Genomic DNA, 57,671 nt, shown 5'->3' with positions numbered 1-57,671 from the left:
ATAAGAGAGTGAGCGGAAAAAATGTTCGATCATTTCTGTGCTCAAATCCCCGACACGCTGATGTTTGAACTCAGCTTTATATTCAAGGTGTGGTCTGCCGGAAATATCCAGCGCACATCGGGCAAGGCATTCATCCATTGGAAGAGTAAAACCGAAACGGGCAATACCGAGTTTGTCACCCAATGCCTGTTTCAGCGCTTCCCCCAGAGCAAGGCCTGTATCTTCAACAGAGTGGTGATCATCAATATAAAGATCACCATCAACTTGAATGTTCATACGAAAACCACCATGAGTGGCAATTTGATCCAACATATGGTCAAAGAAGCCTACCCCTGTATTAATGCGGCTTTTTCCTTCACGATCCAGCCAGACTTCAATATTGATGGCTGTTTCTTTGGTTGTGCGGTTTACACTGGAATAACGATCCTTGCGGGTTAAGTGCTCACAAATTGCTGACCAGCCGAATGATTCAGGCTGATAGTGAAGACCCTGAATTCCCATATTCCGGGCTAATTGCAGATCTGTTTCCCGATCACCGATAACGTAACTATTTTTTTTATCCAACATTCCATCAGCCAGATATTTTTCTACTAACCCGAGTTTTGGCTTACGACAGTTACAGTTATCTGCGGGTTTGTGAGGGCAGATTAATATTTCTTCAAACTGAATTCCCTGTGAAGAAAATACCTGCATCATCAGTGCGTGAGGTGGTTCAAAATCAGTCATCGGAAAGCTGTCTGTACCTAGTCCATCCTGATTAGTGACCATGACCAGCTTATAACCGGATTTCTGTAAGGCTAACAGAGCAGGGATCACCCCGGATTCAAATGCCAGCTTATCAAGGCGATCAACCTGATAATCCGTTGGTGGTTCAGTGATTAACGTGCCATCGCGGTCAATAAAAAGTATTTTCTGGCTCATGGATTCTCTGTTTCCTGTACTTGTTGATTTTGTTTGCAAAGAGCGTCAATGGCGGTGATCAGTTGCTCACATTCACGACGACTGCCAACAGTAATTCGCAGGCAATTTTCCAGCTCCGGTTGCTTTTGTTGATCACGAAGAATAATGCCCTGATCCCATAATGCCCTGAATACAAATTCAGCATTGGTGAACCTCACCAGAATATAGTTAGTCTCACTGGGAAATACTTTCTCCACTAATATCAGCTTATCAAGTGCGTCCTGTAGATAAGCGCGATTGGCAATAATTTCTTCTACCCGCTCCTGCATTACCCGTATGCCTGATGCTGTTAAAGCCTGTGCCGCGATATCTGCAACAGGTGTAGCAATGGGATATGGAGCGATCACTTTCAACATTAGCGCGATAATATCGGCAGAAGCCAGCGTAAATCCACAACGCAGCCCTGCTAAAGCAAAAGCTTTCGAGAGGGTTCGCAAAATTACCAGATGTGGATACTCTTTTAGCCAGCGAGTGGTAGTATTCTGCAGGCTGAATTCGATATAGGCTTCATCAATAGCAACGATGGCACGATTACGGGCCAGTTCGAGGATCTGGCGTAACGTAGAGGGAGCAATCAAATTACCTGTTGGGTTATTCGGGCTACAGATATAGATTAATTTGACGCGATCCAGATTATTTTTGATGGCCGTTATATTTGGCTGCCAGTCTGTGCCCGCGAGGATCTTTTTCTGTGCGACACCGAAGGTTTCAGCGCTGACACTGTACATGCCATAGGTTGGTGGACAAAACATAACTGCATCTTTGCCCGGCTCACAAAAAATACGTATCAGCAGTTCGATTGCTTCATCCGCTCCTCGGCTGACAAGTACTTGTTCTGGTTGCAGGCCAGCATAATCAGCATAGCGCTGAATAACTGTCGCAGGCTGGCATTCAGGGTAACGGTTGAGTGTTTTTTCAGAGAACTGAAAATCAGGTGCGGCGTGATATTCATTGGCATTTAACCAAATATCACCATTGCCACCCAAACGACGGGCTGACATATAAGGGACTAATTTGCGGATATTTTCTCTTGCCAGTGAAGTGACATCAAAAACAGTGCTCATTAATTACTCCTTAGCCTGAGAGCTAGTGTTTGCATTATTGTTTGTATTATCAGGATTATTTAAGGCAGCGATGCGTAATGTAACTGCATTTTTGTGTGCAGTGAGTTGCTCTGCCTGTGCCAGTGTTTCGATGGTTGGAGCCAGTTTTTTCAGGCCCTGTGGCGTTAGCTTCTGTACGGTCATTCTTTTCAAAAAGTCCGCCAGCCCAAGGCTTGAGTAGGTAGAGGTGTAGCCGTAAGTGGGCAAAACGTGATTGGTACCGGAGGCATAATCTCCCGCAGATTCCGGTGACCAGTCGCCGAGAAAAATGGAACCGGCGCTGGTAATTTTATCTACAAGCTGTTCCGGTTGCCGTGTCTGGATAATCAAATGTTCAGGGCCATATTGATTGCTGATCGCCACACATTGGGCGATATCGTCAGCGACGATAATCCGGCTGGACTGTAAGGCTTGTATTGCAATTTGTTGGCGTTGCAGGGTTGGGAGCTGTTTTTCAATTTCACGGATAACTTCCCCGGCATAGTTTTCGTCAGGTGTAACGAGTATGACTTGCGAGTCTGGCCCGTGTTCTGCCTGTGAAAGTAGATCTGCTGCTGTGAATACGGGATTGGCACCACTATCAGCGATCACCAGTACTTCAGAAGGGCCAGCAGGCATATCAATGGCCGCACCGTCAATACGTTGACTGACCTGTTTTTTAGCTTCGGTCACCCATGCGTTACCCGGACCAAAAATTTTATCTACTTTGGGAACCGATTCTGTGCCAAATGCCATTGCTGCAATAGCCTGAGCACCACCAATCTGGAAGATATCACTGATACCGCATAGTTGCGCAGCATAGAGTATTTCATTCGCAATAGGTGGTGGAGAACACAGAGTTACTTTACGACACCCGGCAATGCTGGCAGGGATCCCCAGCATCAGTACCGTAGAAGGCAGTGGTGCAGAGCCGCCGGGAATATAGAGCCCTACAGAATCAATTGGCCGTGTGATTTGTTGGCAACACACACCGGGCATAGTTTCTACTTCAATTACCACAGGTTTTTGCGCTTCATGAAACAGACGAATGTTATCCATTGCCTGCTGGATAGCCTGCCGGATTTCCGTTGTCAGGTGCTTACCTGCAGAATTAATCTCCTCTTTTGGGACTCGGACTGCATCAATTGTTGTGTTGTCAAAACGCTGGCTGTATTCCTGTAACACGTTATCACCGCGCTCTTTAACGGCTTCCAGAATCTGTTTCACCGTATATGTAATATCTTCAGATGCGGCGACAGCAGGGCGGGTCAGCAACATTCTTTGCTGCTTCGGTGTATATGCCTGCCAATGGATAATGGTGCTAAAATCGACAATACTGACATTGGTGCTCATCGGGCTTACTCCATCATTTTTTCGATTGGTAAAACCAGAATAGAACTGGCTCCCAGTGCCTTGAGTTTTTCCATAGTTTCCCAGAACAGTGTCTCACTGCTTACCATATGCATGGCTACACGATTCTGCGCTCCGGCCAGCGGCAAAATTGTGGGACGTTCTGCGCCCGGTAACAGATCGATGATTTCTTCCAGTTTGTCACTTGGTGCATGTAGCATGATGTATTTGGATTCACGAGCCTGAATCACACCCTGAATACGAGTCATCAATTTATTGATCAGCTGTTGTTTAGCGTCCGGCATTTCGCCATCACGTTGGATCAGGCAGGCTTTTGAGCGATAGATGACTTCTACTTCCCGTAATCCATTTGCTTCCAGTGTTGCACCGGTTGAAACCAGATCACAGATGGCATCAGCTAATCCAGCCCTTGGAGCAACTTCAACTGAGCCATTGAGCAGGCAAGGTTTGAATTGAATGCCTTTTTTATCCAGATAGCGCTTTAGTAAGTGTGGATAAGATGTAGCAATGCGTGAATTTTGTAAGCATTCCACCCCTGTATAGTTGTAATCAAGAGGAGCAGCAAGAGAAAGACGGCAAGCGCCAAAATCAAGACGGCGTAATGTGGTATAACGGGGGGCATCCCCTTGTGCCCGGCGGCTCAGTAACTCTTCTTCCAGTACGTTTTCACCAATAATACCTAAATCAACAATGCCATCCATCACGAGGCCCGGAATATCATCGTCACGGACACGAAGGATATCGATAGGCATATTTTCCGCGAAAGCAATTAATCTCTGTTGTTGCAAATTGATTTTGATACCACAGCGTGCCAGTAATTCTCTGGAATCATCACTCAGGCGCCCTGATTTTTGCATGGCTATCCGCAAGCGTGTTTTATCTAACATGTTATGTCTACCCTATATATAAATCAGAATATTTTCTGTAGCTCGAAATTTATTTGACTCGGGATTTATTAGGTATAAAAAAAACCCCCGGAAAATCTTCCGAGGGTTTTATCGTATTCATGCCTCCGGAAGACTTACTAAATGTCTTCCAGCACACAACAGCCTGAAAGACTAGTCAGGATGATGGTGATGATGATGGCTAAATTGAATACGATTCATAATATGTGTGTTCTCTGTTTGATATGATTTTTGTGTTATTTGTATCAAGGGCTATTTTGTGACTTCAAGGTAACTTTATGCTTAACTTTGTCTATATGCTGGCGTGGTTTGCCAGAATAAATAATAAACTGTCTGTCATTTAACCTATCTGATTCTATGTGTGAAAAGCAACCTTTTTTTCAAAAAAGTGACTTTTCGGTATTAACATTTTGTTTTGTAAGGAATTATAGTTTATCTCATTAATATATAGTTGATTAATATTTTTATGGGAATTATTTTACCGAATAATCAAAAGCATATGAGCTGGAGAGTATTATAGTGAAAAAGGTTTCAATTATCGGGCTGGGATGGCTGGGACTCCCATTAGCGCAAGCCCTGCAAGGGAGTGGTTTACAGGTCATTGGCAGTAAAACAACACCAGACGGGGTTGAAGCAGCATGTATGTGTGGTATTGATTGCCACTTATTAAACCTGATTCCTGAAATAGTCTGTACAGCTGATGAGCTTGAACAACTGATGTCAGTTGATGTATTGGTTCTGATGTTGCCAACCAGTGGTATCGCAGGAGGTGGTGTAGAGTATGTCAGAGCAATACAGTTACTTGTAGACACAGCACTTTCGCATTCTGTTCCTCATATTATTTTTACCAGCTCAACTTCCGTTTATGGCTCGTCTGTTGGTCACCTTAATGAAGATGCACCATTAGCTCCTGAAACTCAGTCAGCCAGAGTATTGGTTGAACTGGAAAATTGGCTGCATCAGTTACCCAATACTTCAGTTGATATTTTACGTTTGGCAGGATTGGTCGGTACGGGTCGCCACGCAGGGCGTTTTCTGGCAGGGCGGAAGGCAATTTCAGGAGGAGAAAATGCTGTTAATTTGGTTCATCAGGATGATGCTATCTCCGCCATTAAGTTGCTTATTCAGCATTCTGAAGGAGGAAATGTCTACAACCTATGTGCGCCTGTCCATCCTAAAAGGTCTGAATTTTACTCCCAGGCTTGTTGCCAGCTTAATCTGACTCCGCCAGAATTTTTACAGTCGGAAGATGAGGGATCGGAAAGCAACACTGAAAAATGTAAAATTGTGGATGGAAGCCGTATTTGCCGGGAACTGGGGTTCGAGTATCAGTATCCAGATCCCGGGAGTATGCCGATGAGTCTGTAATTAATTTATTTCGATCATAACGATTTTTTGGAATGCTGGCCTTTCGGTCATTAATTGATACCAGCGTTCTAAGTTTGGCAATGATGGGCGTTCAGTTACCACATTGATCCACGGGTAGATAAACGGAGCCAAGGCTATATCAGCCATGCCGAATTTATCACCGGAAAGGTATGTTTGTTGGCTTAATGCTTCATCGGCAATTTTCAGCAGTCTTTCTATTTCAGCTAAAGCCTGTGCGATGACTTTTTGATCACGCTGTGCCTCTGGTGTCCTGACAAGGCTTATCATGAGCTGTTTGATGGGGGAGAAGAGATTGCATCCAGTCCAGTCCATCCACTTTTCGATATTATATTTTTCTTTAATATCATTAGTATATAGAGTATTTTTGCCAAATTTTTCGACAAGGTAGCGAACGATCACATTTGATTCCCACAGAATAAAATCACCATCCTGTAAGCATGGAATTACTCCATTGGGGTTCATGTGTAAATAATTCGGGTCATCAAGCTTGCCAAATTTCCCTCCGATATCAATTTGCTGGTAAGGAATATTTAATTCCTCCAGACACCAAAGCACTTTTTTGACATTTGATGAATTTTTACGGCCCCAGACTGTCAGCATCATTTTCTCCTCAATATCAAGTTGTTTGATAATATGACAATAAATTCATAGAAATAACAGGAGAATCTTTGCGTTATTGGATTGGAGACTTATCCTATAACATCTATATTAATAGAAGTTTTGTATTTCAATTGTTGAATAGGATGTGGTTGTCAGAGAGAGAAGGTAGATGATAATGATGAAAAAAAGAGGTCATATTAAGAGAATAAAGTCTTTTACGGTGGGGCTGGGTGTTTTTTGGCTGGTGAGTACCAGCTTATATGCAATGGACGAACCAGCAGCACCTGAGGTTGATGCGAAATCTTATGTTTTAATGGATTATGCCAGCGGAAAAATTCTGGCATCAAATAATGCTGATGAACGCTTAGATCCTGCAAGTCTGACAAAAATGATGACCAGCTATGTAGTCGGGCAGGCGATGAAGTCAGGTAAAATCTCTCAGGATGATATGGTTACAGTGGGAAAGGATGCGTGGGCGACAGGTAACCCTGTGCTCAAAGGCTCATCTCTGATGTTCTTAAAACCGGGTGATAGAGTCAAAGTTATTGATTTGAATCGCGGGATTGTTATTCAGTCTGGTAATGATGCAAGTATTGCGCTGGCTGATTATGTTGCAGGAAGCCAGGATGCTTTTGTTGATTTGATGAATAAATATTCTCAGTCACTGGGGCTGACGAATACGCATTTTAAAACAGTGCATGGGTTAGATGCTTCAGGGCAGTATAGTACTGCGCGTGATATGGCTGTTTTGGGGCAGGCGATGATCCGTGATGTCCCTGAAGAATATGCGCTGAATAAAGAAAAAGAATTTACGTTTAACAAGATCCGCCAACCTAACCGCAACCGTTTGTTGTGGAATCAGAATATGAATGTGGATGGCATAAAAACAGGGCATACCAGTGGTGCGGGATATAATCTTGTCGCATCTGCAACGGAAGGCCCGATGCGCTTAATCTCGGTTGTTTTGGGAGCTTCCAGTGATCGAATGCGCTTTGTGGATAGTGAAAAGCTTCTGTCATGGGGTTTTCGTTTTTATGAAACGACGATCCCATTAAAAGCTGATGCAGTTTTTGTCACGCAAAAAGTATGGTATGGAACACGTTCGGAAGTAGCATTAGGTGTTGAAAAAGATGCCGCCGTTACTCTCTTGCGTGGGCAGGCCGGTAATTTGAAAGCGAGTTTCACCCTGAATCAGCCTGAGCTGGAAGCGCCATTGGCAAAAAATCAGGTTGTAGGAACCGTTAATTTTATGCTGGATGGGAAGGTAGTTGAACAGCACCCACTGGTAGTAAAAGAAGCGGTTGAGGAAACGGGATTTTTTGGTCGTATCTGGGATTTTATTGTGAAGATGGTTAGTGGCTGGTTTAATTCAATTTTCAGTTAATAAGTGATTTAAAAATACGAAAATATATACACTTCGTCTTTCAGGCTGCCTCTTTGTTGGCTGCGCTCGTTCACCCCAGTCACCGTTTTTATAAACATACGGTTATCTATGCGCCTGGGGATTACTGAGAGGCTTCTGCCTCTCACCGGAGGCCAGCCTTTGGCTGGGCAAATTCGTTCCCGACGAATTTGTTACTCTCTTGCTTGCCGTCGCGATGCAACTTGAAATCCATTGTGTATCATACAGCCAGAGCGATATAAAAATGCCAGTCCTAAAAAGAGACTGGCATTTTTTTCAGGAGGGCAACGCTAAAAAGTTGCCTGATATACTGGTTACATTACAGAGTAAACTGCGGCAGAAATCGCAATTGAACCTGTCACAATAACGAAGATATTGCTTGGCTTGCCTGCGTATTTACGCATAGCAGGTACTTTGTAAATGGCATACATTGGCATGATGAACAGGATCATGGCAATGATTGGGCCACCCAGAGATTCAATGATGTTCAGAATACTTGGGTTAAGAGTAGCAATAATCCATGCGCTGATCAGCATGAAGAGACTGGTGATTCGATTCAGCGTTTTGTGCTGAATAGATTTGCCTCGTGCGCTCATAGCTTTACTAACGATACCATTGAAACCTTCACGAGCACCCAGATAGTGACCAAGGAATGATTTGGTAATAGCGATAAAGGCAATGAATGGAGCAATATATTCAATGAGTGGTGTATTAAAGTGGTTAGCCAGATAAGACAGGATGGTAATGTTCTGTGCTTTTGCTTCTGCCAGATTCTCAGGTGATAGGCTGAGTACGCAGCTGAACACAAAGAACATGACTGTCAGTACCATCATGATATGAGCATAGCCCAGAATGCGTGAACATTTCTTTTCCGCATTCTCGCCGTATTCTTCACGTTTTGCTACAGCAAACGCAGAGATGATTGGAGAATGGTTGAAAGAGAAAACCATAACCGGAATAGCCAGCCACAGGGTGAACAGCAGGCCGTGACTGTTTGTGGAAGAAACAGCATTTTCCAGTGACAGTGTGTCAAAAATCGCAGTGTTCCAGTGAGGAACCAGGTACAGAGCCAGCAGCATTAATACAGTGACGAATGGGAATACCAATACGCTCATTGCTTTAACGATGGCTTGCTCACCGAAACGGATAATGCTCATAACGCCGAGAATCAGGACCAGTGCCAGCAGTGCGCGAGGAGGTGCATCCATATTCAGCTGGTGGATGATGAAACTTTCTACCGTATTGGTCAGTGCAACACTATAAACCAGCAGGATAGGGTAGATAGCAAAGAAGTAGAGGATAGTGATAAAAAAGCCGGCTACTTTCCCGAAATGCTCTTCTACTACGCCAGTAATATCTTCACCGCTATTTTTGCCGGACAGGACAAAACGACACATTCCCCGGTGAGCAAAAAATGTCATCGGAAGTGCGAGCAGAGCCATGATGATAAGTGGTATTAATCCGCCAATCCCGGCGTTTATGGGAAGAAACAGAACGCCAGCCCCGATGGCTGTACCATATAATCCCAACATCCATACAGTGTCTGATTTACGCCAGGTAGAGTAATCGCTTTTGCTGCCAGAAGCAGAGGATGCGATTGAACCTGCTTGAGATGTGTCCATAAATATCTCCGAAATAACGCGGTAAAGTAAAATTTAAAAACTACTAAACTCGCACATTAATAAAATGCGCGAGTTGGATTCGTTATATGAATAATAAATTGTCAAATGTTGAGCTGACGTTTATTTATACATGTTTATTTATATACTAATAATATTGTTTAAAATACAGTCATTTTAAACTAATGATCTGAGATCCCGTTTAGTCCTATTTTTGATATTTAAATCAAAATTCTTAACTACAGACATTTGCTAAGGGAAATATAATTATTTTTAGTAAAATGTACCGTGATCGCTCTCGCAATTGCAAGATTTATATCGTAAAGTTAATATGTTACGAATCTTTATGATGATGTTAATTAAATATTAAATAAAACGTAGCGGTAGAAAATGAAGATAATAAGTATCATAATTTAAATTTAAACTTTCTGTTCTGATTATGCGATTAATATAATCATTAAAATATTAACAAAATTTTTAAATTTGAAATTTTTAATTCCAATTAAAGTGGTTGATATTAGTTCTTATAATCTTAAATATAAATTTAATTTATTCTATTTAATTGTATCATGCTGAAATAAAAGTAAAATAATTCTGTTTTTTTGGTTTGAGTTAAGGTGTGAATTTTATGAATCGGAATTTGGTTATTAGTATTATAACTTAATAAACATCTTAATTTTAAACGGTCATCATATGAAAGGGAATTATCATTGGTTATTTTTTATGTAGAAAGAGTAATCATATTTCATTATGTGATGTTATATATAGCGAAGCGTTTTATGATGACTGAGAGGGCTTCATATCTATACCCTGCGTCTTTCAAGTTGTAGCTGACAAAACTACAACTTGAAATTTACTGGATATTTTTCCTTCTGAGGAAAAGATAAGCTAACTTTGCACCCAGCCTCTTTTAATCAAAAAGGAACAGAAGAATTGATAAAGAAAAGTTAGCTTATTTTGTAAAAATGCGCCGTATAGATGCCAGAATAGTTGGGAAAATGCACACCCCATCAGGCTGACCAAAAAAGCGCCAGCCATGTCAATTGGCCAATGAACGCCAACATAAACCCGGGCCCACACGATAGCACAAGCAATAACCATCAGACACAACCCTGACCAGATACGGTGCCAGAAAAGAAATGCCAGTGAGAACGTAAACACAGCTGTACCGTGGTTACTGGGGAATGAAGCTGTAGGCGCATGAGCGAGAAAGTTATAGCCAATCCCTTCAACAAACGGGCGGGCATGAGGAACAAGTGCTCCAATGATTGTTGATGCTGTTATGGCAAAGGCAAAAGCAATACAGGATTTACTGACAACAGCACGTTGATGTGAGATGGCCTCTTTTTTCCCCCAAAGCCAGAAAACTGCTAGTGTTATGGGATATACATACACCAGATATTTTGCAATAAAGATTGAAAACATGATCATGCCTGATGATGAATCTGGTGTCGCATTGATAAGGTTAAACAAATCGTGGTTCAGTTGTTCTAGCAAAATGAGCCTCACACGTGCCTTGGAGTAAAAATGTGATAACGTGTTTATCAATTTATCGGTAAAAACAATAATTTTAGCATGTGGATCAGTAAAGCGATATCGCCTTCATTTGTCATTTTATTTAATGATTGTTGCAGTTGGGTAGGTCAATAATGTATTCATGATATGGGATAAGTTGTTTTTCCCTCATTTAACACCCCGTATAAACAAAAAACCCGATAGTCTTTAACCAAAGGGGATGACTATCGGGCTCCTCAATATGGGGACATCAAAGAAAAGCAGTGGCACTAATTGAGACTGTACGAAAACCTGAAAGTTCTCACGATCGTAAAAAAATTACCGAATTTTTTCTACCTAGTAGGCTTTTTGAATGGTGTGGTCTGGAATTTCTTTTGGAATTAATGAGATATTTGCTGCTCAGGCTAAGAGAATTCTTTTGCCTGAACAGCAATGGTGCCGTGATTATTTATACAGTTCTAGATTTTCTTTGGCGTAGGCTTCAAAGTCAGTGCAACCGCCAATATGTGTTTCATCAATGAAAATCTGGGGAACGGTCTCAACAGTTTTGCCTACCGTTTTTGACAAGTCTTCTTTGGTGATACCCTCTGCCAAGATATCTACATAGCGGTAATCAAAGTCTTCACGCTCTGTTTTTAATTTTTCAGCCAGTTCTTTTGCGCGGACACAGTATGGGCAACCAGGGCGACCAAAAATGACAGTGTACATATAAACTCCTTAAGTAGTAATGATCATGGGCTACATTGATATGTCATCTTGAGTTACTATGCCTGTAAGTGTCAGTAAAAAAAAGTAGGAATTTCCTTTCGATTTAATTAGTCCTGCCAATACAAGCGGTTCAGGCATGATTATCTGGTGAGGTATGGTCAAAATTTATCACCCGTATCAGATTTGGAAGGTGGTCAACAAATGAAGAAAAGTACATCAAAAGAGATGCGTTCGTTGGCTGATATGCCAAAGATGGTTATTTTATTGGAAATATTGGGTATCGGGTTATTAGCGTTAGTCTATTTATCGATAACTGATAGCCTAATTCTATCACCTTTATTAATGACGACAGAAGCACACGTTGCTATGATCTTATTGGGTATCGGCTGTTTGATTCCCGCAGCTATCCATATTATCTGGCGTGCGATCTATAATCTCTCTTTTTTAGGTATTGATCATAAGAAAGAGGGCAGCAATCATCGGGTTGTTTCTGATGGAGAAAAAATAAAATAGGTTAACGATTTCATGTTGCTATCCTAATAGAGTGTTTTCTGAAGGTAGCAGGTGTCACTTTTAGTCATATGAGGTTGATTCAATGGATTCTATGGTTACCCCAAATTTAGCAACATTACGTAATTGGCTTGATAAGCTGAAAATTTCTTATTTTGAAAATGAAGCAAGCCAGGTATTGCATTTGCCTCATATGCAGAACATTGAAGGCCTGTTTGATGCCAAGATTGATCTGCTGGGGGATGTTGTCTTTTTCTCCGCTTTGGCAGAAGTCCGGCCAACAGCGATCATTCCATTGGTTGCGAATCTTAGCCAGATTAATGCCAGTTCTCTGACTGTGAAGGCATTCCTTGATATTCAGGATGAAAATTTGCCAAAACTTATTGTTTGTCAGTCATTTCCTATTGCAGCCGGTATGACGTTCCAGCAATTCTCTCATTTTCTGAAACTCGGTGAGGAGCAAATTGCCAATGTGATCTTTGAAGTTCACAGTAACAATTTCCTTTATGTCACGAGTGATATGGAAAGTGAAATGGAAGTAGAAGATGAAGAAGATGAAGCACAGGCTTCGACAGAAACATCAACGTTTACCTTGCACTAATATTTTTTTAAGTGGTTTTTTACAATGCAGTGTGCGCAGTATACCGCGGGGCATTGTCACTCCTGCCAGTGGCTTGATAAGTCCTATTTAAATCAGTTATCAGAGAAACAAGAACATTTACAACAGCTTTTACGAGATACTTCGAACACGCGCTGGCAACCTCCTGTTGCCAGCCAGCTTAGTGGGTTTCGTAATAAAGCTAAAATGGTCGTGAGTGGCAGTGTTGAGCGCCCGCTACTCGGAATGCTGCATAGGGATGGCAGAACAGTCGATCTTTGTGATTGTCCTTTATATCCGCAACACTTTCAGCCAGTCTTTGACGTAATAAAAATATTTATCGCAAAAGCGGGGTTAGTCCCATACAACGTTGCACGTAAAAAAGGTGAACTGAAATACATTCTGTTGACCGAAAGCCGGGCTGATAAAGAGATGATGCTGAGGTTTGTGTTACGTTCAGAAACAAAACTGGAACAGTTACAACGATCCTTATCCTGGTTACAGGAACAGTTACCACAGCTGACGGTAATTTCTGCGAATATCCAACCGACACATATGGCGATCCTTGAAGGTGAAAAAGAGATTATTTTCACTGAAAAGAAAATGTTACAGGAAAATTTCAATAATATTCCGTTGTATATTCGGCCCCGGAGTTTCTTCCAGACGAATCCGGCTATTGCTTCACAGTTATATATGACAGCGGGGCAGTGGGTCAGGGAACTAAATATAGGTAGTATGTGGGATCTGTTTTGTGGCGCGGGAGGTTTTGGCCTGCATTGTGCAGATAAAGAAACCAAGCTGACAGGCATTGAAATCAGTGAGGAAGCTATTGCCTGTGCCAGAAATTCAGCTGACAGCCTCGGGCTCAAACATGTTGAGTTTCAGGCTCTGGATTCTACGCATTTCGCTCTTGAAAAATCGCAAATTCCGGAGTTGGTATTAGTTAACCCGCCTCGAAGAGGAATTGGCAAAGAACTTTGCCAGTATCTTAACCGAATGGCACCTGAGTATATTCTTTACTCAAGTTGTAATGCGGAAACGATGGCAAAAGATATCACCATGCTCGAACGATACCGAATAGAAAAAGTGCAGTTATTCGATATGTTTCCACACACTGAACATTACGAAACGCTGACTCTGTTGGTTCTGAATAATGGTTAGCCCGCAATGAAGAATAGCTTCCATTGTTGGTAATCAGCAATGGAAGCAAAGATACATCATAAAATAATGCTTGGTTGTTTAGTTACGTTGCTCAAATGATAGTGTGCGCCGTTCAAAAGTACGCATCAGCAATGTTAAAAGACCATTTATGCAGAGGTAAATGATACCGGCTGCAACAAAAACGGTTGCATCATAACTGCGGCCAAATTGTAGCTGGCTGTATCCCATAATATCCAACAGAGTGATTGTACTGGCCAGTGACGTGCTTTTGAAAATTAACACAACTTCGTTTGAGTAGGATGAGAGCGCTCTTTTGAAGGCATACGGTAGTAATATGCGCATAGAATGTGCCTGTGACATACCAAGTGCATAACAGGATTGCCATTGTCCTTCCGGGATTGCTTTAACTGCCCCATAAAAAAGTTGAGTGGAATATGCTGCGCTATTTAGCGCCAGCGTTACCATCGCGCAGAGCCACGGCTCGGACATTAACTGCCATAACCACGGGTATGCTTTTATGGCTGGAAATTGCCCGGGACCATAGTAAATCAAAAAAAATTGTACGAGTAAGGGAGTGCCGGTGAATAGTGTTATATAGCCTTTCACCAATTGCGAGAGCACCGGCAGTTTCATTGTCAGAATGACAGTCAGGATGACTGATAGCATAAACGCCACCAGCAATGCTGTGAAAGTAAGACTCAGGCTGGTGTGTAGGCCCGGTAAGATATCCTTTATATACTCAAGCATCAGAAGCACTCCGTTCAAAATGAGTTGCACGTACTTCAAGTCGTTTAAGGATAAATTGGCTCACCAGTGTGATAACTAAATAGATGATTGCGGCAACCATGTACCAGGTGAATGGCTCTTGTGTACGAGTGGCGATACTTTTTGTTTGTAACATCAAATCATTAACGCTTATTAATGAGACCAGAGCTGTGTCCTTTAATAAAACTAACCATTGATTACCTAATCCGGGTAAAGCATGACGCCACATTTGAGGCATAACCAGCCGGAAAAAGATGCGGCTTTGGCTTAATCCCAGTGCCTGACCCGCTTCTCTTTGCCCGATAGGAATAGCCTTTAATGCCCCTCTTATCGTCTGGGATGCATAGGCAGAATAAAGGAGGGAAAGCGCAATGACACCGCACAGGAAAGGGCTGACGTCAAAATTATCAATTTCTATCTGTATTCTGAACTGCCAGACTACAAGATTGATATCAAAACCTTCAGATAAAATGATAAGAAGCTGTGAACTCCCGAAGTAGATAAAAAGGACCACCAGAATTTCAGGTAATCCCCGGATCAGGGTAACCCAGCAGGAACCTAAAAGTGCAAAGGTTTTCCAGCGGGAAGATTCCCAGCCAGCAAAAATCATTGCCAGAATCAAACCGGCTATAAGAGAGGAAACAGCAAGGCCGACGGTGATACCGGCGGCACTAATTAAAGATTGAAATTCATTCATTGGAGTTCAATTAATTATTTTTGTCAAACCATTTTTCGTAGATGGTGTCATAAGTGCCATCCTGTTTGATTTCTGCCAGAGCCTTATTCAGCTTATTTAATAAGTCTGTATTGCCCTTACGAACAGCGATGCCTAAACCTGTGCCAAAGTAATCTTTATCAGTGACTTTCTCACCAATGGTACCTAGCTCTTTATTCTTTTTCAGCCATTCATTGACAACAGCAGTGTCACCAAATATTGCATCAACACGGCCATTTTTCAGATCGAGAATTGCATTCTGGTAGCTATCATATGGCACTGTTTGTAGCTCTTTATGCTGTTCCATCAGGTATTTTTGATGTGTCGTGCCATTCTGAGTACCTACTAATTTGCCTTTTAATTCATCAATTTTGGAAAACTTGCCTTTGACAGTCACAAAATTGGCAGAGTTATCATAATAAGTATCAGTAAAATCAACCTGTTTTTTTCTGTCAGGCGTAATATCGATACCTGCCATTAACACATCAACGCGACGGAATTTCAGGCTGGGAATAAGACTGTCGAAGGCCTGATTAGTGAAACTACATTCGGCATTAAGTTTCTTACACATTGCATCTGCCAGATCGACATCGAACCCCTGAATTTTGTTGTCAGCACCAACGAATTCAAATGGAGGGTAAGTTGCTTCAGTCGCGAAACGCAGAGTTTCTTTCTCCGCTGCGGTTGCTGATAGGGTGATAGTAGTTAATAAAGCTGCAAGCAAGAATTTTTTCATAGCCATGTCCTGTAACTGATGATCATGTGATTGATGGTTATTTTTCTGAAATTATCTGTATGGCTGGCTCAGTATGCCAAACTTAGTGTGACAAATAATGAGCAAAAGCTTCGGTTTGAGGCTTTAAAAAATGACTTGCATCACCTTTTTCTATAATTCGTCCTTTTTCCATGTAGATAACCTGGCTAGCCGTTTTACGGGCAAGTTCCACTTCATGTGTCACAATAATTTGGGTAATTCCTGTTTCTGCCAGTTCTTTTATGATGTCAACGACCTGAGATGTGATTTCGGGATCAAGTGCAGCTGTTGGTTCATCAAATAACAGAACCTGAGGTTCCATCATTAGCGCACGTGCAATAGCGACTCGTTGTTGTTGCCCCCCTGACAAGTGCAGCGGAAAGCGATTAGCAAACTCTTCAAGACGAAGACGGGAAAGTAACCTGGCCGCTTTTTCCGTGGATTTCTGTTTGGATAACCTCTGCACCCGATAGGGAGCTTCAGTCAGGTTATCCATTACGGTTAAATGTGGCCATAAGTTATATTGCTGAAAAACCATCCCTACATTCTGCCGCAGGGCACGGATTTCTTTTGCATTAGGAGGTTGTTTAAAATCAAACTGATGCTTTGCTACACTTAACTGGCCGGAACGAGGCATCTCGAGTAAATTCAGGACTCGCAGTAAGGAGCTTTTGCCTGCACCACTAGGCCCAAGCAGAACGACGGTTTCCCCTGATCCACATTCAAAATTGATATCAAACAGAGCCTGATTAGTTCCATAGAAACAATTGATATTTTTTAATTGAATTTTCATGCGAAAACTATGAATAGTTAATTAGTTGATGGGATATTAATCCCAAAAGAATAACTATGCAATAATGTGCGCGTAAAATCGTTATTTTAGTCAGTTTTATGGGTTTTATAATCAGGCTTTGTTCTTTTTTTACCTTTTGTTAGGTACTGTTTTTAGCGTAAATATTAGATTATTAAATAACGTTATGCATTTATTTATATAAATCTATCGGGTAAAAAATGCGATAAATATAGGCGTCATCAGGCTTAAAATGAAACCGTGAACGATGGCTGCGGGTACAATACTTATACCCCCACAACGTTGTAATATGGGTAATGTGAAATCGATTGATGCAGCGCCGGTTAAACCTAGTGCAGTTGAGCGATAGCGATTAATTAGCATGGGAAGAAGCATAATAGATGCCAGTTCACGAGCTAGATCATTAAAAAAAGCTGTACTGCCAAATACTGGCCCGTAGGCATCAGAAATTAAAATACCGGAAAGAGAATACCAGCCATATCCAGATGCAATAGCCAAGCCAGTCTTGGTTGGTAATCCAAGCAAAAATGCTGCTATAACGCCACCAATAAGTGAACTGATAGCGACAATAATAGCAACAATAGCTCCACGGCGATTCATGAATGTTTGCTTTAGGCTCAAGCCGTTATTACGTAGTTGGATACCAACAAAAAACAGTAAGAAAATTAAGGTGATTTTACTGGCGTTGCTGGCAAAATTAAACCATGGCCATTCAGTCAGGCCGAGCAAAAAACCGAATATCAGTGCACCACATAATTTGATGGAGTCAAGTGCCATATGTAGGCGGGAAGGGGGACTTTCCTGTTTATGTCCTGTAATAATCCACGGTTCTTTTTTATCCAGAAAAAAAAGGGCAAGCCAGTTAGTTGCAAATATACACAGAAAAAATGTCATCGCATACAGTAGGATAGAAAGCAAATTACTACCCAGATTATCCAGCATTGCAAGACTGATACCCATAAGCAGGAGAATGAGATAAACCATGACATTGAGCAATTGGTGAACTCTGGTAAGTATCGTTTTGTTATTTAGGCGAATCAGATAACCCAGGCTCAATGGAAGGAGGATAATTAGTAATCCTGAAAACATGTCACATATCCTTATAATAAACGTCTTTTAATCTGGCTTTATAATCTTGTTTTTCAAGTTGCTTTTTTGTTGCAGGGCATACTTCGAAATCCATTGGTATATCTTTGACTGGTCATAAAAACTAAAAAAGCTGTAACAACAAATAATTCACACTACTATAACATGTCGAGGAAAGGGAAACCTACTGAAATTCAGCTTATTCTTGCTATCCTGTCATTTTGAATTCACAAAAAAATTAAGCAAATTCAAAGCAAAACAGCGTAATATCTTTTTGTATGGTATGGAAAATGGCTGTCTTAGAGATATGCATCAGTTATGACTGATATTTGATGATAAAACTCTCCTGATTTTTACATCTGTTTCATTTAAATCCAATTGATTTACATCTCACTCAATTATATTTATTGTGACTAAACATGAGTAGGTTCTTAGGGGAGGGAGACAGTGAGGTTATCCGCTGAATAACACGCCACAAACAAAGGGGGAATTTACCTGTGGCGTGTGAATTACGAAACTATTGGTTACTCTTTTTTAATTTTGAGCCATCTTCCAAAGGAACAATAACACAGGCATGATTTCCTTTAGGGCCTTGATTAACGCTGAAATTCACTTTTTGCCCGGCTTTCAGCGTCCTATAACCATCCATCTGAATGGTTGAATAGTGAGCAAATATATCTTCACCGCCACTTGCCGGGCAAATAAATCCAAAGCCCTTCGCATTATTGAACCATTTAACTGTACCTGTTTCCATACTTCTCTATCCCTCGTATTATGATTTCGGGTTTAGGAATCACTAAAAATTTCAGGATCATGAACAGTCGTCCAGCTAGGAATGGTGTTCATAAAATACACTGTAGTGAAATTCATTTTATCGTCAAGTGCAGAAGTTATGACAGGTTGTCTCAAATCGCCAAAGTTTGATATAGATAACGTTATCAGACTTTTAGGTGGAATACTGGCTCTGATCGTCTACGGGAATAAGCAGAGTGCTTTATGTAGTGATAAAATATATAGAGGTAGAACGAATTAGTTCATACTAAAATCCGATAGAAAGATAATACTCAGTGGAAAGACAATGAGTCAGTTTTATAACAGCTTGAATTTTGAAGAATTTATAGAAGACAAAGCAAAGCAAGCGCTACAGCCGCCATCTATGTACAAGATAATTTTGAATAACGATGACTATACCCCCATGGAGTTTGTGGTTGACGTATTACAAAAGTTCTTTTCTTATGATATTGAACGAGCAACGCAACTAATGCTGGATGTCCATTACCAAGGGAAGGCAATTTGCGGTATTTATACAGCAGAGGTCGCAGAAACTAAAGCTGCGCAAGTGAACATGTATGCTAAGGAGCACGAGCATCCGTTACTTTGCACGCTGGAAAAAGTCTGATCTGGCTTATTGATTTTGGAGGAGGTGCTTATGCTCAATCAAGAATTGGAGCTGAGTCTCAACATTGCTTTTGCCAAAGCAAGGGATAACAGACATGAATTTATGACTGTCGAGCACCTGCTACTGGCGTTGTTAAGTAACACATCAGCGCGAGAAGCACTGGAGGCTTGTAAGGTCGAGCTGGCAGTTTTACGCCAGGAACTGGAAAATTTTATTACTCAAACAACCCCTTTATTACCAGAGAATGATGATCGGGATACCCAGCCAACATTGAGCTTTCAGCGAGTGTTGCAACGAGCGGTGTTTCATGTTCAATCTTCAGGCCGCTCAGAAGTTTCCGGGGCGAATGTACTGGTTGCAATTTTTAGCGAACAAGAATCTCAGGCGGCTTACTTACTGCGCAAGCATGACGTCAGTCGGCTGGATGTTGTGAATTTTATATCTCACGGAACACGTAAAGATGAGCTCGATAATGAGAGTCATCATAATGTTAGTCCAGTTCAGGAAGAACAAGCGATAGGTGAGGATAGATTGGAAAATTTCACTACAAATCTGAATCAATCTGCACAAAAAGGGCAAATTGATCCGCTGGTTGGTCGTCAGCATGAATTGGAAAGAACAATTCAGGTGTTGTGTCGCCGGCGCAAAAATAACCCATTGCTTGTTGGGGAATCCGGAGTTGGTAAAACTGCGATTGCTGAAGGGCTTGCCTGGCGCATCGTGCAAAAAGATGTTCCGGCAGTGATGAAGGATTGCACGATTTACTCTCTGGATATCGGTTCATTGTTGGCAGGAACTAAATATCGAGGTGATTTTGAGAAGCGCTTCAAAACTTTGTTAAAAACCCTGGAACAGGACAGTAAAAGTATTCTCTTTATTGACGAAATCCATACCATTATCGGTGCTGGTGCCGCTTCGGGTGGTCAGGTGGATGCAGCCAATCTGATTAAACCTCTTTTATCCAGTGGCCGTATTCGCGTGATTGGTTCGACAACCTATCAGGAATTCAGCAATATTTTTGAAAAAGACCGCGCTCTGGCCCGTCGGTTTCAGAAGATCGATATTCTGGAGCCTTCTTCCGAAGAAACGGTACAGATCATTAATGGGTTACGTGCTAAGTATGAAGCGCATCACGATGTTCGCTACACAGCAAAAGCTATTCGGGCTGCTGTCGAGTTGTCGGTGAAATATATCACCGATCGCCATTTGCCGGATAAAGCTATTGATGTGATTGATGAAGCCGGTGCGCGTACAAGGTTGGTTCCAATCAGCCGTCGTAGAAAAACCATTAATGTTGCAGATATTGAATCAGTCGTTGCCCGTATTGCCCGTATTCCGGAGAAAACAGTTTCAGCCAGTGATAAAGATGTCTTGAGAACACTGGATGATCGTTTGAAAATGCTGGTGTTTGGTCAGGACAAAGCGATTGGTGTATTAACCGAAGCCATCAAAATGAGCCGTGCCGGGCTGAGACAGGAGCACAAACCTGTTGGTTCTTTCCTGTTTGCCGGGCCTACAGGTGTTGGTAAAACAGAAGTTACAGTACAGTTGGCGAAGGTCCTCAATATCAAATTATTAAGATTTGATATGTCTGAATATATGGAGCGTCATACTGTCAGTCGCTTGATAGGTGCTCCGCCAGGTTATGTTGGTTATGATCAGGGTGGTTTATTGACAGATGCTATTATTAAGCACCCTCATTCTGTGTTGTTGCTTGATGAGATTGAAAAGGCCCATCCGGATGTATTCAATATCCTGCTGCAGGTGATGGACAACGGAACGTTGACTGATAACAATGGTCGGAAGGCAGATTTCCGCAATGTTATTCTGGTGATGACAACCAATGCGGGAGTACGTGAGATACAGCGTAAATCTATTGGGTTCACGGAACAGGATAATAGCATTGATGGGATGGCTGAGCTCAAACGAACCTTTACCCCCGAATTTCGCAATCGTCTTGATAGTATTATCTGGTTTGACTCACTTTCTGCGGAAGTTATTCAACAGGTGGTTGATAAATTCATTGTTGAATTGCAGGCTCAACTGGATGAAAAAGGTGTGTCTCTGGAAATCAGCACGGATGCCCGTCAGTGGTTATGTGATAAAGGGTACGATAAAGCGATGGGTGCCCGTCCGATGGCCCGTGTGATTCAGGATAGCCTGAAAAAACCATTAGCTAACGAGTTATTGTTTGGCTCTTTAGTACATGGAGGTTCAGTCAGAATTAGTCTTGATAAAGATAAAAATGCACTGAAATACGATTTCAAAAGCGTACAAAAATCAAACAAGAAAAAATCAGAAGATGCCGTACTATAATCAGTACGGTATATGCAAAACTAGCAATTAAGTTAAGAGCAACACCACAGGCGAATGTTGAAAGTACATAACCTGTGGTGTGTAAGAAGGTATCGGAATCAGCGGCTACGGAAGATGATACGGCCTTTGCTCAGGTCATATGGAGTTAGTTCAACTGTAACCTTGTCTCCAGTCAGGATGCGGATATAGTTTTTACGCATTTTGCCTGAAATGTGAGCAGTAACGACGTGTCCGTTCTCTAATTCGACACGAAACATGGTGTTTGGCAGTGTGTCTAACACAGTACCTTGCATTTCAATATTGTCTTCTTTGGCCATCTAATCCTCTAAATGTAACAACCATAGTTTTTAACCGGCAAGATAATGCCGAAAAACCCTCATTATGTAAAGGAATGTCGTATTTTACACCATTATTTTCCTCATAATGGTATTGACACTCCCACCGTGAACAGCATAAACCACCAAGTATTGACTATAACTCCAGCGCTTGCGCATCCCAACAACCAGCTTGCAATGATTGTTTTTGGTACTGGTCAAGATGCCGGAGAAACTCTTTCCTTGGAATATTTTTGGCGCCCAGTGATTCTGTATGGTGGTTTAGCACCTGGCAATCAAACAGTTGGCCGCCATGACGCAAAAAATGGTGATAGAATGCCACAAAAGCACACTTGGATGCATTCTCCATTTTGCTAAACATCGATTCGCCGCAAAATAGTGTTCCTATATTAACACCATATAACCCACCGACGAGCTGTTGTTTATGCCAAACTTCAACTGAGTGAGCTAAACCTTCCTGATGCAGGGTTTGGTAACCCAATTGAATGTCAGAACCGATCCATGTGCCTTCTTGTCTCTGGGCACAACCATAGACCACCTGTTCAAAAGCATAGTTTACCGTAATTTGGTAAGGATGTTTGCGAATAAAACGTCGCAAAGTTCGGCCGGTATGTAATTCTCCAGGGATCAGGACAGCCCTGGGGTCGGGAGACCACCACAAAGGAAGTTCATTCGGTGAAAACCACGGAAAAATGCCTTTGCGATATGCGGTCTTTAATCGTTCTGCACTTAGATCACCCCCAAATGCTAACAGGCCATTTGGTTCTGCCAGCGCAGTATCTGGATGGGGAAATTCATATGAGTTATCCAATTGAGCTATCAACATAAAACTTATTACTCCTGATCAGGATAGCTCTGTCGTTGATAGAATTGGTAGTAGCGTCCTTGTTGGGACAATAACACATCGTGTTGTCCTTGCTCAATGATACGTCCCCCATCCATCACACAGATCCGATCCATGTGTTGTAAGCCTGTTAACCGATGGGTAATTACAATAAGTGTTTTATCCTGACAATTATGGCGTAATAGTGCCAGGATTTGTTGTTCAGTATCTGCATCAAGTCCTTCTGTTGGTTCATCCAGAAGCATGAGTGGTGAGTTATGTAGTAATGCTCTGGCAATACCCAAGCGGCGTTGTTCACCACCTGAAAGCTGACGTCCGCCTTCGCCCATCCAACAGTTTAGCTTTTCATTGTTTTCTAGCAAGTTTCCTAAGCCAACCTGTTGCAATACCGTTTCTAATTCTTCATCTGTGGCACCCGGTTTTGCCATTAACAGATTTTCCCGCAGAGTATGGCTGAATACATGTATCCGTTGAGGAACGACTGATATCATTGATCTCAGTGTGGCTTCATCATAGAGAGAAATGGGCTGCTGGTTGAGTAGAATTTCTCCGTTATCAACATTCCACGCCCGGGTTAATAATTGCAAAAGAGTCGATTTACCGCAGCCAGTTTTACCTAATAAGGCGATATGTTCACCTGCCTGAAGAGACAGTGAAACATTCTGCAATACAGGTATAGGCTGGTTAGGGTAAGTGAATTCTATGTTTTTTATCTCAAGGCTGAGATTGCCTGTACTTTTTGGCCCGTGAGCAGGAAAGGTGACTTCTGCTTTCTGATGCATTAGCTGAGAAACGCGGGTTGCTGACGAGATCACCTGCCCCATGTGCTGGAATGCAACAGTGACTGGCCCCAGAGATTCAAATGCTGAAAGAGCACAGAATGTAAACAGGGCAATTAATGCACCGGGTTGACTATTTCCGCCTACATCTCCTGCTGCCAGCCACAATATTAATGTTACCGTCATACCAGTAGCAAAAATCATGATGGCCTGAGAAAGCCCTGTCAGGTTGGCTTGCTGTTGCTGGCTTTTTAGCCATTGATATTCAACTTCGGACATTGCCTGGCGGAAACGTTTAAGGGCACCGAAAACGGTTAATTCTGCCTGACCCTGTAATGTACTGGTGAGTAAAGTTCGATACTGCCCACGTAATACTGTGATATTCCTGCCATAAGGTTTACCTGCGTGATAAAACACAAAAGGTAAGATCAGTAATAATCCCAGCATAATACCGCCGAGAGTATAGGCGAGAGTCCAGTCAAGAAAGCCTAGACCTAATGTCAGAACTACAATCACAGCGAGTGCAGCAAGCAATGGAGACAGGACACGAAGATAGAGGTGATCTAATGTTTCTACATCAGCTACAATCCTGTTTAATAGCTCCCCCTGACGAAAACGGGCAATCCCTCCCGGCGAAAGTGGCAGGATCTTCTGAAAGGTAAATACCCGCAGATGGGCCAATACCCGAAATGTAGCATCATGGCTAACCAGTCGTTCTCCATAACGTCCGGCAGTGCGAAAAATTGCGGCGCCCCGGACACCTGCGGCAGGCAGCATGTAATTAAAGGTATATTTTCCGGCAAAGCCCGCCACAGCCGTACCGGCCAAAAACCAGCCAGACAGTGTAAGCAAGCCAATACTGGCTAACAGAGTTAGTGTTGCCAGAACCATCCCTAAACTGATGAGAAACCAGTGGCGGCGATATAGTGCGAGAAATGGAAGTAATATACGCATGATTAAAGCTCCATAATGCGATGAGACAACAGGCGGGAAAATGCGCCTTGAGATTGTCTCAGGCTTTCATAGTTGCCTTTTTCGATAATAAGTCCACTTTCCATCACCCAGATTTGATCATATTCCGGCGTTTCTTCCAGTAAGTGTGTAACCAACAGCGTGGTTTGCTGACTGGATGCCTGATTCAAGGCTGTCATTACCCGTTGCTCACTGTGAGCATCGAGACTGGCGGCGGGCTCGTCCAGCAGCAGAAGCTGGCAGGGATGCAATAAAGCCCTGGCGACAGCAATACGCTGTGCCTGCCCAACAGATAGCCGTGCTGCATTATCACCAATAACGGTGTTTATGCCATCGGGCAGTTCAGAGACAAACTCCGTAACATAGGTTTGTTGCATGACACTCTGAATTTGTTCCTGTGTCGCATCAAACTGACCAAGACAGATATTATCAAGTATGGTCTGTTCTGGCAGGTGAGGGTTTTGCCCAACCCAGCTTAATTGTTCACGCCATTTGTCGAGATCAAGTTCATTGAGTTCACTTCCATTGATTTTTAGTGAGCCGCGATAAGGAAGAAAACCGAGTAAGACATTTATAAGAGAACTTTTTCCCGCACCGCTTTTACCCACTAATGCAATACGCTGATGCTGCTCAATCGTAAAGTTCAAAGGGCCAGCAAGACGATGACCATCGTGCGACAAAATTTCCAGCTCATTTGCTTCAATACTGACAGCATTTTTATCTGACAGGATTTTTTTACCGCCGTATGAGGCATGTTCCTCATCGCTGGTTAACAGCGTGAAAAGTGATTCCGCCGCACCGATAGCCTGAGCTTTAGCATGGTAGAAAGTACCCAGATCACGTAGCGGCTGAAAAAATTCCGGAGCCAGGATAAGCGCCAGAAAACCGGCAAATAGTGTGATACCAAGGCCATAACTGCCAAAATGCAATTCTCCCAGATAAGAAAAACCAAAATAGACAGCGACAACGGCAATAGAAACAGCAGCAAAAAACTCTAGTACTGCAGAAGATAAAAACGCCATGCGCAGCACTTCCATCGTTCTGAGGCGGAAATCTTCAGTTGATTCGGTAATTTGCTTAACTTCAGCTTTTCCCCGATGGAATAAGCGCAATGTTTCGAGACCACGCAAACGATCAAGAAAATTACCGCTTAACCGGCTGAGTGCAATAAAATTGCGTCGATTCGCATCTGCTGCTCCTAATCCGACTAATGCCATAAAAAGCGGAATCAAAGGTGCTGTTACCAATAAAATAACACCGGCAGCCCAATTGATTGGAAAAACTGTCATCAGAATAAGCACTGGAATAGTGGCTGCGAGGGTCATTTGAGGTAAATAGCGGGAATAAAAATCCTGCATATCCTCGATCTGTTCCAGAATAATAGTTGCCCAGCTGCCAGCAGGTTTACCTTTTACCCAGACAGGCCCTAATTGGGTCAGCTTATCCAAAACCATACGGCGGATTTGCTGACGTACAACCTTGCCACAGATAAAGCCGATACGCTCCCGAATAGCACTGACAACCGCTCGCAGGGTAAAAGAAGCCAGTAGCATTGCAAATTGGCTGATGAGATTTTCACGGGGAACATGATCCATGACAAGCGCCTGAAGAATGGAAGCGAGCAGCCAGGCTTGAGAGATAATCAGTAGGCCACTAATCAGGCCCAATAGCATGGATAGACGAAGCCATCGACGAGCTGGGGTACTTTGTTGTTTCAGCCATCGAACCAGTTCAGATTGTCTTGTTTTGTCCATAAGAAAAATTTCAGATTAACAGATGATACAAAGTATCAAAACAAGCTGGTAACCACCTTGCCAGCTTCCGCGCACTATTTTATTTACAACACCATGCTATCTACAACACTATGCTATCTACAAAATGTTACTTACAAAAAATGCGCCCTGTTAAAAAGCGCTACCGGAATAGCGCTTTTAAGGGAGATAATTTTATTTGGTTGCCAGCCCGTCCAGAAAACGTTCAGCATCCAGTGCTGCCATACAGCCAGTACCGGCAGACGTAATCGCCTGACGATAAACATGGTCCATTACATCACCAGCGGCAAAAATACCCGGAATGGAAGTCTGAGTGGCATTTCCATGCAAACCTGACTGGACTTTGATATAACCGTTTTCCAGTTCAAGCTGCCCTGCAAAAATATCGGTATTCGGGCTGTGGCCGATAGCAATGAAAACACCGGCAACATCCAACTCTTCGGTGTTATCGCTCTTAGTATCGCGGATACGAACACCTGTTACGCCCATCTCATCACCCAAAACTTCGTCTAGAGTGCGGTCTGTATGCAGAATAATATTGCCGTTTTTAACTTTATCCATCAAACGGTCAATCAGGATCTTCTCTGAGCGGAAAGTATCACGACGGTGTATCAGGTGAACTTCAGATGCAATGTTTGCCAGATACAATGCTTCTTCAACAGCGGTATTACCACCACCGACAACTGCAACTTTTTGTTTACGGTAGAAGAAACCATCACAGGTTGCACAGGCAGAAACACCACGCCCCTTGAATTCTTCCTCGGAAGGTAAGCCTAAATAGCGAGCCGAAGCACCAGTTGCGATGATCAGAGCATCACAGCTATATTCTTGATCATCACCATACAGATGGAATGGTTTTTTTGAGAAATCAACTTTCCTAATGTGGTCGGAAACAATTTCTGTCTGAAACTTTTCAGCGTGCTGGAACATACGCTCCATCAAGCCAGGGCCTGTCAGCCCTTCAGGGTCACCGGGCCAGTTTTCAACTTCAGTCGTGGTGGTTAATTGGCCGCCTTTCTCAACCCCTGTAATGAGTACGGGACTTAGATTAGCACGGGCTGCATAAACAGCAGCAGTATAACCAGCAGGACCTGAGCCAAGAATGATGAGCTTACTGTGTTTGGCTGTACTCATGAATACCTCATTTCCATTATCACATATCGTGGATTTAGGGATTGTAGGAGAAATGATAAGTTAAAAAAAGCGATTATCAGATAAAATATTCATGTTATTAACGATTTTACCGATAGATAGTAACTATGATGTAATGGGAATGTAAGGAGTAAGTGCTTAACATTTTGAATTGAACATCATTTATGCGTTTTAGTCATGAAACGAGCGACTAAGGCGATTTACCGAAAATTTGTTTGGTATGTTGTTCTGATTTTTGTTCATTTACTTTGACAATCGGCTATGCATTTGCGAAAACATCTGTGTAAGAGATAATTATCTACCTCGCTAATCAATTGTTTCTATAGAATAGACAATTCTGAGGGGATGATTTTCTCATAGAATATTAAAAATTGCCGATAAGCTGCTTTCTGGGAAACCCAATGTTTTGGGAAAATCGTGTTTTGGGAAATTACATTCTGGAAGACGGTGTTCTAGTAAGTCGTATTTTGGTTAATCGAGTTCTGGGAAATTGTGTTCTGGAAGATTACGTGCAGGCCCCAAACCTTGGTTACAGATTGAGCTTTAGCCTTTGAAGACATCTTTTCCAGCTCAACTGCTTAAAAGAGATAGGGAAAATGTTATGGGTGTAGGAATATAAAGAGAGAGCAATAAGATGATAGATAATAAGAAGCGTCCAGGAAAAGATCTTGATCGCATAGACCGTAATATCCTTAATGAATTGCAGAAAGACGGCCGTATTTCTAATGTGGAATTATCCAAACGAGTAGGGTTATCACCAACTCCTTGTCTGGAGCGTGTACGTCGTTTAGAGCGTCAGGGTTTTATTTCTGGTTATACGGCGTTGTTGAATCCTCACTACCTGGATGCATCATTGCTGGTATTCGTTGAAATCACCCTGAATCGCGGAGCAGCAGATGTTTTTGAGCAGTTCAATACTGCCGTACAAAAACTTGAAGAAATTCAAGAGTGTCATTTAGTTTCTGGAGATTTTGACTACTTACTGAAAACACGTGTACCAGATATGTCTGCGTACCGTAAATTGCTGGGTGAAACCCTGCTACGCCTTCCGGGTGTTAACGATACTCGTACTTATGTAGTTATGGAAGAAGTGAAACAGAGTAACCGTCTGGTAATTAAGACTCGTTAAGCTTTTGTCTACAATGTACAGTGCATAGATGCAAAACAGGAAAAAGTTAGGTACACTCCTGTTTATGCATACAGTTTCAACGCTGAGCTGCCCTCAGCGTTGTTCCGTTTAATCTACAGGAAAACCTGGAGAGCCTTTCTTGAACCAGGAATATACAGAAGACAAACGTGTTAAATTAAAAAGAGTCAGCAGTGGCCGCAGGCTTCTGGAAGCCATTCTGTTGGTTATTGCTATATGTGCCGTCTACTTAATGGTAGCACTTGTCAGTTTTCATCCTTCCGACCCCAGCTGGTCCCAAACTGCCTGGCATGAGCCTGTCCATAATTTAGGTGGCAGTGTTGGTGCGTGGTTATCAGACATACTATTTTCCGCATTCGGTATTCTTGCCTATGCAGTCCCGCCATTGATCTTTTTAGGGTGTTGGAATGCTTTCCGTCAGAAAGATAGGCAAGAGTATGTAGATTTTTTCACGCTCGCATTACGTATTATTGGTGCCTTGGCAATTATCCTAACTTCATGTGGTTTAGCAGAACTTAATATTGATGATTTCAATGATTTTGCGTCAGGTGGTGTAGTTGGCAGTTTATTCAGTAACGCCGTTTTGCCGTGGCTCAATATTCTGGGTACCACTCTGGCCCTGCTTGGTATTTGGGTTATTGGATTTACGCTATTTACTGGTTGGTCCTGGCTTACTATTGCAGAAAAAATTGGCGCTTGTATTCTCGATTCAATTAGCTTTGTCCTCAATCGTAGCCGTCCTGAATCTGAATATGATGAAGAACAGGAAGAGCTGCTACTGGAAAAAGATGCAGTCTCTGCTTCCTCTGGAGCTGAAATAGAATCTGGTCATAATGGGAATAAGCCTGCTACTGCTGACATTATGCAGAATTCAGGTATTGTCGATGAAGACGATGCGTTGTTGGTAACACCAACGGTAGCAGAATTAGCGAATATTGATTCAAAGCAGCCAGAAAGCGAAAAATCAGAAGAAAGCCTTTCTCCTGTCAGTATTTCATCTGGAAGCATTGCATCTGAGAGTGCTTCATTTGAACCTCTGGTTTCTATTGTTCCGGAAACAACTCAGGCTATATCAGAGCAGGCTGAGAATACTCAGGAAGCAGAACCTACCCGTTATACATTTGAACTGCCGGGTGATGAGCAAACAAGGAATATAACTGCAGAGTTTAGTAATGCGTCGCATACTGTGCCGGAACCAGACCTATCTCCAGCCAATATTCATTCAGCTACAGTGCAGGATATTTTAGCTGTGTCGCCATTACCTGATAACGATGATGAGTTGCAGCGTCCGGTAACAACTCCTGCTGTGTCAGTAAGAAACCCGCAGGTAAAACAAGGTATTGGTCCCGAGATGCCGAGACCGAACCCAGTACGGATACCGACTCGCCGTGAATTGTATGGCGTTAAAGTTCCTTCTCATCGTTTGGCTGAACATTTACAGCGAAAAGAAAAGGAGAGACAGGAAGAGCTTAATGCTGAGGCTGAAGAACAGAAAATGGATGCGCAACAACAAGATATGCTGCGCCAGCAATTTCTTGATCAGCAACGTGAGCGTTACGGCAGTGATGTTGAAAAAGAGCCTAAAGAGGATGCAGAGTTGTTTAACTATGCTCCAAACGAGACTGTTCTTGATAACACATATGACGATACAGCAGTAGAGGCTCCAGCTGAGCGACCTATCAATAATGTTGACGAGCAGGCAGAGCAGGAAGAAATGTTGCGGCAAGCATTTGAGCAGCAGCAGAGTGAGCGCTACCAAAACCAGACTACCGCTTTACAACAGCCTGAAAAATCTGTGTTTGAATATCTTTCGCAAATTGATGGTTCAGATAAATCGGAGCCGACAGAGCCACTCTTTATGCCTTCTGAGTTCATACCTGTAGAAGATATTGCACAACCAGAACAGGAAAAAAATGTTCCGTCTGTTTCAAGTATTTCAGCAATTTCTCCTGTTCCGAGTGTTTCACATGAGGCAGAAATCCGGCATAATTTTGCGCAGCAACCGCAGCAACCGCAGCAACCGCAGCAACCGCAGCAACCGCAGCAACCGCAGCAACCGCAGCAACCGCAGCAACCGCAGCAACCGCAGCAACCGCAGCAACCGCAGCAACCGCAGCAACCGCAGCAACCGCAGCAAAGCCTGTTCCATCCGTTTTTGGTGCATAATGATCAACCATTACCTAAACCAACTACACCGATGCCTTCTCTCGATCTTCTGGCAGCTCCGCCAGCAGAAGAAGAACCTGTCGACATGTTCGCTCTGGAACAGACTTCACGTTTAATTGAATCCCGCCTGAATGATTATCGGGTCAAGGCTGATGTTGTCGGGTTTTCGCCTGGCCCGGTGATTACCCGGTTCGAGCTGGATCTGGCTCCCGGCGTTAAAGCTTCGCGTATTTCCAATCTATCCCGTGATCTTGCTCGTTCACTTTCAGCTGTAGCTGTCAGGATTGTAGAAGTGATACCGGGACTGCCTTATGTCGGTCTGGAGTTACCTAATAAAAAACGTCAGACCGTTTATTTGCGAGAAGTATTGGACTGCGAAAAATTCCGTGATAACCCCTCACCTTTAACCATCGTTTTAGGGAAAGATATCGGGGGGCAGCCTGTTGTGGCTGATTTAGGGAAGATGCCGCACTTACTGGTTGCAGGGACGACCGGTTCGGGTAAATCTGTGGGGGTTAATGCGATGATCCTCAGCATCCTGTATAAAGCAAAACCCGAAGATGTTCGTTTTATCATGATCGACCCGAAAATGCTCGAACTATCTGTTTATGAAGGCATACCACATCTGTTAACTGAAGTCGTTACAGATATGAAAGATGCAGCTAACGCATTGCGTTGGTGTGTTAATGAAATGGAACGCCGTTATAAACTGATGTCAGCTTTAGGTGTGCGCAATATTGCAGGTTATAACGATAAGATCAAACAGGCGGAGCAAATGGGCCGTCCTATTCCTGATCCATTCTGGAAACCCGGTGACAGCATGGATGTTGAACACCCTGTTCTGAAAAAAGAGCCTTATATCGTTGTGATGGTCGATGAGTTTGCCGACCTAATGATGACGGTAGGGAAAAAAGTAGAAGAGTTGATTGCCCGTCTGGCCCAGAAAGCAAGGGCAGCAGGTATCCATCTGGTGCTGGCAACCCAGCGTCCTTCTGTTGATATTATTACAGGTCTGATTAAAGCTAATATTCCTACGCGAATTGCCTTCACCGTTTCCAGTAAAATTGATTCCCGTACTATTCTTGATCAGGGAGGTGCAGAATCACTGCTTGGTATGGGGGATATGCTTTATTTAGCGCCAAATTCATCTATACCTGTACGTGTTCACGGTGCTTTCGTGCGTGATCAGGAAGTTCATGAAGTTGTTAATGACTGGAAAGCACGTGGTCGCCCTCAATATATTGATAGTATTATTAAAGGGGGAGAAGATGGCGAAGGTGGTTTGGGATTGGATAGTGATGAAGAGTTGGATCCTCTGTTCGATCAAGCTGTAGAGTTTGTGATTGAAAAACGTCGGGTGTCTATTTCCGGAGTACAACGTCAATTCCGCATTGGCTATAATCGGGCAGCCCGTATCGTAGAACAGATGGAAGCTCAGCAAATTGTCAGTACGCCGGGTCATAATGGTAATCGTGAGGTTTTAGCTCCTCCGCCACACGAACACTGATAAGAATATGAATTGAAGGTACTCACACATGAAAAAACTAATGTTGATTGGCTGTCTGATGATGGGATTGAGCGTGAGTTCTGCATGGGCTGATGCTGCACACGATTTGCAGGAACGTTTGAGTAAGGTAAATAGCTTTCATGCAAATTTTACTCAGACAGTTACCAGTAATGATGGCTCAGCGATTCAAAATGGTGAAGGTCAACTTTGGGTTAAACGCCCTAATTTGTTCAACTGGCATATGACATCACCTGATGAAAGTACTTTGATTTCTGACGGTAAAACATTGTGGTTTTATAATCCCTTTGTCGAACAAGTTACGGCTAACTGGCTGAAAGATGCTACGGGGAATACGCCATTTATGTTGATTGCCCGTAATGATTCAGCTGATTGGAAACAATACAAAGTGACCCAAAATGGCAATCATTTTGAGTTGACACCTAAGAGTGCGAGCAGGAATCTTAAGTATTTTTCAATCACAGTGACACCAGATGGTACTATTCAGAAATTTACTGCTGTTGAACAAGATGGTCAGAAAAGTGCTTATCAGTTGAAAGGGCAGCAGAATACGAGTGTAGATGCGTCAAAATTTAAATTTACTCTGCCAGAAGGCGTGACGCTGGACGATCAACGCCAGTGAGGTTTAATTGAACAATCTTTCTCTTGATTTTTCACAGAATGAATTTCAGCCATTGGCCGCAAAAATGCGGCCAATCACGTTAGATCACTACATTGGTCAGCAGCATTTGTTAGCAGAAGGTAAACCCTTACCAAGAGCTATCCGTGCGGGTCAACTCCATTCCATGATTTTATGGGGGCCACCTGGCACGGGGAAAACCACATTAGCTGAAATCATTGGTTATTATGCGCAGGCAGATATTGAACGTATTTCTGCGGTGACTTCGGGTATCAAAGAGATCCGGGAATCCATTGAAAAAGCACGGCAAAATCGCAATGCAGGCCGCAGAACAATTTTATTTGTTGATGAAGTTCACCGATTTAATAAAAGCCAGCAAGATGCATTTTTGCCACATATTGAAGATGGCACAATTACATTTATTGGTGCTACAACTGAAAATCCCTCTTTTGAATTAAATTCAGCTCTGTTATCACGGGCACGAGTCTATTTATTGAAATCCCTTTTACCAGCAGAAATAGAACAAGTGCTGACTCAGGCCATAAATGATAAAGAACGTGGTCTTGGCGGGCAAAATATTGTGTTGCCGGAAGATACCCGGCAGATACTCGCAGAGCTGGTAGCAGGTGATGCGCGCCGCTCACTGAATCTGCTGGAAATGATGTCAGATATGGCAGAAATTGACGCGAAAGGTCAGCGGATTCTCACACTTGAACTGCTGAAAGAAGTCAGTGGGGAAAGAAGTGCACGCTTTGATAATAAAGGTGACAGATATTACGATTTAATATCGGCCTTACATAAATCAATCCGCGGCTCAGCACCAGATGCTGCACTATATTGGTATGCGCGGATCATTACTGCCGGCGGTGATCCGCTTTATGTTGCCCGACGTTTACTGGCGATAGCTTCTGAAGATGTTGGTAATGCAGATCCTCGTGGGATGCAGGTAGCTATTGCTGCATGGGATTGTTTCACGCGTGTCGGAGCTGCAGAAGGAGAGCGGGCCATTGCCCAGGCGATTGTTTATCTCGCCTGTGCCCCTAAAAGTAATGCTGTTTATACTGCATTTAAAGCGGCTATGGCCGATGCTCAGGAGAAGCCTGATTATGATGTCCCGGCTCATTTGCGTAATGCCCCAACGAAGCTGCTGAAAGAGATGGGATATGGTGAAGCATACCGTTATGCGCATGATGAGCCGAATGCTTATGCTGCCGGAGAGATTTATTTTCCGCCTGAGATGCAAAAGACAACTTATTACCATCCGACTAACAGAGGATTGGAAAGTAAAATAGGTGAAAAATTAAACTGGCTAATGGCACAGGATCAAAATAGTCCAATAAAACGCTATCGTTAATGTGGCTGATACGGTAATGTTGGTACGTTAAAAAACTTCTATCAGTCTGCTTAGTCCAGACTGATTTTATTACTGTTTTACCAATAACTTTTTTCTCAATAACAAACAAGCACAGGAATAGCATGCTCGATCCAAATATGCTGCGTAATGAGCTAGACGCAGTCGCCGAAAAACTGGCTCGCAGGGGTTATACCCTTGATGTGGAGACGGTGCGTAAACAAGAAGAGCGCCGTAAAGTTTTACAAGTTGAAACTGAAACCCTGCAAGCAGAACGTAATTCCCGATCGAAATCTATTGGTGCAGCGAAAGCCCGTGGTGAGGATATTGAACCACTGCGTCAGGAAGTCAATCAATTGGGAGAAAAGCTTGATATAGCAAAAGCGGAATTGGAAGCATTACAGGTTGAGATCCGTGATCTTGCACTGAGTATGCCGAATATTCCTGATGATTCTTCTCCTGATGGTAAAGATGACAGCGATAACGTAGAGATCAGCCGTTGGGGTGAGCCGCATCAGTATAATTTTGAAGTGAAAGATCACGTATCATTGGGTGAATTGACTGATGGTCTTGATTTTGCGGCAGCAGTGAAATTAACTGGTGCTCGCTTTGTGGTAATGAAAGGTCAGATTGCCCGTTTGCACCGTGCATTGGCGCAGTTTATGCTGAATTTGCATACTGAACAACATGGTTATCTGGAAACCTATGTTCCTTATTTGGTCAACCATGACACTCTGTTTGGTACAGGTCAGTTGCCTAAATTTGGTGAAGATTTATTCCATACTAAAGCACTGGAAGAAGAATCTGGTAGTAACTATGCGCTGATCCCGACTGCGGAAGTACCGGTGACTAACTTAGTGCGTGGTGAAATTCTGGATGAGAACGATCTTCCTTTGAGAATGACGGCACATACACCTTGTTTCCGATCTGAAGCGGGTTCTTATGGTCGTGATACCCGTGGCCTGATCCGCATGCACCAGTTTGATAAAATTGAGCTGGTTCAGATTGTACATCCTGAGAAATCAATGGAAGCACTGGAAGAACTGACAGGACATGCGGAAAAAGTATTGCAGCTACTGAACCTGCCGTACCGTAAGATGTTGCTGTGTACCGGAGATATGGGAGCAGGCGCAAGAAAAACTTACGATTTGGAAGTTTGGCTACCAGCTCAGAATACTTATCGTGAAATTTCATCTTGCTCTAACACGTGGGATTATCAGGCTCGCCGTATGCAAGCTCGTTTCCGCAGTAAAGATGATAAGAAAACTCAGTTTGTCCACACACTGAATGGTTCGGGTCTGGCTGTTGGCCGTACTCTGGTTGCAGTGATGGAAAACTATCAGCAGGCAGATGGCCGAATTAAAGTTCCGGAAGTATTACGTCCTTATATGAATGGACTGGAATATATTGGTTAATGACTGATTATTCTAAGTAATAAAAAAGCGCCTGGTGAGGCGCTTTTTTATTTAATGATATATACGTTTTTAGTTAGAGAAAAATAATAAACACTGAAATAGCACTTATTATAGATATTGAAAGAAAAAACTTTAGATAATTAAATCTGATTGTGTTTGTTTTTCTTCCTTGCATAAAAAATGCTGCGGTACGTTGTATAATAAACAATAAGGCTCATGGGCAAGGTGATAATGAAGCCTAAAAGTAAGGGGATTGCTGATGCAAACATCATAATACCCATGAGTAAGAAAAACAGAAAACCACCCAATAAATTTTTCTTTACAGCACTCAGACTCATTGACACTGCGTCACCAAATTTCAGATTATTGATAATAATCAGTGCAGGGGCAAACCAGATAAATGCAAGAGCAATAATGGCGAAAACACAGAACACAAGACACGCCCACATAAAAGAAGGGATAGCCTGAATCAATAGTAGTGGGTCTGGATTTACCTCTTGAGAGGCTAAAATAAAATCGATCATACCAAAGCCTGCAATAAAAATAGCAGCAATGACTCCAAGTGCACATATTCCTATGTAAAGAGCACCAACAGCAACCAGTGAACCTAATTTTTCTTTAAATCCGTAAAAGAGTAAATCTATCTTAAAGTCCCCTGTAGTCCTCTGTTTTTCAGCAGCAGCGATAACACCAGCAACAAGTACCGGACCAAATAAACCCACTAAAAAATTAATAAATGGAATAAAATTCAATACTGAAATAATGGCGAAATAGACTAATGTAAACAGTATCCACTGTAATGGATTTGCTTTAAACATTTTCCAGGCATCGCCAATCCATTCAGTTGCAGCACCAGCACCTACAGCCTGACCTTCACGAATGAAAATTTCTTTTTCTTTAGTTAGGGAAATATTACCTTCCCCAGAGTTGAGTTCGATATCTTGATTATTCATTTTTTTCGCTTTATTTGATTGAATGATAATTTCCAAATTAAATATTAACTAAATCCATCCTGGAAGATTTCTGGATAAGTTAGGTAGAATTGTTCCATGAAAGCCATTAATCAACAAGGGTTAATTTATTTCCGATTAAAGGATTATCATTCTATTTTTCATTTATATTGAGGAATAAGATTATTTAATATTTTAGGTTAATGCCCTTTGTATTACAGTGGGTATTTACTATATAAGTTATTTAACATCAGTACTATTTCAAGATAATTTCATATGAAACTAGTAGTTAGATAATCATATAATATAATTTTTCATTTAAAATTTATTTGATTTTCAGATTAAATGTAATTAAAACGCCTTTATGATCGGATGGCCATACTCCTTTTGGTGTTACAAATTTATCATCCGAAGATTCTTTAACCCTTTGGCTTTTAACTATGCTACTGGAAGGGCCGACAATGAACGCATCTTTCACCAGTAACTGTGGGCTAGGATAGTAAAAAATATAATCAATCCGATCACGTTCATCTGCTTTTGGTGCCCAGGTAAGCTTATTGATTGCGACATCTGGATTATTTGCTACCCAAGTAAAACCGGGATATTTAACTGGATCAGGGTATTTAGTGCGATAGGTATCAAGATAGCCAGCTTCGGCTAGTAATTTGGTACTTGTCCAAGGAACGATAGCTCCATGATGATCAAATAGTTCTTTGGTTTCCTCAGTCCAATCCAGCCAGGAAGGTTCATTAAAATCACCAGCCATGATAACGATTTTTTTATTATTAAGTTCATTCTTAGCATCAGGGATAAATGCCTGAATTGAAGCAGGGCGTCCAGAATTATTATTTACATTCAAGATATCGTTTAGATTAGTATCAGGGCCATTTGGTAGTTCACTCCAATTATTTGCATCATATCCTCTGGGTAGGTAAGTGGCATAATTGTGGTAATCTAAATGCCCTGCATAAAACTCAATATTTTCTCCACTTATATTAATTAATGCTTTTGTAAATCGATCAAAATCACTATGTTGATTAATAGGGTATTTCGAAAGAATACCGACGTCATTTTTTGATCTATAAGTATAATATTTATAGCCTTTATCATCAAGACTTTTTGATAACTGTGAAGTAAAATCAGAATGATAGTTTCTTACTTCACTAAGTGAAATAATATCAGGGGTTGAGTTTATAATTGTATTTACTATTCCATCATAACCTCCTATAACTTGGCTACCTTCCTGCCAGATATTTAATGTAAGAGCTTTTAGTGGAATATTGTTATTCTTATCTGCTATATCAAAAATAATAGGATAACTTAGATGATTATCATTTTTTCCTTTGAGTAAAAAAGCGATATAGCGTCCGGGGCCTAATGTGAGGGCATTCAGGGTATATATTCCTTTTTTTCCAATAATATATTTCAATTTATATGGTCTATGAGTGGAATATTGATGCCATGAGTTATTATCTGAGGGGGTTAGATGAGTATTTGAATCAGGTTTAAATTTCCAGATTCCAATCCAGCTAGTATCTCTAGTCTTTGATTTATTGTAACTTAATAAAATATTATCATTAGAATGATATATTTGTTTATCTGACTTTAATTCTCTTTCATTTGCTTGTGTGCTCAAAGAAATAAAAAATACATAACATGCTAAAATATAAGTTATTATACTCCTCATTGGGTAATCCTCTTGTGTGTGAAAATTAAATTTATTTACTCGAAAAATGTGAAAGGTGGCTTATATATTATTGGCTGATTTTCTATGACTATTAACTAGTATAGTTCATGACGGAAATAGAACGGGGAAATGTCATAATTTAAACTAAACGATAGTTAAATAAGACAGCATTTGGAAAAAACTGGCTGCAATTTATGATTGAGCCAGAATTATTTAATTTGAGGAATAATAAATATGTACTTAATCCAATGGGTTTTAAGTTGTATCGTAGCCTACTAGAGATTACTTGAAAGCCGATGAGTATATTTAATTAATAAATAACCTGATGGCCATAGCTCATCAGAATCTCTTTTACTCTTTCCATCGTCTCTTTCGACGGTGGTTTTACGTCTTCCAGCTTATATTCTTCACCCATAGCAATCCATTTATGTTTACCAAGTTCATGATAGGGAAGTAACTCAATTTTTTCGATGTTCTTCATATCTTTGGTGAACTCTCCCAGCATATGGACAGATTCGTCATCATCCGACCATCCGGGAACAACGACATAACGGACCCACGTTTTTTGATTGCGTTTTGCCAGATAACGGGCAAATTCGAGTGTTCTATGATTGGAAACACCAACCAGCTCCCGATGAATATCATCGTTAAGGTGTTTAAGATCCAGCATGACTAAATCAGTATCATCCAGTAGCTCATCAATCACCGGCTCATAGCGGCGGACAAAGCCATTAGTGTCTAAACAGGTATGGATCCCCTCGGCATGGCAAGCCCTGAACCAGTCACGGACGAATTCAGCCTGAAGGATTGCTTCTCCACCAGAAGCTGTCACTCCACCTCCGGAGGCATTCATAAAATGGCGATAAGTTGTCGCTTCTTTTATAAGTTCTTCGACTGTTACCGCTTTGCCAGTGTGAGTGTCCCATGTATCGCGATTATGGCAATAAAGGCAACGCATCAGGCAACCCTGAAAAAATACAATAAAACGAATACCCGGGCCATCAACGGTTCCGCAGGATTCAAAAGAGTGGATACGGCCAAGTACGGGCATGGGAAGATCTCTCCAAAAACTGACAGGATAATAAAGGCCCCGGTTGCAAAGGGGCCTTGAAGTGTATGCTGTTTCATTTCATCAAAATTGTCTTATTAAAACAATGACATTTTTGAGGTAATACGCAGCAGGATGTTTACATTGTCTGGGTAAATGTACGGGTAATAACATCCTGTTGCTGTTCTTTAGTCAGAGAGTTAAAGCGTACAGCATAACCGGATACACGGATTGTCAATTGAGGGTATTTCTCAGGATTTTCCATAGCATCCAGTAACATCTCGCGGTTCATGACGTTAACATTCAGATGTTGGCCACCTTCAATGTTGCTGGCTTCATGATGGAAATAACCATCCATCAGAGCTGCCAGGTTGGCTCTGCGCACGTCATCATTTTTACCTAGCGCATTAGGTACGATGGAGAAGGTATAAGAAATACCATCTTTCGCGTAAGCAAATGGCAGTTTAGCCACGGAAGTCAGTGAAGCAATTGCTCCTTTTTGGTCACGGCCATGCATTGGGTTAGCACCCGGCCCGAATGGTGCGCCTGCACGACGTCCATCTGGCGTGTTACCGGTTTTTTTACCATAAACAACGTTAGAAGTAATAGTTAACACAGACTGAGTTGGAACTGCATTGCGATAGGTTTGTAACTTCTGAATTTTCTTCATGAAGCGTTCAACCAAATCACAAGCGATATCATCAACCCGCGCGTCATTATTACCAAACTGTGGATATTCACCTTCAATTTTGAAATCAACAGCCAGACCGTTTTCGTCACGGATTGGGGTTACTTTTGCATATTTGATCGCGGATAAAGAATCGGCTGCTACAGATAACCCTGCGATACCACATGCCATAGTGCGGTGGACATCACGATCATGAAGTGCCATTAAAGAAGCTTCATAGCTGTATTTATCATGCATATAGTGGATGATATTCAGCGCGGTGACATACTGTTTTGCCAGCCAGTCCATGAAGTGATCCATACGTTCGGTGACGGTGTCATAATCCAGAACGTCATCTTTTATTGGCTCTTCTTTTGGACCAACCTGCATTTTCAGTTTTTCATCCATACCGCCGTTGATGGCATACAGCATGGTTTTTGCCAGGTTTGCACGGGCACCGAAGAACTGCATTTGTTTACCAACAATCATCGGGCTGACACAACATGCAATAGCATAGTCATCGCTGTTGAAATCAGGGCGCATCAGGTCATCGTTTTCATATTGCAGAGATGAGGTATCAATGGATACTTTTGCTGCATATTTTTTGAAGTGAGCAGGTAGTTTTTCAGACCACAGGATGGTTATGTTAGGTTCCGGAGATGGTCCCATGGTGTACAGAGTATTCAGGAAACGGAAACTGTTTTTGGTAACAAGGGTACGACCGTCCAGTCCCATACCTGCGATGGATTCAGTCGCCCAAATCGGGTCGCCGGAGAACAGTTCATCGTATTCTGGAGTACGCAGGAAACGAACCATACGCAGCTTCATGACCAAATGGTCGATCAGCTCTTGCGCATCTTGCTCTGTCAGTTTTCCTGCCTGTATATCACGCTCGATGTAGATATCCAGAAAGCTGGATACACGACCGAAAGACATCGCAGCCCCATTTTGGGATTTTACTGCTGCTAGATAAGCGAAATAAGTCCACTGTACTGCTTCTTTGGCATTAGTCGCTGGTGCAGAGATATCGTAGCCATATTTAGCGGCCATCTCTTTAATCTGGCCCAGAGCGCGGTATTGTTCTGAAATTTCTTCACGCAGGCGGATAGTTGCTTCAAGGTCTTCGCCGTTTTCCAGTTTTTCCTGCAATGAAGTGAATTGTGCATATTTTTCATCACGCAGAAAATCAATACCGTACAGAGCAACACGGCGGTAATCACCGATGATACGACCACGACCGTAAGCATCTGGCAGACCAGTCAATACACCTGACTTACGGCATTTCAGAATATCAGGGGTATAAACATCAAACACACCCTGATTGTGAGTTTTACGGTATTCAGTAAAAATTTGTTTTAGTTTCGGATCCAGCTCCCGATCATATGCTTTGCAGGAACCTTCAACCATTTTGATCCCGCCGAATGGGATAATGGCACGTTTCAGAGGCGCTTCAGTTTGCAGGCCAACAATTTGTTCCAGAGTTTTTTCAATATAACCAGCATCATGGGAGGTTATTGTAGACGCAACGTTAGTATCAAAATCAACCGGCGCATGAGTGCGGTTTTCAATTTTGATACCTTCCATGACTTTTTCCCACAAAATATCTGTCGCTTTTGTGGCACCCGCAAGGAATGATTCATCACCTTCATACGGAGTATAGTTTTTCTGAATAAAGTCACGAACATTGACTTCATTCTGCCAGTTACCCTCGTTAAAGCCTTGCCATGCTACGGAGAATTTTTCATTTAACTCGGACATGATATTTTTACCTTTTAACAGTAGAACTTGTAAAAAATTGGGTGTGGAAGCAAATGAAGATCAGCGGCTGCCACGTAAATAAATGAACCAGTAAGTCAACCCAACCAATATCGAACCGCCGATGATGTTACCTATCGTTACAGGGATCAGATTATCAGTAATGAAATTTGAAATTGTCAGTTGGGGAAATTGCTCTGGTGTTGCTCCGACTTTTTCCCAAAACTCAGTTGGAGCGAATTCTTTAATAACAATCCCGAAAGGAATTAAAAACATGTTAGCAATGCTGTGTTCAAAGCCGCTGGCAACGAACATACCAATTGGCAGAATTAACGCAGATAATTTATCAATGAGGCTGCGGCCTGCATAGCTCATCCAGACGGCAAGGCATACCATCAGGTTAGCCAGAATGCCTAAACATAAAGCCTCGACAAAGGTATGGTGCATTTTATGGTCAGCGACCTGTAGTACATTCAGTCCCCAGAAACCATTGGCAACGGTATATTGGCCTGACAGCCACATTAAGGTGACAAAGAACAAGGCTCCAATTAGATTACCGATATAAACGTGTAGCCAGTTTCTGAACATTTGTGACCAGGTAATACGACCGGTTGCTTTCGAAACAATAGTTAACACTGTGGAAGTGAAGAGGTCGACACCAAATACGACAACCAGCATTAACCCTAAGGAGAAACAGATCCCACCCGTTAATTTTGCTAAACCATAGGGAATAGAAGAAGTTCCTGTCGTAGCCGTAATATAAAAAACAAATGCAATGGAAATAAATACACCAGCCATAATTGCTGATAAATAAGTCACTGCTGGATTTTTGTTGACTTTATAGACACCACTATCATCAGCAATTTGTGCCATTACAGCAGGTGGAAATAGGTTAAAAGTGTCGTCAGTTTTCATACTAACACTCTCTTTATCTTAGGTTAATTATAGCACGTAATGATAGTAACAAACGGACACTGATATGAATTTGATATGGATCATATTAAATTGAAAGTTCAGTGAGATATGACCAGCCAAATAACGTTTTTCGATTCTAACAAATTGATTTTTAAATTAAAAATATTTTTTAAAATTTATAAAAAAATTTTATATAAGGAATTTGATGTGAAATAGATGGAAAGTAAAATAACAGGTTAAATTGTCATTTATTTGTTATTTTAAATAAAATTCAATTTAACCTGATTTTTACTTTTGTTAATTAATAAGCATTAATTTAACAGTTTATATATTTCAGATTATTTACACCAAAAAGTGCGTTTAGCTTTTTGTAGTTTTTCATAAGCATTTAATAATGCCTGATGAGCGGGTAATGCTTTTAATTCTGAATCGACAGACCACAGCCCGTGGAAACAATTTTTACCGGTAAGAGCTGAAGAGGCGGCATCAACTGTACCCTGACCATACATTTTGACAAATGCCTGATAATACTGGCTCGGGTTACGATCTTCTTCCTGAGTTAACAGTAGCAATGTATGTAGGCAGCGATAATAATTTGCTCTTTCTGCGGTGAAGACAGAAGAGTTGAAATCTTGTGTCCACTCAACCCAGATCAGGGCTTGCTCCAGATCATTACCAGCCAGCGCCAGCATGGATTTCAGTTCACCAATCCTTAAATTGCTCCAGCCATTGTCTTTACCTGAGGCGATCCCTAACAATTCGCGAACACGGGTAAAATCATCCAGCCCTTCCTCGTCTATCTGCTCAAGAAACGCCAGATACTCTTCAGGTTGCCACTGGCTATCCGGCAAGGCCAGAATGGTATCACGCAGGTGAGTTCCCATCGTATTATTGGCAATGTGCAAATCTTCAACCGGATAAATATCTGACATCCCCGGTACCAGAATACGGCAGGCATAAACACCAAGGTGCTCATAGTCAGCAATATAGACTTCGGCACTCAGCGTATTGAAAATGCTCATCAGGGTTGCGAATTCTTCTTCGGTTGTACCACTGAAATTCCAGTCGGCAAATTCGTAATCAGCATCTTGTTTGAACAGATCCCAGCTGATTGCTCCGCTTGAGTCAATGAAATGGGTTTCAAGGTTAGTGTGCTCAGAAACTTCTTCATCATCAAAAGTTGGTGCTGTGAAGACATCCAGATCTTTCAGGCTGCGGCCCTGTAAAAGCTCAGTGACGGTACGCTCCAGTGCAACGCCAAATTCAGGGTGAGCACCAAAAGAGGCAAAACAGGTACCGTTATTCGGATTAAACAGAACAACGCAGATAACCGGGAACTGCCCGCCCAGAGAAGCATCGTAGCAATAAAGCGGGAAGCCTTCTTCCTGTAATTTATTGACTGATGCTACAACACCGGGGTAGCGATCCATAACAGTTTGTGGGATTTCAGGCAAACTAATACATTCTGCTATGATACGGTTTTTCACATAACGTTCGAATACCTCGGACAGCCCCTGAACACGGGCTTCATTCTTGGTATTACCGGCTGACATGCCATTTGAAACATACAGGTTCCCAACAATATTCATTGGGATATAGACAGTTTCATTATCAGACTGCCGGGTAAAAGGCAGGGCACAGATCCCACGTTCTTCATTACCGGACTGTAAATCAACCAGCTGGCTGGCATAAAGTTCATTATCCGGGTTGTAAAAACGGTGCAGATGTTCGTCCAGAATACCTGCTGGCAGGGAATCATCTTCCGGTAAGGGGAACCACTTTTCGTTCGGGTAATGAACAAAATCGCCCTGAGCTACGGCTTCACCAAGATAAAAATCAGCGAAAAAATAGTTAGTTGATAGACGTTCAAAGTATTCACCTAACGCAGAGGCCAATGCCGCTTTTTTACTGGCTCCTTTGCCGTTAGTAAAACAGAGTGGGCAGTCACGATCGCGGATGTGTACTGACCAGACATTAGGAACAGGGTTCAGCCATGAGGCTTCTTCAATATTGAAACCCAGTGCGCTCAGTTTCTGTTGGAAATTATTAATAGAGTCTTCTAATGCGGCATCTTTGCCTGGAATGTAGGTCTGCGTCATCATTATTCACTTTGATTTCTGTAAAGAGTTACATATCATACGGCGTTTTTTTTGTCTCCTCTATTTAATTCCCAAAAATTATTGTTAATTAGAGTTTATTTATTTGCCCAATACATACTAGAATAGCTTTTTTTACAAGAGGTTGAATGATGAAAAGTATTAAAAAAACAGCAATAGCCAGCTTTTTGGCTTTAGTCAGCGGTTCTGCATTTGCATTGCCAAACATTACTGTTCTGGCAACGGGTGGCACAATCGCTGGTGGTGGTGAATCTGCAACTAAATCCAGCTACACTGCGGGACAAGTTGGTGTTGATTCATTGCTGGATGCTGTTCCTGCTATCAAAAACATTGCTAATCTGAAAGGTGAGCAGGTTGTTAGCATCGGTTCCCAGGACATGAACGATCAGGTTTGGCTGACTCTGGCGAAAAAGATCAATGCAGATTGTGATAAAACTGACGGTTTTGTCATCACCCACGGTACAGACACCATGGAAGAAACTGCTTATTTCCTCGATCTGACCACTCAATGTCATAAACCTATCGTAATGGTTGGCGCAATGCGTCCATCAACGGCTCTGGGTGCTGATGGTCCATTGAACCTCTATAATGCTGTCGTTGTAGCGTCAGATAAAGGCTCTGCAAACCGTGGTGTTTTACTTGCTATGAATGATTCTGTAATTCATGGACGTGACATCGGTAAACTGAGCACAACTGAAGTTCAGGCTTTCCAGGCAGTGAATGCAGGTCCACAAGGCTTCATTCATAACGGTAAAGTAAATTACTACTCTGCGGCACCGGTGAAATCAGATAAAGCTGTTTTTGATGTCAGTAAACTGACTGAACTGCCAAAAGTAGGTATTGTGTATAACTACTCTAATGCTTCCGATCTGCCGGTTAAAGCATTTGTAGAGAATGGTTATAAAGGTATTATCAGTGCTGGTGTTGGTAACGGTAACATCTATAAGTCTATTCTGGACTCTCTGTCACAGGCGGCTAAAGATGGTGTTGTTGTTGTTCGTTCCAGCCGTATTCCTTTCGGTTTCACTACTCAGAATGCTGAAGTTAATGACAGCAAATACGGTTTTGTTGCATCAGAACGCCTGAACCCGCAGAAAGCTCGTGTTCTTCTGCAATTGGCTCTGACTGAGACTGCTGACACAGCAAAAATTCAGGAAATGTTTTCTAAATATTAATTCCTGAATTAAATATACAGAAAGGCGCTTTTAGGCGTCTTTCTGTTTTTTTAATACATTTTCTTCTCATTGAACATAGAACCAAAAATAAAGGTTCTATTTTAACTTAATAAAATATGTGGCTTATTTTTAATTATCTCAGATTAAAAGAATATACTTAATTGGTATTTTATTATGATTAATTTAAATTCGTGTTACATATAATTTGATGCTAATTTTCTTATTTAAATAGGCTGGATTTATATAATCAGAACAATAGTGTTTCGGCGTAATAGTTGAATGTATTTTATTTAATTCCTGAATTTTTGACTATAAACAATGTGTTCAAGATGTGTTGCTTTGGCAAGGAAGAGAATCCCCTGGAGCACAGATAACCATATATTGATAAAAATGGAGGCAGGGGTGAATGAGCGAAACAAACAAAGAGGCAACCTGAAAGACGACGTATATATAAGCAGTATTGTCCGGTAGCCATTATGCCCTGGTTGGTAACAATCTAGTAATAACCATTGCAGAGGTAGAGCGGGAGTGATAAAACCAATGCATCCGATTTTATTGTATCCGTAATGATAGGGTGGAGTTAATGAGTCAGGTATATAATTTCAGTGCTGGTCCAGCCATGTTACCAGCAGAAGTATTACGTCGTGCAGAGCAGGAACTTTGTAACTGGCATGGACTGGGAACATCTGTTATGGAAATCAGTCATCGCGGTAAAGAGTTTATGTCGGTTGCGTCTGAAGCAGAAAAAGATCTCCGGGATTTATTATCGATACCTGAAAATTACAAAGTGCTGTTCTGTCATGGTGGTGCTCGTGGTCAGTTTTCAGCTCTGCCATTAAATCTGCTTGGTGATAAAACGTCAGCAGACTATATCGTTGGCGGTTATTGGGCCGAAAGTGCAGCTAAAGAAGCCGCAAAATATTGCACACCCAATGTCATTAATATTCTTACCGAAACAGATGGCGTTAAAAGTGTGAAGCCAATGAATGAATGGGATTTGAGTAATGATGCGGCCTATGTGCATTATTGCCCTAATGAAACCATTGGTGGTATTGCTATTTTTGAAGAGCCTGATTTTGGTGATGATAAAATTGTTATTGCTGATTACTCTTCAACCATTCTTTCTGCACCAATCGATGTGAGCCGCTATGGGGTTATTTATGCAGGCGCTCAGAAAAACATCGGTCCGGCTGGGATTACCGTCGTTATTATTCGTGAAGATTTATTGGGTAAAGCCCATAAGCACACGCCATCCATTCTGGATTACACCGTGCAGGTGAACAACGATTCTATGTATAACACACCACCAACATTTGCATGGTATCTCTCTGGTATGGTGTTCAAGTGGCTGAAAGAGCAGGGTGGATTACAAGAAATCAAGAAACGCAATCATGCCAAAGCGAAATCTCTGTATCAGGCGATTGATAACAGTGATTTTTATATCAACGGTGTTGCGCCACAAAACCGCTCTATTATGAATATACCTTTCCAGTTAGCTAATCCTGCTCTCGACGGTAAGTTTTTAGAAGAAGCCTATGCGCATGGTTTGCATGCATTGAAAGGGCACAAAGTTGCCGGAGGTGCCAGAGCTTCAATTTATAATGCGATGCCTCATGAAGGGGTATTGGCATTGGTTGAGTTTATGGCTGATTTTGAACGCCGCAATGCATAATGATTTTCTTTATCGGGGGGATGAATCCCCCCGATATGAGTCTTTTAAATCGATAACTAATTAAAAATACAAGAATTACCAACCGGAGATCCTGCCGTTTATGCAATCCCTGACGTTACAACCCATCTCTCACATTCATGGAACTATTAATTTACCCGGCTCTAAAAGTGTTTCCAATCGTGCGCTGTTACTTGCTGCTCTTGCTCAGGGAACAACATGCCTGACCAATTTATTGGACAGTGATGATATTCGCCATATGCTCAATGCGTTAACAGCGCTGGGTATTTCCTATCGGTTGTCTGAAGATCGTACTACCTGTGAGGTTGATGGCATTGGTGGAGTAATAACCGATAAAAATGGGCTGGAACTGTTTTTGGGAAATGCAGGAACAGCGATGCGTCCACTGGCTGCTGCATTGTGTCTCGGAAATAATGACGTAGTGTTAACCGGTGAGCCACGGATGAAAGAGCGTCCGATTGGTCATTTAGTGGATGCTTTATGTCAGGCTGGGGCAAAAATTGACTATCTTGAACAGGAAAATTACCCACCAGTGCGAATCAGAGGTGGTTTTTCAGGTGGAAAAATGACTGTTGATGGCAGTGTTTCCAGTCAATTCCTGACCGCGTTACTGATGGCCGCTCCTTTAGCATTAAATGATAGCGAAATTGATATCAAAGGAGATTTGGTTTCTAAACCATACATTGATATTACGCTGGCATTAATGAACAGTTTCGGGGTAACTGTAGAAAACGATCACTATCAGGTTTTTCGGATCAAAGGGCAACAGAAGTATCAGTCTCCCGGGCGCTATCTGGTTGAAGGTGATGCTTCTTCCGCATCATATTTTCTTGCTGCCGCAGCAATTAAAGGCGGAACCGTGCGTGTTACAGGTATTGGTAAAAATAGTTTACAGGGTGATACAAAATTTGCCGATGTTCTGGAAAAGATGGGCGCGATCATACGTAAGGAAGATGATTTTGTGGAATGTGAACGTGGCACACTGACTGGTATCGATATGGATATGAATGCCATTCCTGATGCGGCCATGACTATCGCGACAACGGCATTGTTTGCTAAAGGTGAAACCGTTATCCGCAATATCTATAACTGGCGGGTAAAAGAGACTGATCGTCTTAATGCGATGGCAACAGAACTACGTAAAGTGGGAGCTGAAGTAGAAGAAGGGCATGATTACATTCGCATTATTCCACCAGCAAAACTTAACCATGCGGAAATTGAAACCTACAATGATCACCGGGTAGCAATGTGTTTTTCATTAGTGGCTCTTTCAGATACCCCTGTGACGATCCTTGATCCCGGCTGTACAGCCAAGACATTCCCCGATTATTTTAAGCAACTTAAATCTATCAGTGATACTCCTAGTGAAAATTGTTGATTAATGATGATGTATTTATTCCACTCATTCTCCGAGTAGGTATAATAAGCTCATATTTCTGCTGCTCACTTATTGAGCAGTGTTCTGCATTAGGTGAGTGACCTGTTTTCTGTATAGGAAAATGTTCTGTGTAGAAAAGAGCCGACAAGCGCCATGCAAAGCAAAAAGGAGGAGAATGAATGACGATAATAGCCCCGGTAATAACCGTTGATGGTCCGAGTGGTGCTGGCAAAGGAACTCTATGTCAGGCACTGGCTGAGGCATTGAATTGGCAATTACTTGACTCAGGAGCCATTTATCGCGTGCTGGCACTGGCAGCTATTCACCATCAGGTGGATATCAAGTCTGAAGATGCACTGGTTCCTCTGGCTGCAAATCTGGATGTGCGCTTTGTCCCTGCAAACGGCAGGCTCAGGGTTATTCTCGAAGGTGAAGATGTCAGTAATGAGATCCGCACTGAAGCGGTTGGCAATACCGCTTCACAGACAGCAACATTTCCTCGTGTTCGTGAAGCATTACTTCGCCGACAGAGGGCATTTCGTCTTCTTCCGGGACTGATTGCTGACGGACGTGATATGGGAACGGTTGTTTTTCCTGACGCCCCTGTGAAAATTTTTCTTGACGCAAGTGCGGAAGAACGTGCCCGCAGGCGCATGTTACAGTTGCAGGAAAATGGTTTTAGTGTTAACTTTGAAAGCCTTTTGTCCGAAATACAGGAGCGGGATTTCCGCGATCGCAATCGGGCAGTTGCGCCGTTAGTGCCTGCACAGGATGCCTTAATACTGGATTCAACCAGTATGTCTATCGAAGAAGTTATTGATAAGGCACTGAATTATGCGAGAAATACATTAGCATTAACCGTTTAGTCTGCGTATTTTCGCGTATAATGCTATTGCAACGGCACATCAAGACGATGTATATAGAATTCTGGTATGTGAGTAGTGAAATATGCTGGCATACTAAAACACCTTGTAACAGGGAATAGTTGCGAGGTATGTAAAACAACCCCATTCGGCCGGATGCTAGATGGACGTTAATTTAAAACCTTGAAGATCATTAAAATGACAGAATCTTTTGCTCAACTCTTTGAAGAATCCCTACAGACTATCGAAACTCGCCCAGGTGCAATCGTACGTGGTGTTGTAGTTGCTATCGATAAAGACGTTGTATTGGTCGACGCAGGCCTGAAATCAGAATCTGCGATTCCTGTAGAGCAATTCAAAAACGCTCAGGGCGAGCTGGAAATCCAGGTTGGCGATGAAATCGACGTAGCTCTGGATGCGGTAGAAGATGGTTTCGGTGAGACTATCCTGTCCCGTGAAAAAGCGAAACGTCATGAAGCATGGCTGATGCTGGAAAAAGCATACGAAGAAGCTGAAACTGTTACTGGTATTATCAACGGTAAAGTAAAAGGCGGCTTCACTGTAGAACTGAACGGCATCCGTGCGTTCCTGCCAGGTTCACTGGTTGACGTTCGTCCAGTTCGCGATACTGCTCACCTTGAAGGCAAAGAGCTTGAGTTCAAAGTCATCAAGCTGGATCAGAAACGCAATAACGTAGTTGTTTCCCGTCGTGCTGTTATCGAATCTGAAAACAGTGCAGAGCGTGATCAGCTGCTGGAAAACCTGCAAGAAGGCATGGAAGTTAAAGGTATCGTTAAGAACCTGACTGACTACGGTGCATTCGTTGATCTGGGCGGCGTTGATGGCCTGCTGCACATTACTGATATGGCTTGGAAGCGTGTTAAACACCCAAGCGAAATCGTCAATGTGGGCGATGAAATCACAGTTAAAGTACTGAAGTTCGACCGTGAGCGTACTCGCGTATCTCTGGGTCTGAAACAACTGGGTGAAGATCCATGGGTAGCAATCGCTAAGCGTTACCCAGAAAGTACTCGACTGACTGGTCGCGTAACTAATCTGACTGACTACGGCTGCTTCGTTGAAATCGAAGAAGGCGTTGAAGGTCTGGTACACGTTTCAGAAATGGACTGGACTAACAAAAACATCCACCCATCCAAAGTTGTTAACGTTGGTGATGTTGTGGAAGTTATGGTTCTGGATATCGATGAAGAACGTCGTCGTATCTCCCTGGGTCTGAAACAGTGTAAATCCAACCCTTGGCAGCAATTTGCTGAAACTCACAACAAAAATGATCGTGTTGAAGGTAAAATCAAGTCAATCACTGACTTCGGTATCTTCATCGGTCTGGACGGCGGCATCGACGGTCTGGTTCACCTGTCTGACATCTCCTGGAACGTTGCAGGCGAAGAAGCAGTTCGTGAATACAAAAAAGGCGACGAAATTGCTGCTGTAGTTCTGCAAGTAGATGCAGAGCGTGAGCGTATCTCTCTGGGCATTAAGCAACTGGCAGAAGATCCATTCAATAACTACCTGTCTGTAAACAAGAAAGGTGCTATTGTTAACGGTAAAGTAACTGCTGTTGATGCAAAAGGTGCTACAGTTGAATTAGCTGACGGTGTTGAAGGTTACCTGCGTGCATCAGAAGCTTCTCGTGACCGCGTTGAAGATGCAACTCAAGTTCTGAACGTTGGCGATGCAGTTGAAGCTAAATACGTTGGTGTTGATCGCAAAAACCGCGTAATCAACCTGTCTGTTCGTGCGAAAGACGAAGCTGATGAAAAAGACGCTATCGCTTCTGTGAACAAGCAAGAAGACGCAAACTTTGCTAACAACGCAATGGCTGAAGCTTTCAAAGCAGCTAAAGGCGAATAATCTAAGTCAATAACGGCGGGTAATATTTTCGGTTACGATGATATTACCCGAACACGGTAGTTTAGGGAGGTACCATGACCAAGTCTGAATTAATTGAAAGACTTGCTGAGCAACAATCTCATATGCCGGCTAAAGCCGTTGAAGATGCAGTGAAAGAAATGCTTGATCATATGGCAGAAACTCTGGCCTCCGGTGAACGTATTGAAGTTCGCGGGTTCGGCAGCTTTTCTCTTCACTACCGAGCTCCGCGTGTGGGTCGTAATCCAAAAACAGGTGATAAAGTGGAATTGGACGGTAAATACGTTCCTCACTTTAAGCCAGGTAAAGAATTACGCGACCGCGTGAATATCTATGGCGACAGCTAAGATAAAAGTTATTACTTAATTGCTACGGCACCTTAGGGTGCCGTTCTTTTTTATTATTTTTTGTTTTTGCGATTACTCTCTCACCTTCTTCATGTATGTTCTTTCATTTGAAATTAACTTGCGAAGTGTTTCCAAAATAAACTTTATCTGACTGGCCGTATTGCTTATCTTCGAATAGCCTTTCCGCATAAATGGAATTTAAATGCAGGGACCGATACGGATGCAGCAGGCTCTTCAGTTTCTTTTTTCTCCACTCTTTTCTATCTGGAGAAAACCATTATCTATTATCAGCCTAAACCAAGCAGCTATAACAGTTGTATTGGGAATGTTCCCTCTTTTATTACTTCCAGAATTACCTCAACCACGAGAAAGATTTTTCTTATCCGTAGCAGCAATTGTTTTATGGCTGATTTCTTATAAATTAGGCCGACTTATTTCGCTGATATTATGGGGGTTACTTTGGGGGTGTTGGAATGGTCACCAAATTCTGGATCAAATAACCTATTTTAGCGATGTGACAAGATCAGCAGTTATTATGGTTGACAGTGTGTCATTAAGCGAAACAGATAGAGATGAGAAGCCGCGTTATAGGGTTAGGTTAATTGAGAGTGATGGAAAATATATTTTTCCTGCTTTATATGCCTCAGTTTTATGGGCTCCTTCAATACCGCAAAATTTCCCCAAACCACTTTGTGCAGGCCAAAAATGGTTGGTCACAATGAAACTCAGAGCTGTTCATGCCCAATTAAATCAAGGAGGTTATGATAGCCAACGTTATGCTCTATCAATCCGCCAGCCGCTTAATGGCAAAATTACTAAAGCGAATTTATTGGATGATACTTGTAGTGTAAGGCAGAGATTAATCTATAAACTGATCCCGGAAATACACTCTTTGAAACATTCTGGTATTGCTCTTGCACTTACATTTGGTGAAAGAGCATGGTTGGAGAAACAAACTCGATTATTGTTACAGCAAACGGGAATTGCGCATTTGATGGCGATTTCAGGGTTACATGTTGCGATAGCGAGTTTATTTGGCTGGGCTTTTGCCAGAGGAATTCAGTTCTTGCTTCCCGCACCGTGGGTTGGATTTCGTTTCCCGCTTCTTGTCGGATGGCTAACTGCAATGTTATATGGATGGCTTTCCGGCTGGGGGCTTCCTGCTATCCGGGCAATGCTAGGGTTAACAGTCTGGATTTATTTACGTTGCAGGAATCATTTTTGTTTTTCATGGCAGTGGGTTTTATGGAGTGCTGCGCTGATTTTGCTTTTTGACCCACTGGCAATTCTCTCTGACAGTTTTTGGCTTTCATTCTTTGCAGTTGTAGCACTGTTATTCTGGTTTCATTGGATGCCTTTGCCTGAAAGGATCCGTTATGGATGGCGCTGGGTCTGGTTGCGTGGATTACATATGCAATCGGGAATGATGCTAATGTTAATGCCGTTACAACTCTTGCTATTTCAGGGGATCAATATTGCATCATTAATCGCGAATTTATGGGCTGTCCCGATAATCTCTTTTCTGACAGTTCCGCTGATTATGTTGATATTATTGAGTGTCTTATTACCTTTTGACCAGTTTATTCAGCCATTTTTCTGGCAATGGGTTGATTACACTATTTCGTTTGCTTTAATGCCCTTGCCTGCGTTTGTTCATTCATGGACTGAAACAGGCCATATTCCTTTCTTCATCACTTTTGCCGGCTGGATGTCCGTTGTTATCTGGCGTTTTGGCTGGTGGAAATCATATATCGGGCTGTTATGTGCTTTTGCCGGAATGACGTTCTGTTATTTTAAGCGTGATGATGGATACCTATGGCGTTTTTCCATGTTGGATGTTGGTCATGGTTTGGCTATTGTTATTGATAAAGGAGGAAAGGCGATTTTATTCGATACAGGAAACCGCTGGGAGACGGGGAGTATGGCGGAAAAAGTTATCCAGCCTTACCTGCGTTGGCATCAACTAACGCCTGAACAAATTATCCTGAGCCATGATCATCTGGATCATGCGGGAGGAATGGAGTACCTGCATAAAAAAAATCCGGATATTCATATTCGCAGCCCTTCCAGTAAATCAGAACATTTACCCTGTGTTCGTGGTGAACAATGGGAATGGCAGGGATTAACTTTTCGGGTTCTCTGGCCACCGGAAAAGGCAGAAAATGTGGGTAATAATCAATCTTGTGTTATCCGCATTGATGATGGACAGTATAGTTTATTATTAACAGGTGATTTGGAGAAACAGGCAGAATATCAGTTGATCAGGCTTGAAAAGGAAAATCTTAATTCGACTGTCTTACAGGTTCCCCATCATGGGAGCAATACTTCCTCTACAGCGGCATTTATACGTAGAGTCAGGCCTGAATATGCTTTAACTTCAGTGGCACGCTATAGTCCTTGGAAACTTCCTTCAATAAAAGTAAAGGACCGCTATAAAAATTCAGAAATTCAATGGAATAGCACAGCAGTTTCAGGCCAGATTACTGGTTATGTTTATCATGGTCACATTAAATTAGAAAGATACCGACAACAGTTAATGTCACGGTGGTATCATCAGTGGTTTGGTATTCGCGGTGATCATGAGTAGAATAAGCCGCTATTTCTTTTGGTTTTGGTAACTCAATAATGAATGATAAAGACCTTTCTACCTGGCAGACCTTTCGCCGACTATGGCCGATCATCACACCATTTAAGGCCGGATTGTTAGTTGCGGCGGTTGCGCTAGTTATAAATGCTGCCGGTGATACATTGATGCTTTCTTTGTTAAAGCCTTTACTTGATGAGGGATTTGGCAAGGCAGACATGAGTGTATTGAAATGGATGCCACTGGTGGTTATCGGGCTGATGCTTATGCGTGGCATATCTGGGTTTGTATCAAGTTATTGTATCTCCTGGGTTTCCGGTAAAGTTGTGATGCAGATGCGCCGTCGTTTGTTCAACCATATGATGGGCATGCCAGTCGCTTTTTTTGACCAGCAATCTACGGGGACGCTACTTTCCCGTATTACCTATGATTCAGAGCAGGTTGCATCTTCCTCCTCCGGTGCGCTGGTGACTGTTGTCAGGGAAGGGGCATCAATTATCGGCCTTTTTGCACTGATGTTTTATTACAGTTGGGAACTGTCTTTGATCCTGATTGTTATTGCTCCGATTGTTGCGGGAGTTATTCGTCTGGTTTCTGTACGTTTTCGTCGTATCAGTAAAAATATGCAAAACAGTATGGGAATGGTGACAACCAGCGCAGAACAAATGCTGAAAGGCCACAAAGAGGTTTTAATCTTTGGCGGTCAGAAAGTTGAAACTCAGCGCTTTAATAAAGTCAGTAATCATATGCGTCAGCAGGGAATGAAAATGGTTTCCGCTGATTCGGTTTCAGATCCTATTATCCAGCTTATCGCTTCATTTGCTCTGGCATTTATCCTGTACGCTGCCAGCTTTCCGGAAATTATGGGCGCACTGACTGCGGGTAAAATTACAGTTGTATTCTCATCCATGATTGCTTTAATGCGCCCGCTGAAATCACTGACTAACGTTAATGCACAATTCCAGCGTGGTATGGCAGCCTGCCAGACGTTATTCACTATTCTGGATATGGAGCAGGAAAAAGATGACGGAAAGCGTGAAATTAAAAAAGCGAAAGGTGATCTTGAATTCCGTGATGTGACTTTCTGTTATCCAACCAAAGATAATCCTGCGCTGAAAAATATTTCTATGGAAATTCCGGCAGGCAAAACTATTGCTTTGGTCGGTCGTTCTGGTTCGGGTAAATCAACAATTGCCAATCTCCTGACCCGTTTTTATGACGTCAGTGAAGGAAGTATTTCGCTGGATGGTCATGATTTACGTGAGTATACATTATCTTCTTTACGTAATCAGATAGCGCTGGTATCGCAAAACGTACATTTGTTCAATGATACCGTGGCTAACAACATAGCTTATGCCAGCGAAGGACAGTTCAGTCGTGAAGAAATTGAACGTGCGGCAGAAATGGCTTACGCAATGGACTTTATCAAGAAACTGGATAACGGCCTTGATACTATGATTGGCGAGAATGGCGTTCTGCTTTCTGGTGGGCAACGTCAGCGTATTGCCATTGCCCGTGCTTTACTGCGTGATTCTCCTATCTTGATTTTGGATGAGGCAACTTCGGCACTGGATACGGAATCTGAACGCGCGATTCAGGCTGCACTGGATGAATTGCAGAAAAACAGAACTTCTCTGGTAATTGCACACCGCCTCTCTACTATTGAAAGTGCTGATGAAATTATTGTTATTGAAGATGGCAATATTATTGAGAGAGGCAATCATACCGTTCTGTTGGAGAAAAATGGTGCATATGCTCAGCTTCATCGAATGCAGTTTGGCCTATGATTGAGCACATTTGGTCGGGTCGTTCATGGCTCTATATCCTGTTATTACCACTATCAGCCCTTTATGGGCTGGTGAGTGGCTTACGTAAGCTGGGCTATAAGTCAGGGTTATTCCGTTCATGGAAAGCCTCCGTTCCTGTTGTCATCGTCGGTAATTTAACTGCCGGAGGCAATGGAAAAACACCGGTAGTTATCTGGCTGGTGGAACATTTACAGCAGAAAGGTTATAGGGTAGGTGTTGTTTCCCGTGGTTATGGCGGGAAATCTGAACACTACCCTTTGCTGGTAACGGATGAGGTAACTACTGGTCAGGCAGGTGATGAGCCGGTTTTAATTCATCGTCGCACAGGTGCCCCAGTTGCAGTTGCGCCAAAACGTATTGATGCAGTCAAAAAACTATTGAAGCATTCTTCCCTTGATATTGTTATCACAGATGATGGTCTCCAGCATTATGCTTTACAGCGTGATTATGAAATCGTTGTGATTGATGGTGCTCGCCGTTTCGGTAATGGTTATTGGTTACCTGCAGGGCCGATGCGGGAGCTTTCAGGGCGCTTAAATACCGTAAATACCATTATCGTTAACGGTGGAACAGCAGAAACCGGTGAATTACCGATGACGTTAAAAGGAGAAATGGCCGTTAATCTCCTGACCGGAGAAAAGCGAAAAATCAGCGGTATTCCCAATGCCGTTGCAATGGCGGGGATTGGTCATCCACCTCGTTTTTTTGCTGCATTGCAGCAATTAGGCGTAGATTTGCAGGCGACACATGCATTTGCTGATCATCAGGCTTATGAAAAGGTACAGCTATTAGCTTTAACCAATACTGGGCAGAATTTACTGATGACGGAAAAAGATGCTGTCAAATGTGCTTGGTTTGCGCAGGATAATTGGTGGTATTTACCGGTATCAGCTTACTTTCCGGAAGCTCAGGAGGAAAAGTTTCTGGATGAAATTTGTGGCTTAATCCCTCAGCCGATAAAGGGAAAAACATAACGGCAGTTATTCTCGGATTTGTGTCTTTTATTTCATGAAGCTCAGAATATTGCCGATAACGCCGTAACGTCAGGCAAATA

At 42.3% G+C, this 57,671-nt stretch carries 47 protein-coding genes and 1 other annotated feature (1 of these 48 cut by a window edge); of the genes, 21 read left to right on the top strand and 26 right to left on the bottom strand.

Features of this window, described 5'->3' with window-relative positions; genetic code table 11:
* The 5 genes from hisB to hisL all read right to left on the bottom strand — a co-directional run.
* Window positions 1–921, bottom strand: the 5' portion of a protein-coding gene (hisB, locus tag Xsto_RS02905) for a bifunctional histidinol-phosphatase/imidazoleglycerol-phosphate dehydratase HisB (RefSeq protein WP_099124045.1). 147 nt of this gene lie to the left of the window's left edge; only the first 921 of its 1,068 coding nucleotides appear in the window; its start codon is at window positions 919–921; the stop codon falls past the left edge of the window.
* The gene (gene hisC, locus Xsto_RS02900) at window positions 918–2,024 is read right to left on the bottom strand and encodes a histidinol-phosphate transaminase (RefSeq protein ID WP_099110664.1); all 1,107 of its coding nucleotides are present in this window, start codon (window positions 2,022–2,024) and stop codon (window positions 918–920) included. Before hisC ends, hisB begins: the two co-directional genes overlap by 4 nt.
* Window positions 2,025–2,027: 3 nt before the next feature.
* Complete coding sequence (gene hisD / locus Xsto_RS02895) at window positions 2,028–3,395, bottom strand: histidinol dehydrogenase (RefSeq protein ID WP_099124044.1); 1,368 nt, start codon at window positions 3,393–3,395, stop codon at window positions 2,028–2,030.
* A 5-nt stretch (window positions 3,396–3,400) separates the two neighbouring features.
* Window positions 3,401–4,300 (bottom strand): ATP phosphoribosyltransferase, encoded by a 900-nt coding sequence (hisG, locus tag Xsto_RS02890; RefSeq protein ID WP_099124043.1) that lies wholly within the window; start codon window positions 4,298–4,300, stop codon window positions 3,401–3,403.
* A gap of 75 nt (window positions 4,301–4,375) precedes the next feature.
* Window positions 4,376–4,496: a sequence feature (His leader region), on the bottom strand.
* On the bottom strand, window positions 4,472–4,519 hold the full coding sequence (gene hisL, locus Xsto_RS21030; protein ID WP_139837445.1) for a his operon leader peptide: 48 nt from the start codon (window positions 4,517–4,519) through the stop codon (window positions 4,472–4,474). It overlaps the preceding feature by 25 nt.
* A gap of 318 nt (window positions 4,520–4,837) precedes the next feature.
* On the opposite strand from hisL, the gene Xsto_RS02885 reads away from it, so the two are divergent.
* Entirely contained in the window at window positions 4,838–5,686 is an 849-nt protein-coding gene (locus Xsto_RS02885; protein ID WP_099124042.1) for an SDR family oxidoreductase, read from the top strand.
* On the opposite strand, the gene Xsto_RS02880 is transcribed toward Xsto_RS02885, so the two are convergent.
* Entirely contained in the window at window positions 5,687–6,307 is a 621-nt protein-coding gene (locus tag Xsto_RS02880) for a glutathione S-transferase family protein (RefSeq protein WP_099110668.1), read from the bottom strand.
* A gap of 175 nt (window positions 6,308–6,482) precedes the next feature.
* Here Xsto_RS02880 and Xsto_RS02875 point away from each other — a divergent pair, with 175 nt between their 5' ends.
* Window positions 6,483–7,691, top strand: coding sequence for a serine hydrolase (locus Xsto_RS02875; RefSeq protein ID WP_099110669.1), 1,209 nt, complete (start codon window positions 6,483–6,485; stop codon window positions 7,689–7,691).
* A 332-nt stretch (window positions 7,692–8,023) separates the two neighbouring features.
* On the opposite strand, the gene Xsto_RS02870 is transcribed toward Xsto_RS02875, so the two are convergent.
* The 3 genes from Xsto_RS02870 to Xsto_RS02860 all read right to left on the bottom strand — a co-directional run bounded on the left by Xsto_RS02870 (window position 8,024) and on the right by Xsto_RS02860 (window position 11,551).
* Window positions 8,024–9,331 carry an HAAAP family serine/threonine permease gene (locus Xsto_RS02870; protein WP_099110670.1) on the bottom strand — a complete coding sequence of 436 codons (1,308 nt, stop codon included), beginning with the start codon at window positions 9,329–9,331 and terminating at the stop codon, window positions 8,024–8,026.
* Between the two features lie 885 nt (window positions 9,332–10,216).
* Window positions 10,217–10,825: an undecaprenyl-diphosphate phosphatase gene (gene ybjG, locus Xsto_RS02865; RefSeq protein WP_099124052.1), complete on the bottom strand. Its 609-nt coding sequence runs from the start codon at window positions 10,823–10,825 to the stop codon at window positions 10,217–10,219.
* Window positions 10,826–11,287: 462 nt separating this feature from the next.
* Window positions 11,288–11,551, bottom strand: a complete 264-nt coding sequence (locus tag Xsto_RS02860) for a GrxA family glutaredoxin (protein ID WP_086953673.1) — start codon at window positions 11,549–11,551, stop codon at window positions 11,288–11,290.
* Between the two features lie 201 nt (window positions 11,552–11,752).
* On the opposite strand from Xsto_RS02860, the gene Xsto_RS02855 reads away from it, so the two are divergent.
* From Xsto_RS02855 to rlmC, 3 genes are all read left to right on the top strand, one after another.
* The gene (locus tag Xsto_RS02855; RefSeq protein WP_099110671.1) at window positions 11,753–12,064 is read left to right on the top strand and encodes a YbjC family protein; all 312 of its coding nucleotides are present in this window, start codon (window positions 11,753–11,755) and stop codon (window positions 12,062–12,064) included.
* Window positions 12,065–12,146: 82 nt separating this feature from the next.
* Entirely contained in the window at window positions 12,147–12,662 is a 516-nt protein-coding gene (locus tag Xsto_RS02850; protein ID WP_099110672.1) for a type III secretion system chaperone family protein, read from the top strand.
* A gap of 24 nt (window positions 12,663–12,686) precedes the next feature.
* On the top strand, window positions 12,687–13,820 hold the full coding sequence (gene rlmC, locus Xsto_RS02845; RefSeq protein ID WP_099124041.1) for a 23S rRNA (uracil(747)-C(5))-methyltransferase RlmC: 1,134 nt from the start codon (window positions 12,687–12,689) through the stop codon (window positions 13,818–13,820).
* 78 nt (window positions 13,821–13,898) lie between these two features.
* Here the strand turns inward: rlmC and artM are convergent, their stop codons facing one another.
* The 6 genes from artM to cspD all read right to left on the bottom strand — a co-directional run bounded on the left by artM (window position 13,899) and on the right by cspD (window position 18,705).
* Complete coding sequence (gene artM / locus Xsto_RS02840) at window positions 13,899–14,567, bottom strand: arginine ABC transporter permease ArtM (RefSeq protein WP_099124040.1); 669 nt, start codon at window positions 14,565–14,567, stop codon at window positions 13,899–13,901.
* Window positions 14,560–15,282, bottom strand: a complete 723-nt coding sequence (gene artQ, locus Xsto_RS02835; RefSeq protein WP_099124039.1) for an arginine ABC transporter permease ArtQ — start codon at window positions 15,280–15,282, stop codon at window positions 14,560–14,562. Before artQ ends, artM begins: the two co-directional genes overlap by 8 nt.
* 10 nt (window positions 15,283–15,292) lie before the next feature.
* Window positions 15,293–16,036, bottom strand: coding sequence for an arginine ABC transporter substrate-binding protein (gene artJ, locus Xsto_RS02830; RefSeq protein WP_099124038.1), 744 nt, complete (start codon window positions 16,034–16,036; stop codon window positions 15,293–15,295).
* An 82-nt stretch (window positions 16,037–16,118) separates the two neighbouring features.
* On the bottom strand, window positions 16,119–16,847 hold the full coding sequence (gene artP, locus Xsto_RS02825; protein ID WP_099124037.1) for an arginine ABC transporter ATP-binding protein ArtP: 729 nt from the start codon (window positions 16,845–16,847) through the stop codon (window positions 16,119–16,121).
* Window positions 16,848–17,051: 204 nt separating this feature from the next.
* Window positions 17,052–17,954 (bottom strand): LysO family transporter, encoded by a 903-nt coding sequence (locus Xsto_RS02820; protein WP_099124036.1) that lies wholly within the window; start codon window positions 17,952–17,954, stop codon window positions 17,052–17,054.
* 514 nt (window positions 17,955–18,468) lie between these two features.
* A complete protein-coding gene (cspD, locus tag Xsto_RS02815) occupies window positions 18,469–18,705 on the bottom strand; it encodes a cold shock-like protein CspD (RefSeq protein ID WP_099110679.1) in 237 nt (78 codons plus the stop codon).
* A gap of 324 nt (window positions 18,706–19,029) precedes the next feature.
* Between cspD and clpS the strand changes: the two genes are divergently transcribed.
* Both clpS and clpA read left to right on the top strand, forming a co-directional pair.
* Window positions 19,030–19,350, top strand: coding sequence for an ATP-dependent Clp protease adapter ClpS (gene clpS, locus Xsto_RS02805; RefSeq protein WP_099110681.1), 321 nt, complete (start codon window positions 19,030–19,032; stop codon window positions 19,348–19,350).
* 30 nt (window positions 19,351–19,380) lie between these two features.
* Window positions 19,381–21,666 (top strand): ATP-dependent Clp protease ATP-binding subunit ClpA, encoded by a 2,286-nt coding sequence (gene clpA, locus Xsto_RS02800; protein WP_099124035.1) that lies wholly within the window; start codon window positions 19,381–19,383, stop codon window positions 21,664–21,666.
* Between the two features lie 98 nt (window positions 21,667–21,764).
* Here clpA and infA read toward each other — a convergent pair whose 3' ends face one another.
* The 5 genes from infA to trxB form a co-directional block, all read right to left on the bottom strand.
* A complete protein-coding gene (gene infA / locus Xsto_RS02795; RefSeq protein ID WP_004244560.1) occupies window positions 21,765–21,983 on the bottom strand; it encodes a translation initiation factor IF-1 in 219 nt (72 codons plus the stop codon).
* A gap of 154 nt (window positions 21,984–22,137) precedes the next feature.
* Entirely contained in the window at window positions 22,138–22,827 is a 690-nt protein-coding gene (gene aat / locus Xsto_RS02790; RefSeq protein WP_099110683.1) for a leucyl/phenylalanyl-tRNA--protein transferase, read from the bottom strand.
* A gap of 8 nt (window positions 22,828–22,835) precedes the next feature.
* Complete coding sequence (cydC, locus tag Xsto_RS02785; protein WP_099124034.1) at window positions 22,836–24,578, bottom strand: heme ABC transporter ATP-binding protein/permease CydC; 1,743 nt, start codon at window positions 24,576–24,578, stop codon at window positions 22,836–22,838.
* 2 nt (window positions 24,579–24,580) lie between these two features.
* The gene (gene cydD, locus Xsto_RS02780; RefSeq protein ID WP_099124033.1) at window positions 24,581–26,350 is read right to left on the bottom strand and encodes a heme ABC transporter permease/ATP-binding protein CydD; all 1,770 of its coding nucleotides are present in this window, start codon (window positions 26,348–26,350) and stop codon (window positions 24,581–24,583) included.
* Between the two features lie 192 nt (window positions 26,351–26,542).
* Window positions 26,543–27,502, bottom strand: a complete 960-nt coding sequence (gene trxB, locus Xsto_RS02775) for a thioredoxin-disulfide reductase (RefSeq protein WP_099124032.1) — start codon at window positions 27,500–27,502, stop codon at window positions 26,543–26,545.
* 652 nt (window positions 27,503–28,154) lie between these two features.
* Here trxB and lrp point away from each other — a divergent pair.
* The 5 genes from lrp (at window position 28,155) to serS (ending at window position 35,743) form a co-directional block, all read left to right on the top strand.
* Window positions 28,155–28,649: a leucine-responsive transcriptional regulator Lrp gene (lrp, locus tag Xsto_RS02770; protein ID WP_004256338.1), complete on the top strand. Its 495-nt coding sequence runs from the start codon at window positions 28,155–28,157 to the stop codon at window positions 28,647–28,649.
* A gap of 139 nt (window positions 28,650–28,788) precedes the next feature.
* Window positions 28,789–32,340 carry a DNA translocase FtsK 4TM domain-containing protein gene (locus Xsto_RS02765; RefSeq protein WP_099124031.1) on the top strand — a complete coding sequence of 1,184 codons (3,552 nt, stop codon included), beginning with the start codon at window positions 28,789–28,791 and terminating at the stop codon, window positions 32,338–32,340.
* Between the two features lie 28 nt (window positions 32,341–32,368).
* Window positions 32,369–32,980 (top strand): outer membrane lipoprotein periplasmic chaperone LolA, encoded by a 612-nt coding sequence (lolA, locus tag Xsto_RS02760; protein WP_099110688.1) that lies wholly within the window; start codon window positions 32,369–32,371, stop codon window positions 32,978–32,980.
* A gap of 7 nt (window positions 32,981–32,987) precedes the next feature.
* On the top strand, window positions 32,988–34,331 hold the full coding sequence (locus Xsto_RS02755) for a replication-associated recombination protein A (protein WP_099124030.1): 1,344 nt from the start codon (window positions 32,988–32,990) through the stop codon (window positions 34,329–34,331).
* 122 nt (window positions 34,332–34,453) lie between these two features.
* Complete coding sequence (gene serS, locus Xsto_RS02750; RefSeq protein ID WP_099124029.1) at window positions 34,454–35,743, top strand: serine--tRNA ligase; 1,290 nt, start codon at window positions 34,454–34,456, stop codon at window positions 35,741–35,743.
* A 140-nt stretch (window positions 35,744–35,883) separates the two neighbouring features.
* Here the strand turns inward: serS and Xsto_RS02745 are convergent, their stop codons facing one another.
* The 6 genes from Xsto_RS02745 to ycaO form a co-directional block, all read right to left on the bottom strand.
* Window positions 35,884–36,696: a BPSS1780 family membrane protein gene (locus tag Xsto_RS02745; RefSeq protein WP_244590329.1), complete on the bottom strand. Its 813-nt coding sequence runs from the start codon at window positions 36,694–36,696 to the stop codon at window positions 35,884–35,886.
* Between the two features lie 322 nt (window positions 36,697–37,018).
* Entirely contained in the window at window positions 37,019–38,380 is a 1,362-nt protein-coding gene (locus Xsto_RS02740) for an endonuclease/exonuclease/phosphatase family protein (protein ID WP_099124028.1), read from the bottom strand.
* 310 nt (window positions 38,381–38,690) lie between these two features.
* Window positions 38,691–39,431, bottom strand: coding sequence for a pyruvate formate lyase 1-activating protein (gene pflA / locus Xsto_RS02735; RefSeq protein WP_099124027.1), 741 nt, complete (start codon window positions 39,429–39,431; stop codon window positions 38,691–38,693).
* A 136-nt stretch (window positions 39,432–39,567) separates the two neighbouring features.
* A complete protein-coding gene (pflB, locus tag Xsto_RS02730) occupies window positions 39,568–41,853 on the bottom strand; it encodes a formate C-acetyltransferase (RefSeq protein ID WP_099124026.1) in 2,286 nt (761 codons plus the stop codon).
* 60 nt (window positions 41,854–41,913) lie between these two features.
* A complete protein-coding gene (gene focA, locus Xsto_RS02725) occupies window positions 41,914–42,765 on the bottom strand; it encodes a formate transporter FocA (RefSeq protein WP_099124025.1) in 852 nt (283 codons plus the stop codon).
* A gap of 338 nt (window positions 42,766–43,103) precedes the next feature.
* Window positions 43,104–44,864, bottom strand: coding sequence for a 30S ribosomal protein S12 methylthiotransferase accessory factor YcaO (gene ycaO, locus Xsto_RS02720; RefSeq protein ID WP_099124024.1), 1,761 nt, complete (start codon window positions 44,862–44,864; stop codon window positions 43,104–43,106).
* 149 nt (window positions 44,865–45,013) lie between these two features.
* On the opposite strand from ycaO, the gene ansB reads away from it, so the two are divergent.
* The 9 genes from ansB to lpxK all read left to right on the top strand — a co-directional run bounded on the left by ansB (window position 45,014) and on the right by lpxK (window position 57,591).
* The gene (ansB, locus tag Xsto_RS02715) at window positions 45,014–46,057 is read left to right on the top strand and encodes an L-asparaginase 2 (RefSeq protein WP_099110731.1); all 1,044 of its coding nucleotides are present in this window, start codon (window positions 45,014–45,016) and stop codon (window positions 46,055–46,057) included.
* 583 nt (window positions 46,058–46,640) lie between these two features.
* On the top strand, window positions 46,641–47,729 hold the full coding sequence (serC, locus tag Xsto_RS02710) for a 3-phosphoserine/phosphohydroxythreonine transaminase (protein WP_099124023.1): 1,089 nt from the start codon (window positions 46,641–46,643) through the stop codon (window positions 47,727–47,729).
* Between the two features lie 100 nt (window positions 47,730–47,829).
* The gene (gene aroA / locus Xsto_RS02705; RefSeq protein WP_099124022.1) at window positions 47,830–49,125 is read left to right on the top strand and encodes a 3-phosphoshikimate 1-carboxyvinyltransferase; all 1,296 of its coding nucleotides are present in this window, start codon (window positions 47,830–47,832) and stop codon (window positions 49,123–49,125) included.
* 179 nt (window positions 49,126–49,304) lie between these two features.
* Window positions 49,305–49,991 carry a (d)CMP kinase gene (gene cmk / locus Xsto_RS02700; RefSeq protein WP_099110698.1) on the top strand — a complete coding sequence of 229 codons (687 nt, stop codon included), beginning with the start codon at window positions 49,305–49,307 and terminating at the stop codon, window positions 49,989–49,991.
* Window positions 49,992–50,186: 195 nt separating this feature from the next.
* Window positions 50,187–51,860 (top strand): 30S ribosomal protein S1, encoded by a 1,674-nt coding sequence (gene rpsA, locus Xsto_RS02695; protein ID WP_099110699.1) that lies wholly within the window; start codon window positions 50,187–50,189, stop codon window positions 51,858–51,860.
* Between the two features lie 74 nt (window positions 51,861–51,934).
* Window positions 51,935–52,225 carry an integration host factor subunit beta gene (gene ihfB / locus Xsto_RS02690; protein WP_099110700.1) on the top strand — a complete coding sequence of 97 codons (291 nt, stop codon included), beginning with the start codon at window positions 51,935–51,937 and terminating at the stop codon, window positions 52,223–52,225.
* Window positions 52,226–52,427: 202 nt separating this feature from the next.
* On the top strand, window positions 52,428–54,812 hold the full coding sequence (locus tag Xsto_RS02685; protein WP_244590328.1) for a ComEC family protein: 2,385 nt from the start codon (window positions 52,428–52,430) through the stop codon (window positions 54,810–54,812).
* A 35-nt stretch (window positions 54,813–54,847) separates the two neighbouring features.
* Entirely contained in the window at window positions 54,848–56,596 is a 1,749-nt protein-coding gene (msbA, locus tag Xsto_RS02680) for a lipid A ABC transporter ATP-binding protein/permease MsbA (protein ID WP_099110701.1), read from the top strand.
* Window positions 56,593–57,591: a tetraacyldisaccharide 4'-kinase gene (gene lpxK, locus Xsto_RS02675; protein ID WP_099124020.1), complete on the top strand. Its 999-nt coding sequence runs from the start codon at window positions 56,593–56,595 to the stop codon at window positions 57,589–57,591. The genes msbA and lpxK overlap by 4 nt, the downstream gene beginning before the upstream one ends.
* Window positions 57,592–57,671: the final 80 nt, after the last annotated feature.

Source organism: Xenorhabdus stockiae, from assembly GCF_002632825.1.
Taxonomy (GTDB): domain Bacteria; phylum Pseudomonadota; class Gammaproteobacteria; order Enterobacterales; family Enterobacteriaceae; genus Xenorhabdus; species Xenorhabdus stockiae.
This window is presented reverse-complemented; position numbering and strand designations above follow the sequence as displayed.

Excerpts from the sequence above, each read along its gene's own strand:
- lrp (WP_004256338.1), top strand. The coding sequence starts at position 28,155 with ATGATAGATAATAAGAAGCGTCCAGGAAAAGATCTTGATCGCATAGAC.
- artJ (WP_099124038.1), bottom strand. The coding sequence starts at position 16,036 with ATGAAAAAATTCTTGCTTGCAGCTTTATTAACTACTATCACCCTATCA.
- artQ (WP_099124039.1), bottom strand. The coding sequence starts at position 15,282 with ATGAATGAATTTCAATCTTTAATTAGTGCCGCCGGTATCACCGTCGGC.
- lolA (WP_099110688.1), top strand. The coding sequence starts at position 32,369 with ATGAAAAAACTAATGTTGATTGGCTGTCTGATGATGGGATTGAGCGTG.
- aroA (WP_099124022.1), top strand. The coding sequence starts at position 47,830 with ATGCAATCCCTGACGTTACAACCCATCTCTCACATTCATGGAACTATT.
- ansB (WP_099110731.1), top strand. The coding sequence starts at position 45,014 with ATGAAAAGTATTAAAAAAACAGCAATAGCCAGCTTTTTGGCTTTAGTC.
- ycaO (WP_099124024.1), bottom strand. The coding sequence starts at position 44,864 with ATGACGCAGACCTACATTCCAGGCAAAGATGCCGCATTAGAAGACTCT.
- lpxK (WP_099124020.1), top strand. The coding sequence starts at position 56,593 with ATGATTGAGCACATTTGGTCGGGTCGTTCATGGCTCTATATCCTGTTA.
- Xsto_RS02870 (WP_099110670.1), bottom strand. The coding sequence starts at position 9,331 with ATGGACACATCTCAAGCAGGTTCAATCGCATCCTCTGCTTCTGGCAGC.
- Xsto_RS02740 (WP_099124028.1), bottom strand. The coding sequence starts at position 38,380 with ATGAGGAGTATAATAACTTATATTTTAGCATGTTATGTATTTTTTATT.
- Xsto_RS02880 (WP_099110668.1), bottom strand. The coding sequence starts at position 6,307 with ATGCTGACAGTCTGGGGCCGTAAAAATTCATCAAATGTCAAAAAAGTG.
- focA (WP_099124025.1), bottom strand. The coding sequence starts at position 42,765 with ATGAAAACTGACGACACTTTTAACCTATTTCCACCTGCTGTAATGGCA.
- Xsto_RS02855 (WP_099110671.1), top strand. The coding sequence starts at position 11,753 with ATGAAGAAAAGTACATCAAAAGAGATGCGTTCGTTGGCTGATATGCCA.
- rpsA (WP_099110699.1), top strand. The coding sequence starts at position 50,187 with ATGACAGAATCTTTTGCTCAACTCTTTGAAGAATCCCTACAGACTATC.
- artP (WP_099124037.1), bottom strand. The coding sequence starts at position 16,847 with ATGAAAATTCAATTAAAAAATATCAATTGTTTCTATGGAACTAATCAG.
- serC (WP_099124023.1), top strand. The coding sequence starts at position 46,641 with ATGAGTCAGGTATATAATTTCAGTGCTGGTCCAGCCATGTTACCAGCA.
- Xsto_RS02875 (WP_099110669.1), top strand. The coding sequence starts at position 6,483 with ATGATGAAAAAAAGAGGTCATATTAAGAGAATAAAGTCTTTTACGGTG.
- Xsto_RS02850 (WP_099110672.1), top strand. The coding sequence starts at position 12,147 with ATGGATTCTATGGTTACCCCAAATTTAGCAACATTACGTAATTGGCTT.
- pflB (WP_099124026.1), bottom strand. The coding sequence starts at position 41,853 with ATGTCCGAGTTAAATGAAAAATTCTCCGTAGCATGGCAAGGCTTTAAC.
- serS (WP_099124029.1), top strand. The coding sequence starts at position 34,454 with ATGCTCGATCCAAATATGCTGCGTAATGAGCTAGACGCAGTCGCCGAA.
- ihfB (WP_099110700.1), top strand. The coding sequence starts at position 51,935 with ATGACCAAGTCTGAATTAATTGAAAGACTTGCTGAGCAACAATCTCAT.
- clpA (WP_099124035.1), top strand. The coding sequence starts at position 19,381 with ATGCTCAATCAAGAATTGGAGCTGAGTCTCAACATTGCTTTTGCCAAA.
- hisC (WP_099110664.1), bottom strand. The coding sequence starts at position 2,024 with ATGAGCACTGTTTTTGATGTCACTTCACTGGCAAGAGAAAATATCCGC.
- trxB (WP_099124032.1), bottom strand. The coding sequence starts at position 27,502 with ATGAGTACAGCCAAACACAGTAAGCTCATCATTCTTGGCTCAGGTCCT.
- clpS (WP_099110681.1), top strand. The coding sequence starts at position 19,030 with ATGAGTCAGTTTTATAACAGCTTGAATTTTGAAGAATTTATAGAAGAC.
- cspD (WP_099110679.1), bottom strand. The coding sequence starts at position 18,705 with ATGGAAACAGGTACAGTTAAATGGTTCAATAATGCGAAGGGCTTTGGA.
- Xsto_RS02685 (WP_244590328.1), top strand. The coding sequence starts at position 52,428 with ATGCAGGGACCGATACGGATGCAGCAGGCTCTTCAGTTTCTTTTTTCT.
- Xsto_RS02820 (WP_099124036.1), bottom strand. The coding sequence starts at position 17,954 with ATGTTTTCAGGATTACTAATTATCCTCCTTCCATTGAGCCTGGGTTAT.
- hisG (WP_099124043.1), bottom strand. The coding sequence starts at position 4,300 with ATGTTAGATAAAACACGCTTGCGGATAGCCATGCAAAAATCAGGGCGC.
- infA (WP_004244560.1), bottom strand. The coding sequence starts at position 21,983 with ATGGCCAAAGAAGACAATATTGAAATGCAAGGTACTGTGTTAGACACA.
- cydC (WP_099124034.1), bottom strand. The coding sequence starts at position 24,578 with ATGCGTATATTACTTCCATTTCTCGCACTATATCGCCGCCACTGGTTT.
- pflA (WP_099124027.1), bottom strand. The coding sequence starts at position 39,431 with ATGCCCGTACTTGGCCGTATCCACTCTTTTGAATCCTGCGGAACCGTT.
- rlmC (WP_099124041.1), top strand. The coding sequence starts at position 12,687 with ATGCAGTGTGCGCAGTATACCGCGGGGCATTGTCACTCCTGCCAGTGG.
- artM (WP_099124040.1), bottom strand. The coding sequence starts at position 14,567 with ATGCTTGAGTATATAAAGGATATCTTACCGGGCCTACACACCAGCCTG.
- Xsto_RS02860 (WP_086953673.1), bottom strand. The coding sequence starts at position 11,551 with ATGTACACTGTCATTTTTGGTCGCCCTGGTTGCCCATACTGTGTCCGC.
- aat (WP_099110683.1), bottom strand. The coding sequence starts at position 22,827 with ATGTTGATAGCTCAATTGGATAACTCATATGAATTTCCCCATCCAGAT.
- cydD (WP_099124033.1), bottom strand. The coding sequence starts at position 26,350 with ATGGACAAAACAAGACAATCTGAACTGGTTCGATGGCTGAAACAACAA.
- hisD (WP_099124044.1), bottom strand. The coding sequence starts at position 3,395 with ATGAGCACCAATGTCAGTATTGTCGATTTTAGCACCATTATCCATTGG.
- cmk (WP_099110698.1), top strand. The coding sequence starts at position 49,305 with ATGACGATAATAGCCCCGGTAATAACCGTTGATGGTCCGAGTGGTGCT.
- Xsto_RS02745 (WP_244590329.1), bottom strand. The coding sequence starts at position 36,696 with ATGAATAATCAAGATATCGAACTCAACTCTGGGGAAGGTAATATTTCC.